Source organism: Micromonospora sp. LOL_014, assembly GCF_048060245.1.
Classification (GTDB): Bacteria; Actinomycetota; Actinomycetes; order Mycobacteriales; family Micromonosporaceae; genus Micromonospora_E.
Genome location: NZ_JBHMIP010000033.1, coordinates 1 through 57,671 on the forward strand (window position 1 = coordinate 1; position 57,671 = coordinate 57,671).

Below are 57,671 nucleotides of genomic sequence, written 5' to 3' on the forward strand. Positions count from 1 at the left end.
GGGCCGTCTCATTTATCGGGGGGTCCACTGTGGGTTATCGGGGCCCTGCTGAATAAGCCTCCCTGATCTCTGCGGTGTCGCTAGCAGTTTCCACCATCGCCGCCATCCTCGACCGCAAACGCGTGCTGGGCCTGCTTCGCCTCATGGGTATGCCGGTGTCGACAGTGCGCCGCATCGTCCTGGCCGAGGCCGCACTGCCACTGGCAACGGTCTTCGCCCTCTGTATCGGCCTTGGATTCCTTGTCGCATGGTCGATCCTGGCCGGACTCACCGAAGGCAACCGCACGATCTCCTGGCCCGAGGCATCCTACTACCATGCGTTGGCTGCCAGCCTCCTGCTCGCTGCGGCTGCCGCGGTTGGCACTTTCCGCACGGCGCGCAAAAAGACCGGACTCACAGTCACCCGATTCGAATGATCGGCCAGACCGTTCGCCATCCTCGGACTCACACCATGATCCACGATCCTAAACGGCCGTCGCTATCTCCTGCAGAACGACGGTAGGACAGCAACTGCTCACATGACGGCTGCAGCGACTAGGCGGACAAAGTCAGTCAACGAAAAATGATTACCAACCACGACCCTACAATCCCAACAAAACCACCTGACTCGTGCATTTACATCTGACAATCTGTATAACAGGGTTTAGTAATTCGGGCCGAGGTCGTCAAACACGGGAGGAAAGTTGACGATGTCCACAATTAGCACACCCCTCAAGGTTCGAGCATCGCGGTTGGCTGCCGGCGTCTCGATGGCCTTCCTCGTAATCGCGGGGACTGCTGACGGGGCTCAGGCCGCCTCTGGCGGCGGAGCCGAGTCGAACGGTGGAATTTCCATCCAGGCCTGCGAAAGCGCCGGAGGCGGCGACTGGTGCCACGGCACCTCGGCTGACGGCGCCCTAAAGAGGTGCTACTCCAACTACAAGCACAACCTGAACTACCACAGCTCCACCGCAGCCATGGCCAGCCAGACGCAAACGAGGTACGCCAGCGCCGGCTACTGGTCTGAGGCCTCAGTGACACGGGCACGGCAAAGTCGGCCGGGTTGGTGTTTAGGCTGGTTGGAGCTGTAGGAGTTTGAGGATTCGGCTGTTGTTGCGGGCGTTGTAGCGCAGGGCGGCGGCGATGTTGGTGGTGTCGTGGATTCCCAGGAGGCTGACCGACACGTTCCGTAGGGTCGCCATGACGCGCGGCGCGTTGCCGGTACGGATCCGGGAAGCGTCCTCCCGGAAGGTCACATCCCTCACCCAGTGGAGGACCTCGATTCCCCAGTGCTGACGGACGTAGGCCAGCAGATCAGCGGCGTCGTCCTGTCCGGCGGTGAGGCTGGTGACATACAGCATCGCCTGGTAGCTGGTACGGCCCTTCACGGTGACGGCGCGCTCGATCAGGAACACCTGCGCGACGTGCGGAAAGTTCAGATCCGGCGGGGCGGGCATGACCTGGACGGTACGTACCTCGTGGCGGCCCCGGTCGTCATCCACACTGCGCCCGGTGACCGGCACCCCGGCCCAGTCCAGCGCGTCGAGCCGGTCGAACAGGGTCGGCTGGTTGTCGAGCACCGGGAACACGAAATGCGCCTCCTTGACCTCCCGCAGCCAGCGGGCATGCTTGCGCTGCGTCTGCATCGCGTCGGCGGTCACCACGTGATCAGCGAGGTCCAACGGCGTCAACAGCCCGGTGAACGCGGCGATCCCGTTGCTCCTGCCCGGGACCTGACACTGGGCGAGGACCACCCCGGCGCAGGTGAGCGCGGCCAGCAGATGCGGCGCCGCCCGGTCGCGGGTCCGCGCGCCCCGGCTGGTCTTGCCGTCCACCGCGACCTGCGGCAACCGTGGCCGGTGACGGTCCCGCGCGCTGGCGCGGCGGTGTCGCTGGCCAGCGGCCCACGGCGGCGTCCAACGCGTCACCGTCGAGTCGGGCACACAACCCCCGCACCGTCTTCTCGTCCGGGCCGACGTACCGGCCGGTCACCGGGTCCACCCGGGCACCGAACGCCTCAACGTCTTCTGCGAACATCCGGCGATCCACTGCCCGACCGCGTACACCGACGCACTTCCGGCCAGGACCGCGGCGAGGGCCAACCCGACCACCGTCGGAAGCCGATGCCGGACACCCCGCGCGTCTCGCGGATCGGGAACCCGCGACAACGCCGCCACCAGGCTTTCCTGCCCGTCACGGCCCAACAGGACAGGCCGTGTCCTCTCATCCGACTGGCCTTGAACAGCGCTGGTCAGCAATGATGCAGGCGCGGGCACGGTACTCCACAAGGTGATCCGAAGGCGTAGACAACCTCGAGATCACCGGAGCCGTGCCCGTTTCGTCAAATCCACTCCGGACCTCAACGCGGAGTCCTCAGCCGCACACTCTCCGACTTTGCCGTGCCCGTGGGCCTCAGTGACGGCCGGCTGGGCCTACACCTGCTACACCTACTGGAACAACACTCCGTGATTGTAGTTCGGAATCCGCTAGCGGTCCAATAGCAAGAGCCTCGGCCCGATTGCTACATTGCTACATTGCTACGAGCCGGCGTCGAGCCCGAGTTACTCGGGTTCTGACGCCGGCATCGATATGCGCCTCATCGTTGGCATAACTGCACTGGTAGGGATGAACTCGTCGGCTCGGGGGTGGCCGCGAGCCCTCCGGAATCGGCCTGGAGGTTGCTGGTCATCATGGCGACATCTTTGGCGGTTGAGGCCTTGTTCGTGCTCGCGATCGCTACCGTTGCCGAGCGGCGCAACACGGTACAACGGTTGAAGAAGCTTTAGCGATGGCGTTCTCGTGCGAACTTCTTGGCGTTTCCAAGCAGTACGGCGGCCGAGACATCTTGGTCAGCTTCGACCTACAGATCAAGGCCGGCGAGATGATAGCGATCACGGGTCCAAGCGGAACCGGAAAGTCCACGGTCCTCAATATGTTCGGTCTGCTGGATGTTCCGGACTCTGGCGAGGTCCGCATCCTCGGCGGCAAGGCCCCGAGACCCAGTACCCGCGCCGCGAACCGACTGCGCCGTCGTCATCTTGGCTATCTGTTCCAGAACTTCGCGCTCATCGACAACGAATCCGTCGGGCACAATCTCGACCTCGCTCTTACTTATTCGGACGGCGGTATTTCCAAGCGGCAGCGCATCGCCGATGCGCTCATGCAGGTCGACTTGCCCGGATCAGAGCATCGCAAGATCTATTCGCTGTCCGGGGGCGAACAGCAGCGAGTCGCGGTGGCGCGTCTTCTGCTCAAGCCGTGTGACATCGTTTTGGCCGACGAACCGACCGGATCCCTCGACGCCGACAACCGAGATTTCGTGCTGGGCCTGCTGCGCCGAATCAACAAGGCAGGCAAGACAGTCGTCCTCGCGACCCACGATGACATCGTCGCCCGCAGCTGTTCGCATGTAATCACGATTGCCAGTTGAAAATCGTCCACCACCGCAGAGAACCAGCAACCCCCAGGGCCCCGACGTCGATTGCACGGCAGTTTCAGAATCCCCTCATACGGTAATACCGATTCAGCCGGCGGTGACCCGGTTCAGGACGTGGTCGCGGGCGTCGGCGTACCGGGCGCGGATGGCGGGCACCGCGTCGGCGGCGTACTCCTCGGTGTCGGCCGGGGTCCAGTCCGGCGCATCCGGGGTGCCCAGCGCCAGCCAGGCGGCCTGCCGGGCGGCACCGTCGGCGACGTACTCCCCCGGCGGGGGCACCAGCACCGGGCAGCCGAACACCTCGGGCGCGATCCGGCGTACCGCCGCAGAGCGCGCCCCGCCGCCGACCAGAATGACCCGGTTGACGGCCGCGCCCTGCGCGACCAGGGCATCCAGGCCGTCGGCGAGCGCGCAGAGCATGCCCTCGACGGCGGCCCGCGCCAGGTGCGCGGGGGTGCTGCTGGCCAGGGTCAGCCCGTGCAGCGAGCCGCTGGCCGTCGGCCGGTCCGGGGTGCGTTCCCCTTCCAGGTACGGCACCAGCACCAGCCCGTCGGCGCCGGCCGGTGCGCTCAGCGCCAGCTCGGCGAGCCGTTCGTGGTCGACGCCGAGCAGCTTCGCGGCGGCGTCGAGCACCCGGGCGGCGTTGAGGGTGGCGACCAGCGGCAGGAAGCGGCCGGTGGTGTCGGCGAAACCGGCGACGGTGCCGCTGGGGTCGGCGGCCGGGGTGTCGGCGACGCTGAACACGGTGCCGGAGGTGCCGATGGAGACGATCACGTCGCCGGGGCGGGCGCCGACGCCGAGCGCGGCGGCGGCGTTGTCCCCGGCGCCGGGGCCGAGCGGTGCGCCGGAGCGCAACGCGCCGGCCGGGTCGGTGGGGCCGAGCACCGTCGGCACCAGCGGCGTCCGGCCGAAGGCATGCTCCAGCAGGTCGGGGCGGTACTGGCCGGTCGCTGCCGACCAGTAGCCGGTGCCGCTGGCGTCGCTGCGGTCGGTCCGCAGCGCGGCCAGGTCGCCGGTGCCGGCCAACCGCCAGGTCAGCCAGTCGTGCGGCAGGCAGACCGCAGCCGTACGGTCGGCCGACGCCGGATCGGTGCGGGCCAGCCAGCGTAGTTTGGTGATGGTGAAGCTGGCCACCGGCACCAGGCCGACGGCGTCGGCCCAGGCCTGCCGGCCGGCGGTGCCGCCGCCGAACTCGTCGATCAGTTCGGCGGCGGCACCGGCCGAGCGGGTGTCGTTCCACAGCAGGGCGGGGCGAACCACTTCGCCGGTCTCGTCCAGGCAGACCATGCCGTGCTGCTGGCCGGCGACGGCGGCGGCGGACACGTCGTCCAGCCCGCCGGCCGCGTCGATGGCCTGTTGCAGCGCCGCCCACCAGGCGTCCGGATGCACCTCGGTGCCGTCCGGATGCGCCGCCCGGCCCTCACGGACCAGCTTGCCGGTGTCCGCGTCGCGGATCACCACCTTGCACGACTGGGTCGACGAGTCGACGCCGGCGACGAGGGTCACGGCTGGTCCTCCAGGAGGGGGTCGGGCGGGGTGGGCGGGGGTCAGCGGATGGTCAGGAACGGGCGCCGAGCAGGTGCTCGACCGCGAGCTGGTTGAGGCGGACGAAGTGGAAGCCCTGCTCGGCGACGGCCTCCGGGTCGAAGTCCTCGAAGCTGGACCGGTCGGCGAGCAGGTCGGTGTAGGTCTCGCCCGGGTTGAGGGTGGGCACGGCCAGGTCCGGGACCTTGCTGGCGGCGAGCGCCTCCTGCACCTCGGGGTCGGCCCGGAACGCGGCGGCCCGCTCCTTGAGCAGCAGGTACGTGCGCATGTTGGCGGCAGCGGACGCCCAGACGCCGGTGTAGTCCTCGGTGCGCGACGGCTTGTAGTCGAAGTGCCGGGGGCCGTCGTAGGCCGGGCCGCCGTCGGGGCCACCGTTCTCCAGCAGGTCGACCAGGGAGAACGCGTTGAGCAGGTCGCCGTGGCCGAAGACCAGGTCCTGGTCGAACTTGACCCCGCGCTGGCCGTTGAGGTCGATGTGGAACAGTTTGCCGTGCCACAGGGCCTGGGCGATGCCGTGGGCGAAGTTGAGCCCGGCCATCTGCTCGTGGCCGACCTCGGGGTTGAGGCCGACCAGCTCCGGGTGGGCGAGGCTGGAGATGAACGCGAGCGCGTGGCCGACGGTGGGCAGCAAGATGTCGCCGCGCGGCTCGTTGGGCTTGGGCTCGATGGCGAAGCGCAGGTCGTAGCCGCGGTCGAGGACGTACTGGCCGAGCAGGTCGACGGCCTCCCGGTAGCGGTCGAGCGCGGCCCGGATGTCCTTGGCGTGGTCGTACTCGGAGCCTTCCCGGCCGCCCCACATGACGAAGGTCTTCGCGCCGAGCTCGGCGGCGAGGTCGATGTTGCGCAGCACCTTGCGCAGCGCGAACCGCCGGATTGAGCGGTCGTTGCTGGTGAAGCCGCCGTCCTTGAAGATCGGGTGGCCGAAGAGGTTGGTGGTGACCATCGGCACGACCAGTCCGGTCTCGTCGAGCGCCTTGCGGAACCGGGCGATGTGCTGGTCGCGGCTGGCCGGGTCGGCGCCGAACGGGATCAGGTCGTCGTCGTGGAAGGTGATGCCGTACGCGCCGAGGTTGGCGAGCTGGTGCACCGCCTCGACGGCGTCGAGCGGGCCTCGGCTGGCGTCGCCGAACTGGTCGCGGGCCTGCCATCCAACGGTCCAGAGCCCGAAGGAGAATTTGTCGGCCGGCGTGGGCTGGACTGTCATGGTGACCTCCGCGAAACACGACAGATTTGTTTAGTGATTGAATTATTTTCCCGGCGTGTGGCATTGTCAAGGCCATGCGCACGCCAGAATCCCCGCTCCGCCAGGCTGGTCTGCGCGAGCACCATCTCGGCCTGGTGGTCCGCCAGGTCGCCGCCGCCGGTCGCCCACCGTCCCGCGCCGAGATCGCCGCGACGACCGGACTGACCCGGGCTACCGTCTCGGCGCTCGTCGACGAGCTGATCGGTGGCAACCTGCTCACCGAGGTCGCGCCGGTGCCCCGGACCGGTGCCGGCCGGCCGGCGACCGGGCTGGCGCTCGCCGCCGACGGCCCGGCCGGTCTCGGCCTGGAGATCAACGTCGACTACCTGGCCGCCTGCCTGGTGGATCTGTCCGGAACGGTACGCCATCGGGCGGTGCTACCGGCGGATCAACGGCCGCACCCGCCGGAGCTGGTGCTGGCCCGGCTCGCCGCGCTGGCCGGCGAGGTGCTCACCGCGCCGCAGGCGCGCGATCTCCCGCTCGCCGGCGCCGCGCTGGCCGTACCCGGGCTGGTGACCGGGGACGGGCTGGTCCGGCTCGCGCCGAACCTCGGCTGGCACGACGTGGACGTCTCGGCCGTGCTTTCCGCCACCGGCGGCCCTCTCGCCGGCGTACCGCTGACCGTGGACAACGAGGCGAACCTCGCCGCCCTGGGCGAACTGCACGCCCGCCACGGCGAGCCGGCCGACTTCGTCTACGTCTCCGGTGAGATCGGCATCGGGGCCGGGATCGTGCTGGACGGTCGCCTGTTCCGGGGCACCCGGGGGTGGAGCGGCGAGCTCGGCCACCTCGCGGTCCGGCCGGACGGGCCGAGCTGCCGGTGCGGGGCACGCGGCTGTCTTGAGCAGTACGCCGGTCAGGAGGCGATCCTACGCTCGGCCGGCCTGGCCGGGCAGGGGCTGACCGCCTCCGAGGCGCTGCGGCAGGTCGCCGATCGGGCGGCACGCTCCGAACCGCAGGTCCGCCGGGCGTTGACGGCGGCGGCCGGCGCGCTCGGTGTGGTGCTCGCCGGGGTGGTCAACCTGCTGGATGTGCAGACCATCGTGCTCGGTGGCATCTACGCGCCGCTGGCACCGTGGCTGTCGCCGGTCGTCGAGGCGGAGATCGGTCGACGGGTGCTGACCGTCGGCTGGTCGCCGGTGACCGTCCGGGCTTCGCTGCTGGGTGCCGAGGCGGCGGCGACCGGCGCGGCCGGCGCGGTGGTCCGGGCGGTACGCGACCACCCGGCCCCCTGGCTGGCCGCCGGCTGACGCCAACGGCCACCAGAGCCCGCCCGTAGCCGAGGTGAGTAGGTACCGCGCGGCCCAGGTCAGTACGCGCCGCGGCCGTTGACGACCGCGCCGAAGGTCTTCCACAGAATGGTCAGGTCGCTGGCCAGTGACCAGTTCTCCACGTAGTAGAGGTCGAGCCGGATGCCGTCCTCCCAGGACAGGTCGGACCGGCCGCTGACCTGCCACAGGCCGGTCATTCCGGGCTTGACCAGCAGCCGGCGGGCGACGTCGCCGTCGTAGCGGGCAACCTCCGACGGCAGCGGCGGACGCGGGCCGACCAGGCTCATGTGGCCGAACAGCACGTTGGCCAGCTGCGGCAGCTCGTCGAAGGAGTACTTGCGCAGGAACCTGCCGACCCGGGTGATGCGCGGGTCGTCGCGCATCTTGAACATCAGCCCGTCGGTCTCGTTCTTGGCCGCCAGCTCGGCGAGCAGTTTGTCGGCGTCGACCACCATCGTGCGGAACTTGTAGACGTGGAACTCCCGCCCGCCCTGGCCGACCCGGACCTGCTTGAAGATGACCGGTCCTCGGCTGTCGAGCTTGATCGCCAGGGCGAGCAGGGTCAGCACCGGCAGCAGCAGGGTCACCGCCAGCAGCGACACCGACCGGTCGACGAAGCCCTTGACCAGCTTGCGGGTGCCCCGGAACTCGGGCGCCTCGACGTGGATCAGCGGCAGCCCGGCGACCGGCCGGGTGTGGATCCGCGGCCCGGCCACGTCGGTCAGCGCCGGGGCCAGCACCAGGTCGATGCCGGTGCCCTCCAGCTGCCAGCCGAGCCGGCGCAGCCGGGTGGCGGTCAGCTCCCCGGACGCGGTGACCGCGACGGTGTCGGCACCGGTGGTGGCGGCGGCGTCCGGGATGTTGCGGAACGAACCGGCGACCGGCACGTCACCGAGCCGTTGCGGCACCGGGGCCAGCAGCGCGTCCGGGATGCAGGCACCGACCACCCGGTAGCCCGCGTACGGCTCCCGCCGCAGCGTGTGCACCAGCTCCAGCACGTGCGGGGTGTCCCCGACCACCAGCACCTTGCGGAACCACCCCGTCCCGGTGGCCCGCTGGCGGTGCAGGTACTTGCGGGCGCCGAACCGGCCGGCGACCAGACCGACGGTGCCAACCGCGAAGGCCACCGCCAGGAAGCCTCGGCTGATCCCGACGTTGGCGACGTAGCCGATGATCGCCACGGTGCCGGCCAGCCGCAGGCTGGCAGTGATCACCCGCCGGTACTCGTCGGCGCCGTAGCCGAGCACCCGGTCGTCGTAGCAGCGCAGCAACTTCAGCGAGGCCAGCCACGCGATCATCAGGCAGGGGGTCGTCAGGACGTACGGTAGATCCGCTCCGGTGGCTTCCTCGGCACCGAAACGCACCAGGTAGCCGGCCAGCACGGCGGCGCAGAGCACGCCGATGTCAAGGGCGGCGATCGCCCGAATGTAGGCACGCTGTCGCGCGTGCAGCACTGCGGTGGGCGCTCCCGGTGTGGAGTCCGGTTGCACCACCGTAGCGTTGACCAAAGTCGCCGACGTCACTAGCCCTCCCCAGCTTGCTCGAGTCGACGCAGACCCCGGGCACCTCGCTGGCCCGTCGTTGGTACCGGTGGTGCCACGGCACCCCGATATCTTGGCCCACCTTCCGGTGTGGCCGAAGCTTGCGACAGATTACCGTCAGTTGACCAGAGGGCTTCCACAATAGAGGTACAATATGGAGCCATCTCACAACCCTCAGTCACTCGGCGGCTCGACAAAAACCTCTCGAACCCCCACATCACCGACTCAGCGCACGGTTGTCGGGCGGAGAGCGATCGCCTTGAGCAGAATGTCACCGATGTTGGCCGGGTCCTCGGTTACGAACACCCCGCCACCGGTGGTATTGGTGATCGACTCCAGTTCCTCCTGACTCACCCCGTCGCCGATGCCAACGTAGATCACCTGGATGGGCCGCTGTGGATCAGCCGCCTCGGCCAACTCGGCCAACAGCTCATCCTGGGTCAACCCGTTGTCGTCCTCGTTCCTACCATCAGTGAAGATGACCACCGAGTTGACACGCCCAGCTGCCCATTCGTCCTGCATTGCCAGATAAGCGGCGAGCGTCGTGTCGTACAAACCGGTATTTCCGTTCTGCTTCGGCACGACCTCCGACAGCGACGCCTCCAGCTCCACCCGACGGCTACTCAACGGACTGATCGGTACGAGTTCTCGCCAGTCCTGCTCGCCGTCCAGTTCGGTGGAGAAGATCCACAGTCCGAGAGCCCACGAATCGTCGAACAGGCCGAGCCCTCGGCGGGCCGCCTCCCGAGTGAGATCGGCGCGGGTAACGTTGTCCGCAGTGGGCACCGGCTCCAGCATCGAACCCGAGACGTCGATCACCGCGAGCATCTGGGCAGGCAGGGTGACCGATGTCCAGGTGGCGAGAGCCCGGTCGATCACTACCGGGTCCAGGCCACCGGCCGCCGTACCGCCGGAGTCCGGGATGGCGGTCGCCGGTGCAGTACCTGCCGGGCTGGGCGCTCCCTGGGGCGCACTGAAGCCGGCGCCCCAGGTGCCGTCCGCCGCCCGCAGCCCCTGATCACCGAGTTGGTTACGGAACCCCGCCCCGGTCAGCACGGAGTAGAAGGCGTCCGCTGCCGCAGCCTTGGCCGGGTCGGCGCCGGGCAGCACCGCGTACGGGTAGTCGAGCGACATGGGTGCCGGTTCCAGGTACAGCGCCGCGAGCGCGATCGGCGGCTGCGCGGCGTTGTACTGGATCACGTCCTCCTCGGACAGGGCGGCGGCGCCGAGTGCGGAGGCGACTGACGCGGGATCGGCCGAGCGGGGAAATCGGGCGATCAGGTCCTCCCGCAGCGCGGACCGGCCGGTAGCCAGGGCGCGCAACGCCGCCGTCGTCGCCTGCTGGGCGTTCGCTCCGACCTCGCCGGCCGCTTCACCGAGGGCGAGCAAGCCGGACAGCCCTGCCGCGTCGCGGGTCGGTTCGACGATGCCGGTCCGCAGCTCGGTGCCGGTGGTGATCTGCTGCAGCAGGTCGGTCCAGGTCAGCTGCTGGTCGGGCCAGCCCAGGTTGGTCGCCACCGGTTCGGGCATCGCGACCACCACCGGGCTGCTGGCCACCGACTCGTTGTTGGCCGGGGTGAACCCGGGGGCCAGCGAACTCAGCCGGAGCAGCCAGGTGGACGAATCCGGCACCCACACGTCCGGCGCGATCGCCGTACCGCTGGCCTGACCTACCCCGGCCAGCGCTACACCGTGCTGCCCGGCCACCACAGCGGCAACGTCAACCGGGTCGGACGCGGCGACCTCGACCGCGACGCAGGCGTCACCGACCGCACCGCCGTCGGCCCGCCACCGGTCCGCTGCCGACTGCACGGCGGGCGCGATCTCCGGTGCGGCGGAGACGACCAGGGGCAGCGTCCCGGAGCAGGACGGGCCGGTGAGGCGTTGGTAGCCAAACCAGACCCCGGCGGTGACGACGATTAGCGCCATCGCTGCTGCGATGGCGCTTGCTCCGCGAACCCCACGTCGCATCCGGTGACGGCCTGGCACGGTCCCATACTCCGGATGAGCAGGCCATCGTGCCAGGTACGTTCGGATGAAAGTTACGGAGGAGAAACACTTTATGGAGATTGGTGACTTCGGGTAGCCGCGCCACTTCCGTACGTTTCGAGAATACCGACAGGGCCGTGCCTGCCTCGACAAACAGCTCACGCCGTCAGCGGACGGATATCCGCCGCAGAGGCTCAGAAACCAGGCAGTACGCAGGTCGGCGTCGGCGCCGGGACCGGATCACCGACCGGGGTCGGCACGCCGTCTGAAGAATCGATCAGGTACACGCCCACCGAGCCCGACCGCTCGTTGGCGACGTACAGATGATCGCCGACGATCGCGAAGTGGCGCGGCCAGTGGCCGCCGGAAGGCACCTCGGCGACGTACCTCGGCTGGTCGGGAACGGTCAGTGAGAAGACCGTGATGGTGTCCGGGCCGCGGTTGGCGACGTACAGGAACCGGCCGCCCCGCCCGACCGCGATCTCGGCGGGCTGCGCCCCTCCGGCCGCACCGGCGGACGACTCACTCGCCGGCACCCGGGCCCGCTCGGTCAGCCCACCGCCCCCGTCGATCTCGTACGCCGTCACGCTGGCATCCAGCTCCCCCACCAGGTACGCCCACCGGCCGTCGGGGTGTCGGGCGAGATGCCGAGGACCGCTGCCCTGCGTCGCCGCCATCGCCGGGTCCGGCTCGGTCAGCGTGCCGGTCGCCGGGTCGAGTAGATAGCGATGCACGGCGTCGGTGCCCAGGTCGACGACGTACAGTCCGGCGTCATCCGGGTCCGGGGAGACCATGTGGGCGTGCGGGCCCTCCTGCCGGTCGGGTCGCGGCCCAGCGCCCGAATGCGTCAGCAGATCGGTACGCGGCAGTAGCGTCCCGTCGTCGTCGATCGGATGCACCGCGACGCTGCCGCTGACATAGTTCGCGCTGATCAGATGCCCACCCGTCGCGACGAACGCCAGGTGGCACGGGCTCGACCCACCCGTGGGCTGGCTACCCAGCGGACGAAGCCGGTCTCCGCTGACCAACCAGGCGCTTACGGTGCCCTCGCCGACCTCGTTGACCGCGTACAGCACCGGACGGCGCGGGTGCCGGGCGAGGAACGACGGCGAGGCGCACTCGGCGCCCAGCGTAGGCTCGCTGAGCTGGCCGGTCGCCGGATCCCGTCGGGCGACCATCACCCCGGTCCCGTTCCCACCGCCCTCGGCTGTGTAGCAGCCGAGGTAGATCGTCTCTGCCGCCGGATTCGGCTCCGCTGCGCGCACCGGACTCCCTTCCGCCATCCGCGTCGGCCGGGCCTGACCGCAACCCGGGCCCACCGACGTCGGACACTCGATTCAATTCGAGCGATCCTATAGGATCTTTGATCTACCCGCTGCCGGGCCGGCCGATCCACGGCCGGTGCCTGCGGGTCGAGCACCGAGGAGGGCCCCGTGCGGCCAGCGCGTCGTCTCACCCTCACCGACGACGTGTACGAGACCGTCCGCGCCCAGGTGATGGACCACGTGGTCGCCCCGGGCGCCCGGATCAACATCGACGCCCTGGCCCGCGACCTGCGGGTTTCCCCCACCCCGGTACGCGAGGCGCTCGCCCGGCTGGAAGCCGACGGGCTGGTCCGCAAGCGCCCGCTGGTCGGATACACCGCCACGCCACTGCTTACCCGCGACGAGTTCGACGAACTCGTCGAGATGCGGCTGATCCTGGAGACCGCCGCCGCCCGGCGGGTCGCCGCTCGGTCGGCGAGGGCCGAGCCGGCCGCCATCGACCTGCTCCGCGAGGCCGCCGACCTGCCCGGTCCGGTACCCGGCGCGCAGGGCTACGCGAGCATCGCCGCCTTCACCGCCCAGGACGCCCGGTTCCACAACCTGCTCGCCGAGCAGTCCGGCAACCGGATGCTGCACGACGCGGTCGTCCGCCTCCGGCCGCACCTGCACCTGTTCCGGCTGCACTTCCCGCCGACCCACTACCGCACCAGCGGGGCCGAACACCACCGGATCGTCGACGCGGTGGCGTCCGGCGATCCGGACCGGGCCGAGACAGCGGTGTGCGAGCATCTGCTCGCCGCCCGGCAACGCCACCTCCCCTACTTCCGGCAGGGCTGACCCGATGCGCGTCGCACTCTTCGTCACCTGCGTCAACGACGTGCTCTACCCGGGCACCGGGCGGGCCGTCGTGCAGTTGCTGGAGCGGCTCGGGCACACCGTCGACTTTCCGCTCGACCAGAGCTGCTGCGGGCAACTGCACGGCAACAGTGGGTACCGGGCCGAGGCGATACCCCTGGTCCGCCGGTTCGTCGAGACGTTCCGTGACCACGCGGTGGTGGTCGCGCCGTCCGGTTCGTGCGTGGCGATGGTCCGCGACGCGTACCCGCGACTGGCCGCCGACGACCCGGCGCTCGCCGCCGCGGTCGACGAACTGCGACCCCGGGTGTACGAATTGTCCGAACTGCTGGTCAACGTGCTCGGCGTCACCGATGTCGGAGCCGCCTTCCCGCACTCGGTCACCTACCACCCGACCTGCCATGGGCTGCGAATGCTGCGGCTGGGCGACCGGCCGCTGCGGCTGCTGCGTGCGGTCCGCGGGATCGACCTGCGCGACCTGCCGGACGCCGAGGAGTGCTGCGGTTTCGGCGGCACCTTCGCGATGCGCAACGCCGCCGTCTCCAGCGCCATGCTGGCCGACAAGTGCCGGGCGGTACGCGGCACCGGCGCCCGCTACCTGGCGGCGGCCGACAACTCGTGCCTGGCCCAGATCGGCGGCGGGCTGACCCGGTTCCGCAGCCCGGTGCGAGCGGTGCACTACGCGCAGATCCTGGCCGGCACGGCGGAGGAGCCGAATTGACCAGCACCAGCACCAGCAACGACAGCGGCACCGGCAACGTGACCGCCCGGCTGCCGTTTCCCACCGCGGCGGCCCGCGAGCTGGGCAACGCCCAGCTGCGGGCCAACCTGCACCGGGCCACCCGCACCATCCGCGACAAGCGGGAACGGATGGTCGCCGAGCTGCCGGACTGGGAGGCGCTGCGGGTCGCCGGGGCGGCGGTCAAGGACGACGTGCTGGCCCGCCTGCCCGAGCTGCTCGCCGAGTTCGAGGCGGCGGCCACCGCCGCCGGGGCCCAGGTGCACTGGGCGCGGGACGGGGCCGAAGCGGGCCGGGTGGTGACCGACCTGGTCCGGCGAACCGGCGCCGACCAGGTCGTCAAGATCAAATCAATGGTCACCCAGGAGATCGGGCTCAACGAGACCCTCGCGGCGGCCGGCATCGAAGCGATCGAGACCGACCTCGCCGAGCTCATCGTCCAGCTGGCCGGCGACACGCCGTCGCACATCCTGGTCCCGGCGATCCACTACAACCGGACGCAGATCCGGGAGATCTTCGCCCGCCGGATGCCCGGTGTCGACCTGACCACCCTCACCGACGACCCGCCGGCGCTGGCCGAGGCGGCCCGCCGCCACCTGCGGGAACGGTTCCTTACCGCGCGAGTGGCGATCTCCGGGGCGAACTTCGCCGTGGCACGCACCGGCACCCTGGTGGTGGTCGAGTCCGAGGGCAACGGACGGATGTGCCTGACTCTGCCGCAGACGATGATCTCGGTGGTCGGGGTGGAGAAGATCGTCCCGACCTTCCGGGACCTGGAGATCTTCCTGCAGTTGCTGCCGCGTTCGTCGACCGGCGAACGGATGAACCCGTACACCTCGATGTGGACCGGGGTGACCCCCGGCGATGGGCCGCAGGAGTTGCACATCGTGCTGCTCGACAACGGCCGGGCCGACACCCTCGCCGACCCGGTCGGCCGCCAGGCGCTGCGCTGCATCCGCTGCTCCGCCTGTCTGAACGTCTGCCCGGTCTACGAGCGGGTCGGTGGCCACGCGTACGGCTCGGTGTATCCGGGGCCGATCGGGGCGATCCTCTCCCCGCAGCTCACCGGCCCCCGGGCCGGAGCCAACCGGACCCTGCCGTACGCCTCGACCCTCTGCGGTGCCTGCTTCGACGCCTGCCCGGTACGCATCGACATCCCGCAGGTGCTGGTGCACCTGCGCCAGCGTGGGGTCGACGAGGCCCGCCGGCGCCCGTCCGCCGAGCGCACCGCGATGGGCGCGATGTCCTGGGTGATGCGCGACCGCCGACGGTACGCCGCCGCGCTACGCGCCGCCCGGCGGGTCGCCGCCCCGGTGCGGCTGGCCGCCGGACGGCGCGGCACGGTCCGCCGACTGCCGTGGCCGTTGGCCGGTTGGACGGCCAGCCGGGACGCACCGGTGCCACCCCGGCAGAGTTTCCGTGACTGGTGGCTGGCCCGCTCCGACGACAGGACCGGACCGCAGGACGACAGGACCGGACCGCACGAGGACGGGAGGCCGCGCGGTGACTGACGCCCGTACCGAGATTCTGGCCCGGTTGCGGGCGGCGCGGGACCACCGGCCGGCGGCGGTTGCGGTACGGGTGCCACGCGACTACCGAACAGCCGACGCCGACCCTGCCGATGCCGACCCTGCCGCTCTCCTGATGGACCGGCTGATCGACTACCGGGCGACGGTGCACCGGTGCTTTCCGGACCAGTTGGCCGACCGGATCGCCGAGGTGCTCACCGGGGTGCGCCGGGTCGCGGTGCCGCAGGACCTGCCGGGCGACTGGCTACGCGACTTCTCCGGGGAGGTACTGCGCGACCACCCGGCCCGGCCGCTGACCGTCACCGACCTGGACCGGCCGGGCCTGACCGCACTGACCGGGTGCGCGGTGGCGATCGGCCGGACCGGGACGGTGCTGCTGGACACCGGGCCGGCGCAGGGCCCGCGCCGGCTCACCCTGGTGCCCGACCTCCACGTCTGCGTGGTCCGAACCAACCAGGTGGTAGCCGGGGTGCCGGCGGCACTGGCCCGGCTGGCCGACCCGACCCGACCGATCACGCTGATCTCCGGGCCGTCCGCCACCAGTGACATCGAACTGAACCGAATCGAAGGGGTACACGGGCCGCGCCGGCTGGACGTCGTGCTGGTCGACACCGGCCGGCACCCGGCCGCAGGTTAGCCCGCCGGCACCGGCTGACCGCGCAGATAGGCGACATGCTCGACCAACGCGATCAGCACCGTCTTGCCCGAGCCACGGTTGCGGGCGTCGCACAGCACGATCGGCACCGCCGGGTCGAGGTCGAGCGCACGGCGCACCGAGTCCTGACTGAACTGCTGCGCCCCCTCGAAGCAGTTGACCCCGACCACGAACGGCGTGCCCCGTTGCTCGAAGTAGTCGACCGACGGGAAACAGTCGGCGAGCCGACGGGTGTCGGCCAGCACCACCGCACCGAGCGCGCCGAACGCCAACTCGTCCCAGAGGAACCAGAACCGGTCCTGGCCCGGCGTACCGAACAGATAGACCTGCAGATCTTCGTTGATGGTGATCCGGCCGAAGTCCATCGCGACGGTCGTGGTGTTCTTGCCCTCCACCCAGGACGTATCGTCGGTGCCCAGGCTGGCGCTGGTCAGCACCTCCTCGGTCTGCAGCGGACGGATCTCACTGACCGCGCCGACCAGGGTGGTCTTCCCGACGCCGAAACCGCCCGCGATGAGAATCTTCAGCGCGAGTGGGACCCGCCGGGAGGGCTTGTGCCGGTCAGAGCGCACGGAGTCCATTGACCACCGCCTTGAGTATGTCGTCGTGGGGGTGAGCGGCCGAAGCCGGGGGTTCGTAGAGGGCGATCAGTCCGGCGGCGAGCAGGTCCCCGAGCAGGACCCGGACCACACCGAGCGCGAGATCGAGGTCGGCCGCCAGGTCGGCGACCGAGACCGGCTGCTGGGCCAGCCCGACGATGCGCCGATGTTCCGGCTGCAGCGGAACTTCGACGCCGGCGCCCTCCGGGGCCTTCGCCACCACGAAGGCCAGCAGGTCGAAGGTGGCACCGGTCGGCTGCACCCGACCACCGGTCACCGCGTACGGACGGACCACCGGGCCGGCGTCGGAGTCCAGCCAGTCGTGGGGTCCGGCCGGGTCACCCCGCATCTGATTGCGCCGCAGGTGGCCGGCTCGGCGTGCTGAGAGTCTGCCCGACCCGGGTGACCAGCATCGCCATCTCGTACGCGATCAGACCGATGTCCGCGTCGGCCGCGCTGAGCACCGCCAGGCAGGCCCCGTGCCCGGCCGCAGTGACGAACAAGTACGCCGACTCCATCTCGATCACGGTCTGCCGTACCGGACCCGACCCGAAGTGCCGGCTGGCACCCTTGGCGAGGCTCTGGAAGCCGGCGGCCATCGCCGCCATGTGCTCGGCACCCTCCCGGGTCAGCCCCCGCGACGCGCCCATCAGCAGGCCGTCGGCGGACAGCACGACGGCCTGCTGCGCGGTCGGGACCCGGTCGACGAGATCGTCGAGCAGCCAGTCGAGGTTCATCGCATGCCGCATGGTGTGCACAGCTACAGCTCCCTCTCCGACTCTTCCGTCGCCGGGGGCGGCAGCACCGCGCCCGGAGGCGGAGTCGCGGTGCCCCGGACCGGGCCGGTCGACCCGGTCGGGGACGGTTCCAATGCCACGGAAGCCGGCTCGTCGCCGGAACCGGTGCTGCCGTCGCCGACCGGCAGCACCGAGCCGCCGTCGACGATCGGCGTCGTGTCGCCGGCACCACCCGGCTGCCCGGCCGCTGGCAGGCCGGCCGCCTGCCGGCCCCGGGCGGTTCCCGCCTGCAACGCGGACATCAGGGACCGCACCTCCTGCGGGGACCGTTGCGGGGCTTCCCGCAGCTGACCGTCGGCTGCGGACGGATCGGGTGCCTGGCGCAGTTGGGGCGCCAGGCTGGACTGGCGTACCCGGCGCGGCAGGCCGTCCTCGGTGGTCGCGCCGGCACCGCTGGACCGCCGGGTCGGCAGGGTGGTGGGACGGCGGCGGGCCGGCGGCTGCGCCCCGGTTGGCTCCGCCGGCGGCGCGGAGGTCGGGCGGGCGGGCGGGTCCGGTGCCGGGCTCGACCGCACCGTGGTCAGTGCTGTGGGTGGCCGGCCGGACGGTAGCGCCAGCACCTCGGACTCGGGCACCACCAGCTCAGCCGGGATCAGCGTGACGGCGGTGATCCCGCCGAACGGTGACGGCCGGAGTCGGACCCGTACGCCGTGCTTGGCCGCCAACTGGGCGACGACGAACAGACCGAGCCGGGCGCTGTTGTGGGGGTCGAAGTTCGGCGACTCGGCGAGGCGCTGATTGGCATCCTCGACCGCGTCCGGTTCCATGCCGAGGCCCCGGTCCTCAACCTCGACCGCGTACCCCTTGGGCAGGCTCTGGCCGATCACGGTGACCCGGGTCTGCGGCGGGGAGAAGGACGTGGCGTTCTCGATCAGCTCGGCCAGCAGGTGGATGACGTCACCCACGGCCCGGCCGGCGACGGCTGCGGCCTCCACGGTCGTGACGTGCACCCGGGCGTAGTCCTCGACCTCGGAGACGGCCCCCCGGATCACGTCGACCACCGGTACCGGGTTGCGCCATCCCCGGCCCGGCGCAGCTCCTGCGAGGATCACCAGGTCCTCGGCGTGCCGGCGCATCCGGGTGGCCATGTGGTCGACCCGGAACAGGTCCTCCAGCTCCGTCGGATCGGTGCTGCGCCGTTCCATCCGGTCCAGTACGGCCAGCTGCCGGTGCAGCAGCGTCTGGCTGCGTCGGGCGATGTTGAGGAACGTCTCGTTCAGCCCACGACGCAGCGCCGCCTCCTCGACGGCCGACCGTACGGCGGTCCGCTGCACCTCACTGAACGCGTGCCCGACCTGGCCGATCTCGTCGGCGCCGTACTCCAGCGGCGGGGCTTCGGTGACGACGTCGACGTCCTCGCCGCGGCGTAGCCGGGCGACCACCCCGGGCAGCCGCTCGCCGGCCAGCTCCAGGGCGGCGGCGCGCAACCCGGTCAACCGGTGGATCAACGACCGGCCGACCCGCAGCGAGATGACCACGGAGACGATCACCGCGGCCAGGCCGACCAGTCCGGCTGCGGCGAGCCGGGCCAGGATGGCGATCGCGGTCGGCATGCTGCGTTCGGCCAGCGCGTCAGCGGCGAGCAGCTCGAAGTCCCGCAGCTGCTCCTGAACCGACTGGTAGCTGGCCCGCCAGCGGGACTCGGATACTGGCAGCCCGTCCTCGGCCGGCCCACCGGCGATCAGCGTGTCCTGCATCTGCCGCAGCCCGGTGTAGTCGTCACCGGCGGCAAGCTGGTGGTAGGTCCGGCTGTCCGGGTCGGGCAGCTCGGCCACCGCCCGGTCGAACAGCAACCGCTGGTTGGCGACGATTTGCACCAACTGCAGGTGGCCGGCGGGGGTCAGCTCGCCAGCGGCGAAGGCCCCGGCGAGCAGAGCGTCGGTCCGGCCGAGCAGATCACGGCCCAGGCCGATGTCGGTCAGCGCCCGCGCCTGCCGGTTGATCTCGTTGTCCGGCAGCCCGGCCAACGCTGCGAACATCTGGAACGCGGTGTCGACGATGCCGCTGTACAGGCCGAGCGCGCCGGCTGCGTCCATCTCCCGACGTTCGACGAACCCTCGGCCGGACGGCAGCAGCTCCAGCTCGGACAGGGTCGCCGCGATCCGCTCGTCCAGCACAGCCGGGTCCGCCGGCGGTTCGTCGCCGCGAGCGGAGCGCCGGAACTCGTCGATCGCCGCGTCGGTGGCCTTCCACTGGTCGCGCAACTGCCGCAGGTCACCGGCGCGCAGCGCGTTCTGCCCCTCGGCGCGGGACAGATACACCACGGAGAGCCGGCGTTCCCGCTGCAGCTCGGCCACCACCGCCTCGCCGGGGCGGCCGACGTCGTCGAGCAGTGCCTGGGCACCCAGCAGGCTCAGCGCCGGGCCGATGGTCAACGACGTCGCGAAGATCCACAGCGCCAGCAGCGCGGCGATCGGGACAGCGACCAGCGCAACGATCTTCGAGCGGATCGACCAGTTGCGGGTATTCATCAGACCTCGCCGGCGCGGTGGTGGCTGAGCTGGCGCGGCGGATGCGGAACCGACCGGTCCGGGTGAGTGGATGGTCAGTCGCGTCCGGCGCCTCCGGAAGGATACGTAATTAACGGCTCAGGCACTACCAGAGGCACCCAGCGGTCGATTGTGGGCACGGAGCGTCCCGAAAGCGGCCGCACCTGGCGGCATCCACGGTCGTTGTCCCGACCTGCAGCGAACCATCCCGGCGAGCGATCCGGATCAGATGCCGGCGAGGTCGTCAAGGAAATGTGACAAACCCGGATTGAGGAACCGGGTCGAGCGGGAATACCGGGGCGAGAAGGAGGAACAACCATGTCGCTCATCGAGATCGTCCTCATCGCCGCCGTACTTCTCGTCGCGCTCGCGGCGCTCGCCCTGCTCTGGATCCGGTGGCGGCGGCGCCACGACCTGCGTAGCACCTTCGGTCCGGAGTACGACCGGGTCGTCGCCGAGCAGGACAGCCGCAGCGCCGCCGAGCGCGAGCTCCGGCAGCGAGAACACCGGCACGCCGAGTTGACCCTGACCCCGCTGTCCGAAACGTCCCGCGCCCGCTACGCCGCCGCCTGGGCCGAGGTGCAGACCCGGTTCGTCGACGCACCCGGCGCCGCGGTCGGCGACGCCGACGAACTGCTCACCCGGCTGATCGCCGAGCTCGGCTACCCGACCGGCGACTACGACGAGCAGGTGGCTCAGCTCTCCGTGGAGCACGCCCGTACGCTCGGCAGGTACCGCGAGGCGCACGAGGTCCATCTGGCCAACGAGCGCGGGGAAGCGAGCACCGAGCAGTTGCGTCAGGCCGTGGTGCACTACCGGGCGCTCTTCGCAGAGCTGCTCGGCGAGGACCCCGTGCCCACCGCGGCACCGACCCAGCAAGCCTCGACCCCGACGGAAGCTTCGACCCGCTGAGGAGAGACACCATGGCCCGCACCGATCAGTGGCACGACGAACGTACCGAGGTCATCACCCCGAACAGCGGACCGGGCCGACCTGACGCCGGTCACGAACACGACGGATACGTTGACCCGGACCGTACCGAAATCGTCTCCGGCGTGGCGACGCCCGAGCGGAACGAGCCGGTCCACCACGAACCGGTCGAACAGCCGACCGCGTTCGGCGCCGCCACCGTCGGCGGTGCGGTCGCGGCCTCGGCGATGGCCGGCCCGGAGCGGCTGCACGAGCCGCGCGATCCCAGCGAGGACGACACCGTACGAGCGGGCGACGGCAGCGAACCACAGCAGACCCGGCAGCCGGCGCCAGCGGGAGTCTTCGCGGCGGAGCAGGCCGACGCGTTCCGGGACCGGTGGCGGGACGTGCAACTGCGCTTTGTCGACGACCCGCACGCCGCGGCGGGCGAGGCACAGAGCCTGGTGACGGAGGCCGTCGAGGCGCTCACCGCGGCGTTGACCGCGCAGCGCGACGAACTCGGCGGGTGGACCGACGCCGGCCCGGAGGACACCGAGCAACTGCGGATGGCGGTCCGCCGCTACCGGGACCTGCTGGACCGGGTGCTGTCGCTCTGAGCCTCGCCAGAAACCGACCTTCCCAATCTTTGCGACCTCCGGCACAGCTGGCGCCGGAGGTCGCGCATATCCGCCGGCCGGCGCCCGCGCATATCCGCCCCTGCCCCGGGTACCCCTGTCCTCGACGGCTCCGACGGGAGGGGGCAGCCATGACGGACCGGGACAATGCGATCGGCCGGGTGCCGCTGGAGGAGGAACCGGCAGTGGCGGCCGCTGTCGAGGACGACACCACGGTGCCGCTGCTGGTCACCGATCCGGACACGGAGCAGGACGGTCCGGATTTTCAGCCGCCGGACGGCCGGTCCGGCTCGGCACGGGTACGGACCGGCGCCGAGCAGCCGTGGGAGGCAGCGGATCTCGCAGTGGCCAAGGGTGGCGACGGCAGCCCGGGGCAGGTGGATCGGGCGCGTCAGGAACTGGAACGCGACGGTGCCGCAGCGATTGAACGCACCGTGCCCTGACCTGAGCGGTGCCGTGCGCCGACCGGGGTGATCCGGAGGGCGCTCGGTGACCAGAATGGGGCGGGGCCCGGTGCCGTGTCCGGCGCCGGGCCCCGCTCAGTGTCGAGCGTCCAGCCTTGTCACAACGGCGGGTACGCGTTCGCCATCAGCTCCTGGAACTGGGCCGAGAACCAGTGCCCGGAAACCGGCGCGCCCGGCAGGGCACCACTCATGTTGTTGTTGTTCCGCGGGTTACCCGTGTATGTCGGGTCACACATCCGGTCGAAACCCTTACCCTCGTCGTTCGGGATCTCCGAACTCGAACCGTCCGACTCACCCGGCGGCTTGATCCACACGTACGCGTCGATCCCACTCGCCGGCGCCGCGGTCGGACGCTCGCCCAGACCGGCACCCGACTGGTTGCACCAGTTGCCCTTCTGGAACCGTCGGTCGATCCGCGACTCGTCTACGCGGGTGTCCACATCGCCAGCGTTGCTCGGACCGGTCGGACGGTCCGGACCGCCCCAGCCGTTCCGCGACGTGTCGATCAGCATGCCGACGCTCGACGGGAATCCGGCCTGCACCAGCCCCTGCCGGAACGCCTGCGCGAACGTCAACTCGTCGTTGTAGTTGTTCCAGTCAATCCACGACGACTGACGGGTGTTGCTGTCCACCGTGATGTACGGCTCCTGCAACGCCGAGTAGTTCGCCGTGTTCGTGATGAACCCGTGGACGTCCGACGGCGACGCACCGGACGCGTTCGCCGCCTGCGCGATGATCTGCGCCGTCGGCCCGAAGTTGTCCTCCCAGCCGATCCAGCCGTGGTGCCCGGCGTCGATGTAGTTGTACACGTTCGGCACATCCGCCAACTGCGAGATCGCGTAGCCGACACCCGTCACGTAGTTGCCGTTCGCCAGCATTACGTCACACTCGGGCGTCGCCGTGACCCGGGAACCCACATTCGTCACCAGGTTCGGCAGTGAATCGATCTCGACCACCGCCACGATCCGCAGATTCCGGTACTCCGCCCGACCCACGATCTCCGCGATCGGATCGATGTAATCGTCCCGGTACGCGTCGATCTCGTCCGGACCCAGCTCACCGTTGGACGCCAACGCCGCACAGTCCCGACCCGGCAGGTTGTAGATCACGACCTGGAAGACCAGCGGGCGGCTACCGTTCGCCGCGTCCTGCCGCACCGCCTCGTCCAGATGGTCCGCCAGACCCATGTCACCGGTGGTCGGGCTGTTGTTGCCGTAGATCGCACTCGTGCGGTCCAGCCACACACCCGTCGGCTGATCAGCGATCCGGCTACCACCCGACTCAGCCGCCGCGTTCGCACTCCAGATCGGGTTCACGTACACGTCGGCACCCACGTACGGGTTGTCCACCCGCGGCCCGCTCGGCGGCGGGGACGTCGGCGGCGGGGCGGTCGTCGGCGGCGGCGCCGTCGTCGGGGGGGCGGTCGTCGGCGGGGCGGTCGTCGGCGGGGCGGTCGTCGGCGTGGTGCCGCCGTTGCACGCCACACCGTTGAGGCGGAACACCGTGGGCGCGGTGTTGGTGCCGGAGTAGCTCGCGTTGAAGCCGGGGTTGACGCTGGCGTTCGTACCCAGCGAGCCATTCCACGGCGCATTGCGCAGAGTCACCCGACTGCCACTCTGGGTGAATTCACTGTTCCACGCCTGGGTGATTTGCTGGTTGCCGGAGTAGTCCCACTCCAGGGCCCAACTGCTCAGCGGGTCACCCAGGTTGGTGATGGTCAGGTTGGCGGTGAATCCGGTGTTCCACTGGTTGACCGAGTAGTCGACCCGACACCCGGCGGCGGCGCTGGCCTGAGTGGCCGCGACCACGAGCACACCGGAGCCGAGTACGACCGCGGCGGCCGCGGACAGGCCGCGACGCATCCGCGAGCGCCCAGCGCCGCGTAGTGGATTGAGGTTCATGCGGAGTTGTCTCCTCGCGACATAACTGGTCGCCGGCACGACGGCCGGGGACCTTGGTGAGGTCGGTGCACCACCTGTCGTCGGAATGGACGACTCGGCGGTCGAATCGCCGACCGGAAGAACCGGTTGCCCTCGGCGAAACAGGTGCGCTTGGCTGGCTCCGCAGCGCCAATCGATCATCATCATGTCATGGGAACGCTCCCACCGCAACCGTCCGGAACCTGCTGGTGACGATTTCCCGCCCGGCACGGCTCTGCGGGCACGCCCGGCACCACTTCATGCCGGCCCTGATCGGACCCGCCACGCAACGGCGGATGTGACCCAGCCCACTGAGCCACGCGGGGTCCGAAATAACCGGCATATCAGGTTGTTGACCCCCGGTGATGGACCGCTAGTCAGTCCGGGCGGCTCGCGAACGGCCCCGCGTCGCCTGTGTCCCGCACCCTCCCCCACCCCCCGGAGGACACCGGCATGTCCGTCTACACCAACCCTCGCCTGCGCCCGACGCCGGCAGCGCCGCACCCGACCCCACCGCCGACCCGGCACGGCCCGCACCTGCCGTCGGTGACCGTCGTCATCCCCACCATCAACGAGGAACGGAACCTGCCGCACGTCTTCGCCCGGCTCCCCCGTGACGTCGACGAGGTCGTCGTCGTCGACGGCGGCTCGGTCGACCGTACGGTGCAGGTCGCCCGGGAACTCTGGCCGACGATGCGGATCGTTCGGCAGACCCGTACCGGCAAGGGCAACGCCCTCGCCTGCGGCTTCGCCGCCGCAACCAGCGACATCGTGGTGATGATCGATGCCGACGGGTCGACCGACCCGGCCGAGATCCCGCGCTTCGTCGCCGCGCTGCTCGCCGGAGCCGACTTCGCCAAGGGTTCCCGCTTCCGCGCCGGTGGCGGCAGCCACGACATCACCCCACTGCGCCGGCTCGGCAACGAAGGTCTCAACGGGATGGTCAACCTGCTGTTCGGCACCCGGTTCACCGACCTGTGTTACGGCTACAACGCCTTCTGGCGGCGGGTGGTCCCAGCGCTGGACCTGCCCGACCCGACCACCCCGGGACCCGCCGACGGCGGCAAGCTGTGGGGCGACGGCTTCGAGATCGAGACGTTGATCAACGTCCGGGTCGCCGCCCACGGGATGCGGATCACCGAGGTGCCCAGCATCGAGCACCTGCGGATCCACGGCGAGAGCAACCTCGACACGGTGCGTGACGGCACCCGGGTGCTGCGCACCATCCTCAGTGAGTTCGGCCGCGAACGCCGACTGCGCCGGACCCGCCGCCGGCAGCACCGCCGGCAGCGGACCGCCGCCGTACCGGTGACCGCCGAGGAGGGCTGAGTGATGCCCCGACCGACCGTCAGCGTGGTGGTCCCGACCCACCACCCGGACCGGCTCGCCGGGCTGCGTACCGCCGTCGAGTCCGTCCGCCGGCAGGACCTCGAACCGGCCGAGATCATCGTGGTGGTCGATCATCACCCGGCGCTCGCCGACCGGATCCGCCGGGAACTGCCCGCGGTGACCGTGCTCGACAACGCGTACCAGCGGGGTGTCTCCGGCAACCGCAACACCGGCGCCCGGCACGCCCGCACCGACCTGGTGGTGTTCCTCGACGACGACGTCGTCGCCCACCCCGGCTGGCTGGCCGGGCTGGTCGCCGCGTTCGCCGACCCCAACGTGATCGGGGCCGGCGGCGCCATCGAACCCGCCTGGGAACGGCACCAGCCCAGCTGGTTCCCCGCCGAGTTCCGGTGGGCGGTCGGCGGCTCGTACGCCGGCCAGCCGGTCCGGCCCGGACCGGTACGCAATGTCTGGTCGGCCAGCATGGCGGTACGCCGCGACGCGTTCCTCGCCGTCGGCGGTTTCCGCACCGGCTTCGGCAAGGTCGGCAACCGGGCACGGCCCGAGGACACCGAACTCTGCCTGCGGATGGCCGCAGTCATCGGCGGGCAGTGGTGGTACGTGCCCCAGGCGGTCATCTCGCACGGCGTGCCCGCCACGCACAGCACCTTCCGCTACTTCCTGCGCCGCTGCTACGCCGAAGGCCGCGGCAAGATCATGATGGCCGGGCTGCTCGACGGCGCACCCAGCCTCGGCGCCGAGCAGGACTACCTGCACCGTACGCTGCCCGCCGCACTGCGCCGGGAGACCGGGGCCGCCCTACGCGGGCGCGGCTACCGGCACGCCGCCCGAGCCGGCGCCATCCTCGCCGGCACCGCCGCCGCGGCCACGGGCGCGCTGACCGAACTCGCCGGCCGCACCGCACTGACCGGTGGGACCGTACCGGCCAGCCGGCGGCCGACCGGCGGGCCCGGCGCCGGCAGCCCGACTCCGTCCCCACGCCCACCGATCGGAGCCGCACGATGAACCCACGTACCTCTGTGCACTTCCCGGCCGGCACCGCGGACCGGATCTCGGCCACCGTCATCGACCTGGAAGTCACCGACCGGCTCCCGGACGTCCCCGGGACCGACCCGGCCGGCCGCCGGGTGGAACGCGCCTGGCTGCTGGTCCGCCAGTTCACCCAGCCGATCGGCGCGCTGCTGCTCGACGTACCGCCGCACGGGCTGACCGGCGCGGACCTCGCCGCCGCCGTCGACCGGGAGATCCCCCCGGCCGACCGGCCCGAACCCGGTTACCTGACCCGGCGGGCCGAGGTGCTCGACGACGCGCCGCACATCACCGTGGTCGTCTGCACCCGGGAACGGCCCGCCGGGCTGGCCCGCACCCTGGACAGCGTGCTGGCCCAGCAGTACCCCCGGTTCCGGGTGCTGGTGGTGGACAACGCGCCGGTCAGCGACGCCACCGTCCGGGTGGTCGCCCGCGCCGCCGGCGGCGGCGGGGCAGCCGACGGCCACGGGGCACCGGTCGACTACGTCCGCGAACCCCGGCCCGGGCTGTCGCACGCCCGCAACCGGGCGCTGCGTGCCACCGTCGGCGAGATCGTCGCCTGGATCGACGACGACGAGGTGGCCGACCCGCACTGGCTCGCCGAGATCGCCCGCGCCCTGGCCGACCACCCGCAGGCCGACGCGGTCACCGGAGCCATCGCGCCGGCCGAACTCGCCACTGACGCGCAGCTGTGGTTCGAGCAGTACGGCGGGCACAGCAAGGGCCGTGGCTTCACGCCGGACGTGTTCTCGCCGGCCACCGCGCACCGGCAGAGCCCGCTCTACCCGCTGCCGCCGTTCGGCGCCGGCGGCAACATGGCCTTCCGACCCGGCGTGCTGGAGCGCATCGGCGGCTTCGACACCGCGCTCGGCGCCGGCACCCCCGCGATGGGCTCCGAGGACACTCTGGCCCTGATGCAGGTGCTGGTCGCCGACGGCACCGTCGCCTACCAGCCCAGCGCCCTGGTCTGGCACCACCACCGCCGCGACCTGGCCGGGCTGCGCAACCAGCTGGTCGGCTACGGCACCGGGCTGACCGCCGCCTACACCAGTTTGCTGCTGCGCGAACCTCGGCTGCTCGGACCGCTGCTGCGGCTCGCCCCGACCGCGCTGCGCGACACGTTCGGCGGCGGTGGCGGGCAGCGGTTGGCCGGGCTGCGCGACGACTTCCCCCGCGAGCTGGTCGGCGCCAACCGGCGCGGGCTGCTCGCCGGGCCGGTCGCGTACCTGCGCAGCCGGATGGCCGGCCGACGGCTGAGCCGCCGGATGCGGGGCTGGCCGTGACCGCCGCCGGCACGACCGTCCCGCCACCGGCGGTGGTGGTGGTCCGCCGCCCGGCGCTGCTGCGCAGCGCGGCGGCGCTGATGACCTCCACGGTCGCCAGCGCCGCGCTCGGGTTCGTGTTCTGGGTGGTGGCCGCTCGCTGGTTCGCGCCGGAGGCGGTCGGCCGGGCGTCGGCGGCGGTGTCGGCGATGACGCTGCTGGCCGGGCTCGCCCAGCTCAACCTGATCAACCTGTACGCCCGGTTCCTGCCCGGCGCCGGCCGGCACACCCGCCGACTGGTGCTCACCGGCTACGCCGCGTCGGCGGCAATGTCACTGCTGCTCAGCGGCGGGTTCCTGGCCCTCGGCATGGGCACCGGCATCATCGGCCCGGCACCGACGCAGCGGCTGTTCTTCGTTGCCGCCGTGGTCGGCACAGCGATCTTCTTCATCACCGACGGGGTGCTGACCGCGCTGCGGCGGGCCGGCAGCGTACCGGCGAAGAACGTGGTCGCGTCCACCGCCAAGGTGGCGCTGCTGCCGCTGCTGGCCGGCACCGCCGCCGGCGACGGCATGCTGGTCGCCTGGTCGGTGCCGATGCTGGCGACCATGCTCGGGGTCAACTGGTGGGTGCTGGCCCGGCTCGCCCCGGCGCACGCCCGCACCGCACCGGCGGCGCCGGCCCCGGCCCGGCGGGAACTGCTCGGCTTCGCCTCCGCCGAGTACGTCAACGGGCTGCTCACCAACGCCGTCGCGTACCTGCCGCCGGTGCTGGTCGCCAGCGTGCTGGGCGCCACCGCCAGCGCCTACTTCTACATCCCGTGGGTGATCGGGGTGGCCGGCAGCACGCTGCTGTGGAACGTCGTCACCTCGTTCGTGGTCACCGCGTCCAGCGACGCGGCGGCGGCCCGGGCACACGTCGACCGGGCGGTCCTGCTGGTCGCCGCAGTGGTGCTGCCGGGTGCGGCGGTGCTCGCCGGGGCGGCCGGGCCGCTGCTGCGGCTGCTCGGCGGGCAGTACGCCGTCGAGGGTGCCGACACACTGCGGCTGATCGGGCTGTCGCTGCCGTTCACCGGGGTGATCCTGCTCTACTGCGCGTTCGCGATGATGGAGAAGCGGATGTGGCCGGTGGTGACCGTGCAGTCGGTCGGCACCGCCGCGTTCCTGCTGGTCAGCTGGGTCGGGTTGCCCCGGGTCGGAATCATCGCGCCGGCGGCCGCGCTGTGTATGGCACAGGCCGCGGTGGCGATCGTGCTGCTTCCCGGGCTGATCCGCCGCTACCGGGCGACCGGCGACGCGACCAGCGCCCCGGCCTGGGCCCGACGTTCCGCCGAGTCCGGGACCGTTACCGCCGACACCGGAGGTGCCGGATGACCGATCTCGCCCTGCGTCCCGTCCGCCCGCTCCCCGTTAGCCCACTCCCCGAGCCAGCGGCCGCGCCGACGCGGGCCGTGGGGCGGGCGGCGACCCGGGCCGGGCGCACCGCTCAGGCGTACACCGGCCTGGTCGTCGCGGTCCTGGCCCTGTCCGGCCTGGCCGTGGGCGGCCCGTGGCAGGCCCCGGCCGCGGTCGCGTTCGCCGCCCTGGGTCCGGGTGCCGCGCTGCTCAGCCACCTGACCGTCCGGCCGACGGCGACCCGGTGGGCGACGACCGTACTGGCCAGCCTGGCCGGGTACGTGGCCGTGGCCACCGGGTCGGTCTGGGCCGGCTGGTGGCAGCCCAGGCTGGCCGTCGGCGCGCTGGCGGTGGCGGTGGCAGCCGTCAGCGCCGCCGGTCTGCTCCGGGCCGCGCCGGCGGCACGCCAGGGCTCCCACCCGGACCCGGCCCGACGGCCGGTCGTTGCCGGGAGGCTGACGCTGCCGGGTGCCGGGCGGCCGCTGCTGGCACACGCCGCGGTGATCGGCGTGGCGCTGGCGCTGTGGTGGGTCGCGGTGTCCAGCACCGATGTGACCCGGGTGGGCGATTTCGGGCTGCTCGCCACCGTCAGTCCGTTCTTCCTGGCCGCCGTGGCGCTCACCGTCGCCGGCTTCGTCACCGCGCTCGCCGGGCTGCGGCCAGCCGCCGGGCGGGCGACCGGGCGCGGGCTGGCCGCCGCCGGCTACCTGGTGCTGCTGGTCGTGCTGCTGCACGGCACCACCCCGCTGCTACTCGACCAACCGCAGTACGCCTGGACGTACAAGCACCTCGGGGTGATCGAGTTCATCGCGGCCGGCAACCCGGTCGACGCGGCGACCGACATCTACCAGCAGTGGCCGGCGCTGTTCGCCGGTGCCGCGCAGCTCGGCGCGGCCGGTGGCATCGCCCCGGCGACGCTGGCCGACTGGTCGTCGGTCTTCTTCAACCTGGCTGCGGCCCCGGTGCTGTACGCCATCGCGCGGACCCTCGTTGACGACCGACGGGTGGCGTACCTGACCGTGTTCGGCTTCTTCGCGGTCAACTGGGTGGAGGAGGACTACCTCTCCCCGCAGGCGTTCGGCTTCCTGCTCAGCCTCGGGGTGCTGCTGATCGTGCTGACCTGGCTGCGTGCACCGGCCGGAGCCGACGCGACGGGCCGTCGGGTCGGAACGGGCCGCGTCCGGGCCGGTGCGACGGTGGCGGCGTTGGCGCTGCTGGCCGTGCTGACCGCCGCCCACCAACTGTCGCCGTACCTGGTGGTGGCGCAGGTGGCCGTGCTGGCCGTGCCGCGGCTGGTCCGGCCCCGCTGGCTGCCGCTGGCGATGGGCGTGGTCGTGCTCGGCTACCTGCTGCCCCGGTTCGGGTTCGTGTCGGAGGCGTTCGGCGTCTTCGACGGGTTCGACATCTTCTCCAACGCCGCCGGCAACGCCGAGGGCTGGGGCTCGACCGGGCAGGCGTTCTCGGCAATCGTGGTCCGTACACTCGCGCTGACCGTCTGGGCGCTGACCGTGCTGGCGGTGCTGGCGTACCGTCGCCGGCTGCGGACCGTGCTGGTGCCGGCGCTGCTGGCCGCCACGCCGTTCGTCCTGCTCGCGGCGCAGAGCTACGGCGGCGAGGCGATCTACCGGGTGTTCCTGTTCTCCGCGCCGTGGTGCGCCTTCCTGATCGCCCGCGCGGTGGTCGACCGGGCCGACCGGCGCCTCGACCGGGTCGACGGCCGTCAGGACGAGTGGCGGCGCGGCGACCGCCGGCGGCGGTGGCTGGGGCCGGTCGCGGCGGTGGCCGTGGCCGTGGCGCTCGGCGGCTTCGCCCTCGGCACGGTGCAGGGTCGGCACGGACAGCTGGCGGTGGACCGGCAGACCGCCGACGAGGTGGCCGCCGCCAGCCAGCTGTACGCCACCGCCGAGCCCGGTGCCACCATCGCGGTCGCCACCTCCAATTTCCCCAGTCGGCTGACGGCGGCGTACCCGCGGTTCAACACCGACGTGCCGGCCGGCGAGCCGGACCTGGTGGTCGGGGCGCAGCTGCGCGGTGCCGCGCTGGACGGCGAGCACCTGCCGGCGGTCGAGGAGTTCCTCCGCTCGTTCAGCGGCGACCCGGCGTACCTGGTGATCAGCGACGGGATGCGGCGGCAGTCCGACTACTTCGGCTACTTCCCGCCCGGCTCGTTGGACCGGCTGCAACGGTTGCTGGACGGCCGGGACGGCTGGTCGGTCTTCCAACGTAGCGCCGACGTCACCGTCTACCGGTACGCCGGACGTCAGGCCGGAGCGTAGATGGCGACCCAGTCGACCTGCAGGTTCACCACGTCCGGCGTGGTCTCGTCCGGGCAGGCCTCCCAGGTGTGCCCGCAGTACCACGCCTGGCTCTGCAGGGCCAGCGCCATCGGCTCGTCCGGCACCTGGTCGCCGGTGATCGTCGCCCACGGCTCGCCATCCAAAGTGTAGACCAGCCGGTCGGGCGTCCACTCCAGACCTGCGGTGTGCCAGCGGGTGAAGTCACCACCGACGTCGTGCTCGATCGGGTCGCCGGTGACCGGATGCAGCACCCCGTACATCCGGTCCCGGCCCTTGCCGTTGTCCTCGGCGATGTCGATCTCCGGCGGGTAGACGTTGTCACCCGGCCAGAGCAGCAGCGCATACGCGATCCCGGTGCCCTGATCCATCCGGAACCGGATGTCGTACCGGCCGTAGCTGCGGGTCACCACCCGCCGGTTGGACACCCCACCGGTGACGTAGATGTTGTCCCGGCCGGCCTCGCGCCAGCCACCGATGGTCAGCATGCCGGCTCCGACCGACACGTGGCCGGGGTCGAACCAACCGCCGGGATCCCCGTCCGGCTGCCCCGAGTAGGCGAACCAGTCGTCACTCAGTCCGGTGCCGTCGAAGTCGTCGACGAAGATCTGCCGCCAGCTGGGCAGATCGCCGATGGGCGGGGCGATCCCGGACGGATTCGTCGTCCGGTCGCCGCCGGCCGTGGTGGGTGGCGGTCCGGCCGGCGGGGGTCCGCCACCGGGATCCGGCTGACGGGTCTGGCCCGGCTGGTCCGGCTGACGGGTCTGGCCCGGCTGGTCCGGCTGGTCGGCGCGGTGCTGCAGCAGCGGGACCACCACGCCGAGGGTCAGCACCAGCGCGGCGAGGCCGGCGGTAACCGCCAGCGGGCCGCCGCGTCGCCACCAGGGGCGGGCCGTCACGTCAGCTGCCGGCCGGCCCGCCGGGCCACCCTACGGGTCAGTCGCCAGGCGGGCTGGGCCAGTCGCTTGGCCTGCGGCACCATCCGGGGTCCGCCGGTGCGGACCAGGTCGAGCAGGGCGGCGCCGTCGTGGTCACCGGTGGGCAGCAGCCGGGGTACGGCGAGCCGCCGGTCACCCGGCCGGTACCGCCGCCGACCCACCTCGCACGCGTTGTCGTGCCCGGCCCGGCGGACCGCAGCCCGGACCCGCCAGTCGTGGTAGCCGTGCGGATAGCAGAACGACCGGACCGGGGCGCCGAACCGTTGTTCGAGACGGTCCCGGGCGGCAACGATCTCGTCCGTCACCCGCTGCGGCGGCAGGACGTCGAGGGGGTGGTGCAGCAGGCCATGTGAGCCGAGCTCGACCCGGCCCGACCCGGCCACCTCGTCCAGCTGGGTCCAGTCGAGCAGGGGGCCGAACTCGTCGGCCCACTGGCCCAACCAGTCGGGGTACTGCCCGAGGTGGCCGACCGACGGGTAGAGGGTGGCCCGGGCGTTCGCGGCGTCGAGCAGCGGCAGCGCGCGGGTGAGGAAGTCGGCGTACCCGTCGTCGAAGGTGAGGGCGACCATCGACGGTGCCGGCCGGTTGCGGTCGATCGCCACGTCGTCGAGCAGGTCGAGGGCCTCACTGAGGCCGACCATCCGGTAGCCGGCGTCAGCGAGCGCGGCGAGCTGTTCGGCGAACCGGGTCGGTCCGACGGCGAGTGACCGCAGCGGCCCCCGGACGGCCGGGGAGATCGAGTGGTACATCAGCACGGGCAGTGCCGGTTGCGCGGCACTCGGGCGCGCCGCGGAACTGTACGCCGGAGGCTCGGACCCGGTCATCCGGGGTGTCTACCCGGCCTGCGCTGGGCAAACCTGTTCCCCGGCCCCTGCTTCACGTCACCGGCCCGCTCGACGTCACCTGCCCTGCTCACCGCTGACCGCCCTGCTCAGCGGTGGCGGCGAAACCGACCGTGGCTGACCTGGCTGGGGTCGGAGTTCGCTAGGGCGGCCACGGCCGGTGGTCGTTGATCCGGGACTGGGGAACAGTGGACCAGCTAAAACAGCCATGAAACTTCCGGGATCTGTCCGGTATTTTCGGCGGTTCTGTCCGTCAGGCTACGGCCGGATGGTGCAACGGTCAATCAATGCCGGGGTGTTGCCAGGTTGCTGTCCAGTAAACCGTCCACTGCGGCCATCGGCGCGGTGGTACGGCGAGGCCGAGGGTCGCCCGGGCCGCGTCGTAGGCTGGCTTCGGCTCGTACTACTCGTCCAGGATGGGGTGAACGAGTGGCACCGGTGTGCCAGCAGGCACCCTGCAGCAGCGTCGGCGGTGACGCTGAAGAGCTCGGTGGCGATTCGGTCTCGGTAGGCCTCGTCCTCGGCCAGCGCGGTCATGTCGACCACGGTGCCGATCTGCAGTTTGCTCCCTCTTGGCCAGGCCGTGCAGGGACTGCTCGGTGACGGCCGGGCCGGCGCCGGGCGGGCGGCCAGAGTGGGAGGTCGCGGAAGCGCTGGCACCGACCGTGACCATCATGGCCACGGAGAGCGCGCCGGCGGCGAGCGTGCGAGTCGCCTCATGGCATCCTCCCGCAGGCAGTGCGGCGGAAGCACCTGGGAGGACGAGTCCAAAAGCGCTCGTAACCAGGACGATGGTTCCCGGAATACTTCCGTAGGTTGATAGGAACCTGTGATCGGCCGGCGCCATAGTCAACCCTGGATGCGGGCGGATGGGCGGCACGGCCCGGGGCGGGACGCCGTCAGGCGAGGGACGGTGGCCGGGGTCAGTCGACCCAGCCGCACTTACGGGAGAACCGCAACAGGTGCCCACGCAACTCGACGATCTGCGCACCGGTGAGGTACGGCGCGTCGGACAGCAACAGCTCAGTGATCCGCTGCAGGTACTCCGGCTCGGAGAAGATCTCGCAGAGCTCGTCGTCGCCGCCCTCGCCGGAAGCGCCCGCCGCACGACCGCCCGGGCCCCCGGTGGGACCGGCGGTATCATCGATGATCTCGACGTCGTATGCTTTCGGCCCCCGGCCGCCGTCGATCACCTTGAACGACACGCGGGTGCCGGTAGCCACCCGGATTCCCCGTTGGGTCAACTCCCCGGCGTGGACGAAGACGTCGTCGCCACCGTCGTCCGGTGCGATGAAACCGTACCCACGGCCCTCGTCGAACCGCACCACCCGACCGACACCCATGCCAACTCCTCCTACCGAACCACCTCGGCCATCACCGGCCGTCGATCACCGAACTCGTCCGGACCAACCGCTGCCACCGAAAGCCGTGCCCGTCACACTCACCGACTTTGACAGTGTGGCACTCCCTCGCCGGCGAAGGGGGCCGGCGGCTCGACCCGGTCCCGGTGGGACCCGCGACCCACTGCGCCGGGGCACCACCTGCGGCCGGTCGAACCAGCCAAGGATCTCACTTGGCGAAACGCTTACGGTAGATCCGGGTGGCCAGGGGCGCCGCGACGCAGAGGATGGCCACCCACCAGAGGACCGCCTGCCAGCCGGTGTCCCCGACCGGGCGGCCTAGCAGCAGCTGGCGTACGGTGTCCACGACCAACGTCACCGGCTGGTGTTCGACGAAGGCGCGCAGCCCGTCCGGCAGCGTCTCGGCCGGTACGAACGCCGTGCTGGCGTACGGGCTGAACATCAGGATGAGGCCGAGTCCGCTGGCACCGTCGACGCTCTTGGCGACCAGTCCCAGCACCGCCGACACCCACGCCAACGAGAAGGCGAACAGTAGCAGCATGGCCGCCGCCAGCAGCCACTCGATGACCGACGCGGACGGCCGGAAGCCGACCAGCAGGCCGAGACCGACCATGACCACCAGGGCGATCATGCCCCGGATGACAGCGGCCACGATGTGCCCGGTCAGGACCGCTGAGTCCAGCATCGCGATCGCCCGGAACCGGTCGACCACGCCTTCCTGCATGTCGGACTGTACGGCCAACGTCGTGGAGACGGAGATCATCGTCACGGCGATGACGAGGATGCCCGGCACCAGGTAGTTGATGTAGGTGGTGGCGCCGACGTCGATGGCTCCGCCGAACATGAAGCGGAACATCAACAGCATCACCGCCGGCAACATGATCGCGGTGAAGATCTGGTCCGGGCTGCGCGTCAGGTGGTGCACGTGCCGTCCGATCAGGACGCGGGTGTCGCTTACCGCCCAGTACAGCTTGGCTCGCTTTTCCGGCAGGACCACGCCTTCGGTGGCCGGTACGGTCGTCACTGCATCGCTCCTGCGCGGTCGGTGGTGGTGGCGTCCTCGCGGTGGGTGAGCGCGAAGAACACGTCGTCGAGGGTCGGCTTGGTCAGCGACAGCGAGTCGATTTCCAAACCGTGCTGCTCCAGCAGGTCGAGCAACCGTTTGACGTGCGCGGCACCGTCGATGAAGATGCTGATGCTCCGGGTCACCTCGTCGCGCTGGATGCCCTCGCCGGCGATCAGTTCCACGGCCCGGGCGTAGTCATCGATGCTCGCCAGGACCAGTTCCACCCGTTCCTTGCCGACTCCCTGCTTGAGCTCGGCCGCGGTGCCCTCGGCGATGATCCGCCCGTCGTCGATGACCGCGATCCGGTCCGCCAACTGGTCGGCCTCCTCGAGGTACTGCGTGGTGAGGAGAATGGTGATGCCACCGGCGAGCAGTTGCTTGATCGCCTCCCACATCGTCGCCCGGCTGCGCGGGTCGAGGCCGGTGGTGGGCTCGTCGAGGAACAGCACCGACGGCGGGACGATCAGACTCGCCGCCAGGTCGAGCCGCCGCTTCATCCCGCCGGAGTAGGTCTTCACCCGGTTGTCCGCGGCGTCGACCAGGTCGAACTGCTCCAGCAACTGCTGGGTGCGGAGCGTCGCGTTGGCCGTGCTCAGCCGGTGCAGGCGGCCCATCATGATCAGGTTTTCCCGCCCGGTGTGCATCCAGTCCAGTGACACGAACTGGCTGACCAGGCCGATGGAGCTGCGTACGCCGTTGCGCTGCTTGACCACGTCGTAGCCGTTGACGAGGACCTCACCGCTGGTGGGCCGGCTGAGCGTGCTCAGCACCTTGACGACGGTGGTCTTGCCTGCCCCGTTCGGGCCGAGCAGCGCGAGCATGGTGCCCCGCTGCACGTCGAGGTCGACCCCCTTGAGCACCTCGACCTTCTGGTACTTCTTCCGGAGATCACGTATCCGGATTCCTGACTCGCTCATCGAACTCCTCTTGTTGTTGCTTGGTCAGGCACGGCTGGCAGGAATGGTTGAATGCCCGGTAGGACGCGACGGACGCGCACCACCGGCGGGTTGATCGGCGCCGGAACCCGCCGGGCCGGCACCGGAAATATGAACGTGACGACAGCGGATGTCGGCCGGACGGCGAATCCGGCGCGACCGCACCCGCCGCGGCGGGTACCGGCAGCGTGACCTGATCAAGTCGACGCTAACAGTGTCTACGCTAACAGTATGGGGGTAAAACTGATTCGTTTATGGTATACATGGTTTTCGACAGGACGTCAACGAGCGGACGGTGGGCATGGCATCTGGGCAGAACAGAGGCGGCGCGGCCGCCCCCTCCTTCGAGTTCCTCTGGCGCGACACGCGGGCACCCCGGTCCGGCCCCGGCCCCAAGCCGGCGCTGAGTGTCGACAAGATCGTGCTGACCGCGATCGAGATCGCCGACGAGGAGGGGCTCGACGCGGTCTCGATGCAGCAGGTCGCCAAGCGGCTGGACTTCACCGCGATGTCGCTGTACCGCTACGTACCCAGCAAGTCACACCTGGTCGACGCGATGACCGACGTCGCCTCCGGTGATCCGCCGGACCTCGACGCGGTGGCGGGCGGTTGGCAGGCGAAGGTCGAGACCTGGGTCAAGGCCATCTGGGGCCGGTACCAGCATCATCCGTGGATGCTGCAGGTCCGGGTCAGCTACCCAATCGGGCCCAACCAGCTGGCCTGGTTCGAGAGCCTGCTCGGCGCGATCGCCGACAGCGGACTCGGCTACGACGAGATGGTCTCGGTCAGTCTGTTCCTCAGCGGCGCCACCCAGGGTATGGCCCGGATCTCCCTCGACATGGCCCCGGCCGGCGCCGAGCCCACGAGCGGTGGGCTGGGCTACGAACAAGCCCTGGCGACGGTCGTCGACGCCGAGCGGTTCCCGACCCTCGCCCGCCTGCTCGCCGCCGGGACGTTCGCCACCCCGGCCGCACCCACCGGCCCGGACAGCGACGTCATTCCCAACCTCGAGTTCGGTCTCCGACAACTCCTGGAAGGCATCCACGTCTACCTGACCCGACGCACGCAGCTAGGGGCAGATAGGGGTTAACCAGAATCGCATTTCACGGCTAGGCTCGGTCCGCAATTCCCGATACGGGGTAAGCGCACCCAACAATGCGCGGTGAGAGATCGCTCGTAGTTGCACAGCATCGCCAAGGTGCGCAGCTTTGACCCCCAGGGTTAGCTCTGCGGCAACGCGGCGAAAAACTCCCGGACGTCGTGGCTCAGCACATCCGGAGCGAGGTACGCAGCGTAGTGGCCGCCCTCGCCGTACCCGGTCCACCGGACGATCCGCTGATGGTCGCGCTCGGCGAACGTCCGGATCGAGACGAAGTCACCGGCGAACATCGCCAACCCGATCGGCACGGTCGTCGGTCCGGCGGCCTCGGCGGCGCCGACCTTCGCGTCCTCGTAGTAGAAGCGGGTCGCCGACGTGGCCGTACCGGTCAACCAGTAGAGCATCACATTGGTCAGCACGAAGTCCGGGTCAAGCTCCTCCCCCATCAGCTGCGCGTGCCAGCCGAGCAGCCCCACCGGCGAGTCGCAGATCGCGTACGACAGGGTCTGCGGCTGCTGGGAGTGCAGCACGTTGAAGGCCATCTTGTTCTCGTGGAACCACTGCAGCGCCCGCAACGCCTCGTGGTCGGCCGGGGTGAGCGACGCGAACTCGGCCGGATCACCGGACGGGAACGAGAAGATCTGTGTGACGTGCACCCCGACGACCCGGTCCGAATCGACCCGGCCCAGCTCGGGCGAGACGAACGACCCGGCGTCGTTGCCGATTGCGCCGTACCGCTGGTAGCCGAACCGGCGCATCAACTCTGCCCAGGCCCGCGCGGTGCGATGCCGGTTCCAACCGCGCTCACGGGTCGGCCCGGAGAAGGCGAACCCCGGCAGCGACGGGATCACCAAGTGAAAGTCGCGCGACAGCGGTCCGATGACGTTCAGGTACTCCACCACCGAGCCCGGCCAGCCGTGGGTCAAGATCAGCGCCAGGGAGTCCGGGCGCGGCGATCGGACATGCAGGACATAAATGTCCTGGCCGTCGATCTCGGTCATGAACTGGGGGTACGCGTTCAGCGTCGCCTCCCAACGCCGCCAGTCGTAGCCGGTCTGCCAGTGGTCGACCAGTCGGCGCACGTAGTCGACGGGAACGCCGTAGTCCCAGCCGGAGCCGGGGATCTGATCCGGCCAGCGGGTGCGGCTGAGCCGTAGGGTCAGATCGTCGAGGTCGGCCTGCGGTACGTCGATCCGGAAGGGCGCAATGTCGTCGTTCATGGCAACGACGCTAGGTGCCCTTCCGGTCAGTCTCTGTCCGCAGCGGCTGCCAGACTAGCCGGCATGCTGGAGACCTCGACGCGGCTGCTGCGCCTGCTGTCGCTGTTGCAGACCCGGCGGGACTGGCCCGGATCGCTGCTCGCCCAGCGGCTCGACGTCAGCGAACGCACCATACGACGCGATGTCGACCGGCTGCGTGACCTCGGGTACCCGGTGCATTCCACCCGGGGCACCGACGGCGGCTACCGCCTCGGCGCGGGCACCGCCATGCCACCGCTGCTGCTCGACGACGACGAGGCGGTGGCCGTCGCGGTCGGGCTGCGTACCGCCGCCGGCAGCGTCGCGGGCATTGAGGAAACCTCCGTACGGGCACTGGCCAAGTTGGAACAGGTGTTGCCGAGCCGGCTTCGGTACCAGGTGAACGCTGTGCATGCGTACACCGAGCAGGTGCCCGCCGACCAGCCCGGACCGACCGTCGACCCGGCGACGCTCGCCGTACTCGCGTCCGCCTGCCGCGACCAGCACCGGCTCCGGTTCGACTACCGGGCACACGACGGGACGAGCAGCGTACGGGCGGTCGAACCGCACCGGGTGGTGCGCTGGGGCCGACGCTGGTACCTGGTCGCCTGGGACGTCGACCGGCAGGAGTGGCGAACCTTCCGGGTCGACCGATTAGTGCCGCGTACCCCGACCGGCCCCCGGTTCGCCGACCGGCCACCGCCCGAAGGCGGTGTCGTGGGGCATGTCGCGGCCCGGGTCTCTGCGGCGGCGTGGCGTCACCGGGCCCGGATCCTGGTGCACGGCCCGGCCGCGACGGTCGCCGAGCGGATCAACCCGGCCGTCGGCGTCGTCGAGGCGGTCGACGACCGCCTCTGCGTACTGCACACCGGCGCGGACAGCATCGACCTGCTCGCCGTCCATTTGGCCCTGCTCGACCTGGACTTCACCGTCACCGAACCGCCGGAACTGGTCGCCCGACTGCGTACGCTGGCCACCCGCTACGCCCGCGCCACCGCTACCACCGACCCAAGCACGGGCGCGAAGACCGACACCCCGCCGTGAGCCGATCACCCGGTAACCGGACCGGGTGTCAGGACCGGCATCCACCGGACCGCTGGTTCACGCGGCACCTCGGGCCGACCGACCGACAAGCTTGCTGTCGGCTTGGCGACTCCTACTCATCATTGACGGCGAAGCGTGCATATAGGAACATTCGGTTTCGCTTGACTACAAGGGCGATTCGCGGGATCCACCCGAGTTCGATCATGGACTTTCATGATCTTGCGCCCCTTGCGTCAGCGTCCACCGCCGTTCGGATGCGAGGAGCTCGCTGTGGATCACGATAGCGTGGCCGGTCGCTTCCGGCTGGCGGGCTGCATCGGCTCCGGCAGCATGGGAGAGGTGCACCGCGCGCACGACCTGCGGGTAGCCGAGACCGACCCGAACAGGCTCGTCGCCGTCAAGCTGCTGTTGCGCACCCGGGGCGGCGCGGCGCTCGACTCGGCGGCGACGCGCGACGCAACCGGCCGGTTTGTCCGTGAGGTCGCGATCATGCGCCGGCTCCACCACCCGAACCTGCCCCGGATCATCGACGGCGGCCTCGACGACCGGGGCGTTCCGTACCTCGCCATGGAGCTGCTCGACGGGCGGACGGTGCAGGATCTGATCGCGGAAGTGCCGCAGCTGCCGATCGCCTGGGCCGTCGCGGTGGCCGCCCAGATCGCCGACGGACTCGCCGCCGCGCACGCGGTGAACGTCGTACACCGGGACCTCAAACCGGCGAACGTGATGCTGCTCCGCGGCGGCCAGGTAAAGGTGCTCGACTTCGGGATGAGCCGCATCGTCGACGACCCTCAGGTCAGCCAGCTGACCAGCAGCGGCATCACCCTCGGCACTGCCCGCTACATGGCGCCGGAGCAGTTCACCTCCGCCGCGGTCACCCGGGCCGCCGACCTGTACGCCCTCGGCTGTGTGCTGTTCGAGCTGCTCACTGGTGTGCCTCCGTTCGACGGTTCCTCCGCCTACGAGCTGGGCGAGCAGCACCGCAACGAACAGCCGCCGGTGCTGCGGCTGCTCCGCCCGCAGGTCGACGCGGACCTGGCGCATCTGGTCGAGCGACTGCTCGCCAAGGATCCGGCGGATCGGCCGGTCGACGCGGTCACCGTCCGGAACAAGCTGATGGAGTTCGCCGGCGGCTCGGTCGCCGTCGCCGGCTGGGACGGCTTCGACCCGGCGCTCCGGCTGACCGAGCCTTCGTCCGAAGGGCAACCCACCGGATCCACCCAGTCGGGGCAGCAGACTGCCGATCCGCCGCAGCCGGGTTCGGCGATGGACGTCTTCGCCGTGCACCAGCAGCTGATCGCCGACTACCGGGCGTTCACCGAGGGCGGCGCGGTCATCCGGGACGAACGGATCGCCGAGTTCGTCGCCGCCGATCTGGACGCCAAGTCACAGTGGCCGGCTCCCTGGGTCTCGCTGAACCCGTCGTTCGCTTCCGGAGGGTCGGTCGGCGAGCTCGCCAAGGCCGGCACGCTGCACCCCGAATGCGCACGGATCTTCCAGGTCGGCAAAACCCCCGGCGGGACCGCGTGCGACGGTCAGGAGCTCGTCCTGCACCGGCATCAGCGAGACGCGGTCGACGTCGCCCGGTCCGGTGCCTCTTACGTGATCACGACCGGCACGGGCTCGGGAAAGTCACTCGGCTACATCGTGCCGATCGTCGACCGGGTCCTGCGGGCCCGCGCCGCCGAGCCGCCCAATGCCCGCCGTCGGGTCCGGGCGATCATCGTCTACCCGATAAACGCGCTGGCCAACAGCCAGATCAAGGAGCTCGACAAGTTCCTGCGGGACGGCTACGGCGAGAGCCGCGAACCGGTCCGGTATGCCCGCTACACCGGTCAGGAGAGCGACGAACGCCGTCAGCAGATCCGCCGCAACCCGCCGGACATCCTGCTCACCAACTACGTGATGCTGGAGTTGATGCTGACCCGGCCAGCCGATCGCGGCTCGCTGATCAGCATGGCGACCGGGTTGGAGTTCCTCGTCTTCGACGAGCTGCACACCTACCGGGGCCGGCAGGGCGCGGACGTGGCGCTGCTGATTCGTCGGGTACGGCAGGCCTGCCAGGCCGACCGGCTGCAGTGCATCGGCACCTCGGCGACGATGTCCAGCGAGGGCAGCGCATCTGATCGGGAGTCGGTGATCGCCTCGGTGGCGAGCACCCTGTTCGGAGCCGAGGTGGCACCGGGTGACGTGATCGGCGAGACCCTGCAGCGGGCCTCCGGGCCGGCTCCGGCCACGGTGCCGGCCCGGCGCATCACGGCCGACCCGCCCCACGACTACGCCGGCCTGGTGCAGGACCCGCTCGCCCGGTGGATCGAGGCCCGGTTCGGCCTGGAGCCGGCCTCCGACGACGAGACGCGGTTGGTCCGGCGTCCGCCGACCCGGATCGAGGACGCGGCCCGGGAGCTGGCCCGCGACTGCGGCCGGCCCGACGACGAATGCGCGCGGGCCATCCGCCGCACTCTGCAGGCCGGCTCGCAGGCGCGGCACCCGAAGACCGGCCGACCGTTGTTCGCCTTCCGCCTGCACCAGTTCCTGTCCAAGGGCGACACCGTCTACGTCACCATCGAGGACCCGGACACGCGGCATCGGACCCGCGACTACCAGCTCGTCCAGCCCGGCACGGACGGCAAGATCCTGCTGCCGTTGGCGTTCTGCCGGGAATGCGGCCAGGAGTATCTGACGGTGTCGCGTACCGAGGACTCCGCCGGGCGGGTGCGCTACGGCCAGCGCCGCGACGTCGACGGGTCGGCGGACACCGACACCGATGGCTACCTTTACATCGCCCCCGACCGGCCGTGGCCGGCGACCCTCGCCGAGCTGCTCGACAGTCGCCGGCTGCCGGAGTCGTGGCTGGTTGACGAGCACGGGCAGGACGTGGTGCGGGAGAGTTTCCGGCCCCGGCTGCCCCGACCGGTGACCATCGACGTGTACGGGGTGGAGGGCGACACCGGTGTGTCGGCCGCGTTCATCCCGGCGCCGTTCCTGTTCTGCCTGCACTGCGGCGTCGCCTACGAGCAGAAGAAGGCACGCGACTTCGCCCGGTTGGCGACTCTCGACCACGAAGGCCGCTCGTCGGCCACGTCGTTGGTCTCCGCGTCGATCGTCCGTTCGCTGCGGGAGATCCCGGCCGACGCGCTGGACCGCCGGGCCCGCAAGCTGCTGACCTTTGTAGACAACCGGCAGGACGCCTCGCTGCAGGCCGGCCACTTCAACGATTTCGCCCAGGTCGTGCAGCTGCGCGGCGCGCTGTACCGGGCGGTGGTCGCCGCCGGTGACGACGGCATCGGCCACGAGGAGCTGGCCGCCCGGGTCGCCGACGCGCTGAACCTGGAGCTGGCCGACTACGCGGTGTCCGCTGATCTCGCCCCGCCGCTGGCCCGCAGCGCCGCCCGGACACTACGCGACGTGGTGGCGTTCCGGTTGTACGTCGACCTGGAACGCGGCTGGCGGGTCACCATGCCGAACCTGGAACAGACCGGGCTGCTGCGCATCGGCTACGACGGCCTCGACTGGCTAGCCGGCCAGCAGGACCGCTGGTCGGACACGCACCAGGAGCTGCGTGAGGCGACCCCCGGCATGCGCGCGGAGATCATGCGGGTGCTACTCGACGAGATGCGCCGGGCGCTGGCGATTGACGTGCAGCACTTCCGCGACGACAGCTTCGACTCGCTTCGGCGGGCCAGCGAGGAACGGCTGGCCGACCCGTGGGTGCTCAGCTCCGGCGACAAACCCCGGGTCGGTACGGCGTACCCGCAGAGCTCCGTGCCGGGCATGGACCGGTCGGCGCTGTTCATCTCCGGGCGTGGCAAGGTCGGCAAGTACCTGCGCCGCGTCCACTTCCGGACCGTGTCGGTCGACGACGCACAGCAGATCATCACCCACCTGTTGACGGTGCTCACCAGTGCCGGGCTGGTGACCCGGATCGAGGCGCGTCCGCACCGGGCGGGCCGGTTCCGGGGCCCGGCGGGCCCCACGATCACCGGATACCAGGTCGCGGCGGCCTGCCTGGTCTGGCAGGCCGGCACCGGCGAGACCGGCGCCCACGACCCGCTGACCCGCACCTACGCCAGCGGCGACGGCCCCCGGGTCAACCCGTTCTTCCGGGACCTCTACCGGTCGACGGCGTCGTCGCTGAGCGGCCTGGTGGCCCGGGAGCACACCGCCCAGGTCGCCCCGGAGGAGCGGGAACGACGGGAGGAGGCGTTCCGCACCGCGGAGCTGAAACTGCTCTACTGCTCCCCCACGCTGGAGCTGGGTGTCGACATCGCCGAGCTCAACGCGGTGATGATGCGCAACGTGCCGCCGACGCCGGCGAACTACGCGCAGCGCAGCGGGCGGGCCGGCCGGTCCGGGCAGCCGGCGCTGGTCACCACCTACTGCGCCACCGGCAACAGCCACGACCGGTACTACTTCCGTCGCTCGGAACAGATGGTTGCCGGGGTGGTCAGTCCACCCCGGCTGGACCTGGCCAACGAGGACCTGGTCTGCTCGCACGCCCAGGCGATCTGGCTGGCCGAGGTCGGTATCAAGCTGGGGCAGGCCGTACCGGAGATCGTTGACATCAGCTACCCGAAGGACACCCGCGACCCGGCACCCCGGCTCGCGCTGTACGACCACGTCGCGGACGCCCTGCACGACCCCGGCGCGCAGCGCCGTGCGGTGGCCGCCGCCCACCAGGTGTTCGCCGGGCTGATCGCCGACCTGCGGCAGACCACCTGGTGGTACGAGACCTGGATCGAGGACCGGATTCGGCTCGCGCCCCAGCAGTTCGACCGCAGCTTCGACCGGTGGCGGGACCTGTTCCGGGCGGCGCTGCTGGACCAGGCCGAGCAGAACCGCCGGGTCCTGGACCACGCACTGACCCAGCGGGACCGCGACCATGCGTCTCGACGCCGCCGGGAGGCGGAGACCCAACTCAACCTGTTGAAGAACGAATCGGTCGACAGCAAGTCGATCCTGTCGGACTTCAACCCGTACCGGTATCTGGCCAGTGAGGGTTTCCTACCGGGCTACTCGTTCCCCCGGCTGCCGCTGGCCGCGTACGTGCCGGTGTCGGGTCGGCGGTTCCACGACGGCGACTACCTGCAACGGCCCCGGTTCCTGGCGATCAACGAGTTCGGTCCGGGCGCGCTGATCTACCACGAGGGCGCCCGCTACCAGGTGCACCGGGTCCAGCTGCCGCCGGACGCCTCCGGGGACGTGGCCACCGCCACGGCGTACCGGTGTACCCGCTGCGGCTACCACCATGAGGAGCGGCACAACGCCGACCGGTGCGAGATGTGCGACGCGCCGCTGACCGACAGCGCGAAACTCGTCGGCCTGCTGCACCTGCGCACGGTGTACACGATCCGGCGGGAACGGATTTCCTCCGACGAGGAGGAGCGGCGTCGGGCTGGGTTCCGGCTGGTCACCTCGTACCGGTTCCAGGACCACGGGCCACGGCAGGGTCGGCAGGACGCGATCGTCGCCGACCCCGGCGGGCGGCTGGGCCGGGTCGCGTACGGCGACTCCGCCACGGTCCGGATCACCAACCTGCGCCGGGCCCGGTCGAAAATCACCGACTCGGACGGCTTCTGGCTGGATCCGACCGACGGGCGGTGGCTCAACGAGCGGGACGCCGCCAAAGCCACCGGCGACTCCCACGAACTGCCGCTGATCGAGGCGGACGGCCAGGAACGGGGTCGCCGCAAGCGGGTCATCCCGTACGTCGAGGACCGGCGCAACATCGCGGTGCTCACCCTCGACGAGCCGCTGCCGGAGCCGGCTGCGGTGACGCTGATGTACGCCCTGGAGCGCGGTGTCGAGGCGGCGTTCGAGTTGGAGGACGCGGAGCTGACCAGCGAGCTGCTGCCGCCGGAGGAGTCCACCCGCGACCGGATGTTGTTCATCGAGGCAGCCGAGGGCGGCGCCGGGGTGCTGCGGCTGCTGCAGTCTGACCCGGATGCGCTGGCCAAGGCGGCACGGAAGGCGCTGGAGATCTGCCATTTCGCGCCGGACGGCACCGACCTGGGCGGCCCGCACCCGGATCGGCCGTGCGCCCGGGGCTGCTACGAATGCCTGCTCACCTACGGCAACCAGGGCTACCACGCCCGGATCGACCGGCACGCGGCCCGGGATCTGCTGCTGCGGTTCGCCGTCGGCCGAGCCCGGACCACCGGCGCGGGCGTATCCCGGTCGGAGCAGCTGACCAAGCTGGCCGACCAGTCCGACACCACCCTGGAGAAGCGCTTCGTCACCTGGCTGAAGGAACGCGGGTTGCGGCTGCCCGACGAGGGACAGGCGTTCCTCACCGAGGCGTTGGCCAAGCCGGACTTCGTCTACCGGCTGGCAGGGGCGAACGTGGCGGTGTTCGTCGACGGGCCGGTGCACGACTACCCGGTGGTCGCCGACCGGGACCGCGACGCCGAGGGTCGGCTGATCGACGCCGGCTGGGAGGTGGTCCGTTTCCCGCACGACGCCGACTGGGCGGCCATCGTCAACAAGCACCGCAGCTACTTCGGGTCCGCGATGGACGGCTGACGCCTCCCGTGCCGTGTCCCGTCCCACCCCGTCCCCTCCCCGCCGACGACAGGACTCGCCCCGATGACCACCGCCACCGCCGCCACCGCCGTCCCGTACGCCCCTGGTTCTTTGGTCCATGCCCGTGGTCGTGACTGGGTCGTGCTGCCGGACAGCGCGCCGGACATGCTGGTGCTGCGCCCGTTGGGCGGCAGCGACGACGACATCGCCGCCGTGTTTCCCGCGTTCGAGCCGGTCCGTGGCGCCGAGTTCGCCGCGCCGATCCCGGCGGACCTGGGCAACGCGCAGGCGGCCGGGTTGCTGCGGTCGGCGCTGCGGATCGGGTTCCGGGCCGGGGCGGGGCCGTTCCGGTCGCTGGCCGGGATCGCCGTGGAGCCGCGCGCCTACCAGCTGGTGCCGCTGATGATGGCGTTGCGCCAGCCGACCGTACGGATGCTGATCTGCGACGACGTCGGCATCGGCAAGACCGTCGAAGCTGGACTGATTGCGTCGGAGTTGCTGGCCCAGGGCAGCGCACGCGGGCTGGCGGTGCTGTGCTCGCCGGCGCTGGCCGAGCAGTGGCAGGTCGAGCTGCGCACCAAGTTCGGCATCGACGCCGAGTTGGTGCTGGCGTCGACGGTGTCGCGGCTGGAACGCAACCTGGATCTGGGCCAGTCGCTGTTCGACCGGCACCCGAACGTCATCGTGTCGACCGACTTCATCAAGTCGCCCCGGCATCGCGACGACTTCGTCCGGCACTGCCCGGATCTGGTGATCTGCGACGAGGCGCACGCCTGCGTCGTCGCCGACGACACCACGTCGGCGCAGACGCAGCTGCGCTTCGAGCTGCTGCAACGCATCGCCGCCGACGCCGACCGGCATCTGCTGCTGGTCACCGCCACGCCGCACAGCGGCAAGCCGACGGCGTTCCACCTCCTGCTGGGGCTGGTGAAGCCGGAGCTGGCCAACCTCGACCTGACCACCGACGCCGGCCGGCGGGCCCTGGCCCCGTACTTCGTGCAGCGCAAACGCGCCGACGTGCGCAAGTACCTCACCAAGGAGGACGGTCTGCGCGACGACAGCATGGTCGAGCAGACCGCGTTCCCCGCCGACCGGGAGTTCAAGGACGAGACGTACGCGTTGAGCCCGGCGTACCGGTCGCTGCTGTACGACGCCCTCGACTACGCCAGCGAACGGGTCGACGCGGCCAGCCAGCGTGGCAAACGGGAGACCCGGATCGCCTGGTGGTCGGCGATCGCACTGCTGCGGTCGCTGGTGTCGTCGCCACGGGCGGCGGCGCAGACGCTGCGGACCCGGTCGGCGACGGCGGTGGCCGCGACGGCCGCCGAGGCCGACCGGCTCGGTGCCCCGCTGCTGCAGGATTCCGGTGAGGACGACGCCCTGGAAGGGCTGGACGTGGCACCGGGGGCGACCGCCGACGACGTCGACCGGGTCGTGTCGGGTGATCCGGCCGGGCGGCTGGCCGACCTGGCGGCGCGGGCCGAGCAGCTGGAAGGCTCCGACGGCGACCGCAAACTCGCCCTGCTGGTGCGGCAGCTGAAGAAGCTGCTCGCCGAGGGCTACCACCCGATCGTGTTCTGCCGCTACATCCCGACCGCCGAGTACGTCGCCGAGCAGCTCGACGGCAAACTCGGCCGCAAGACGATCATCCGGGCGGTGACCGGGACGCTGTCGCCGCAGCAGCGGCTGCAGCGCATCGACGAGCTGGCCGCAGCAGCCGGAGACGACCCGGCCGCCCGCCGGGTGCTGGTCGCGACAGACTGTCTGTCCGAGGGCGTGAACTTGCAGCATCACTTCGACGCGGTCGTCCACTATGACCTCGCCTGGAACCCGACCCGGCACGACCAGCGGGAGGGCCGGGTCGACCGCTTCGGCCAGCAGCGGTCCGTGGTCCGGGTGATCACCCTGTACGGCAGCGACAACGGCATCGACGGCAAGGTCCTCGACGTGCTGATCCGCAAGCACCGGCAGATCCGCAAGGACCTGGGCATCTCGGTGTCGGTGCCGGATGAGGCGTCGACCGGCGTCACCAACGCGATCATCGAGTGGCTGGTGCTGCGCGACCGGCGCTCCGAGCAGGCCAGCCTGTTCGAGGTCACCGACTACCAGCCGCTCGACGAGCAGGCCGCTGAGTTGGACAAGCAGTGGCAGTCGGCAATCGAACGGGAGAAGGCGTCCCGGTCCCGGTTCGCCCAGCACGCCATCCATCCCGAAGAGGTGGCCCGGGAGGTGACCGCGATCCGCGACACCCTGGGCCGGGCCGACGAGATCCGTGGCTTCGTCCGCTCCGCGCTGCGGTCCCTCGACGGGGTACTGCGCGACGACCCGACCAGCCCTGGCGACTTCACCGCCGAGCTGGGCGGCACCCCGGCCGGGCTGCGGGACGCGCTCGCCCCGGTGCTCGGCGGCGACGCCGTCGACGGCACCCGGCAGGTGCCGGTACGGGACACCGCCGCCGTAGCCCGGGGCGAGGTGGCGCTGGTACGCACCGACCCGGCGGTGGTCGCGCTCGCCGGCTACCTGCTCAACGCGGCGCTCGACGCCGACGTGCCCGGTCCACGTCCGGCCCGCCGCTGCGGGGTGGTCCGTACCCGGTCGGTGTCGACCCGGACCACGCTGCTGCTGGTCCGCTACCGCTTCCATCTGACGTTGCCGTCTCGGACCGGCACCCGCGAGCTGGTCGCCGAGGACGCCCGGCTGCTGGCGTTCCGGGGCGCGCCGGGCAACGCCGACTGGCTGCCGGCCGACGAGGCGCTGCGGCTGCTGGACGCCGGGGCCGACGCCAACACCGACCCGACGCTCGCCGAGAACACCATGCGGCGGGTGATCGACGACCTGCCGGCGGTCGAGGACCGGCTCACCGCGTACGGCCGGGAGCTGGCCGCCGAACTGCTGGCCGCGCACCGCCGGGTACGCAGCGCCGCCGGCGAGATCGTGCGCGGCTTGACCGTCACCGCCCAGGACGGCGCCGACGTGCTCGGCACGTACGTCTATCTGCCGCTCGGCTGACCACTCCCCTCTCGCCTCGCCCGTCCGCCCTTCGTTCCCCCCCGCCGGAGGCTGCAGTGTCCGCGATCGCCCGCAACCAGGTCTTCTCCGCAGTCCACACGATCGGCGGATTGCTTCCCGCCGACTTGCTCATCCGGATCTCCGAAGGCCGCGACGTGTCCGGCGGCAAACCCGCCGACTACCGGGTGGTCGGCTCCCGGTCGGTGCGCGACGCCGCCGAACGGCGCTGGGACTATCTGCGCTCCGTCTGGGCCGAGCTGCGCGGTCGGCTTCCGGTGGCACCGCCGGCGGCCACCCCGGCGGACCCCACCGGGTACGCGGTGAGCCAGTGGCTGGAGCCGCTGCTCGACGAGCTGGGCTTCGGCCGGCTCACCCCGATCGGGGCCAGCGGCATCACCGCCGACGACGGCGGCAAGACGTTCCCGGTGTCGCACCGCTGGCAGCACGTACCGGTGCATCTGATCGGCTGGAACGCGGACCTGGACAAGCCGGCGGCGGCCGGCGGGGTCCGGGCGCAGTCGATGGTTCAGGAGTGCCTGAACCGCTCCGACGCGCACCTGTGGGGGGTGCTCAGCAACGGCCGGCAGCTGCGGCTGCTGCGCGACTCCAGCGCCCTGGCCACCGCCGCGTACGTCGAATTCGACCTGGAGGCGATCTTCGACGGCGAGCTGTTCAGCGAGTTCGTGCTGCTGTACCGGCTGCTGCACGTGTCCCGCTTCGACGTCGCCGAAGGTGCCGCCCCGTCGACCTGCTGGCTGGAACGTTGGCGCACCGACGCGATCAGCACCGGCGTCCGCGCGTTGGACCAGCTCCGTAAGGGCGTCCAAGAGGCGATCACTACTCTCGGCACCGGATTCCTGCGCCACCCCGACAATGCCCGGCTACGAGAAGATCTCGACGCCCAGGCGTTCCACAACGCCCTGCTCCGGCTGGTCTACCGGCTGCTGTTCCTCTTCGTCGCCGAGGACCGCGACGCACTGCACCCGCCGGGCACGACGGATCAGACCCGCGAGCGGTACGCGCGCTACTTCTCATCGGCGCGGCTACGTGGACACGCCCGGCGGCGCCGAGGCACCACGCACAGCGACCTCTACCAGGCACTACGGATCGTCCTCGACGCGCTCGGTGACGAGCGGGGCCGGCCGGAACTGGGCCTACCGGGGCTGGGTGGGATCTTCGACGACAGGGACGCCGACGCCCCGCTGCGGGAGGCGAAGCTGGCCAACGAGCACCTGTTGGCGGCGGTCCGGCATCTGTCGCAGGTGCGGGACACTGGGTCGCGCCGGTGGCGCACCATCGACTACCGGCACCTTGATGCGGAGGAGCTGGGCTCCATCTACGAGTCGCTGCTGGAGCTGGTGCCGAAGCACAGTGCGGTGGACCGCGCCTTCGAGTTGGTCGAGCTGGCCGGCAACACCCGCAAGACCACCGGCTCGTACTACACCCCGGCATCGCTCATCTCCTGTCTGCTGGACTCAGCGCTGGATCCGGTGATCGACGACGCCGTGAAGCGTGCTGAGCAGGCGGCCACCGCCGACGGCCAGCCCGACCCATCGGACGCGATCGTCTCCGAACTGCTGTCGCTGACCGTCTGTGACCCGGCGTGTGGCTCCGGACACTTCCTGGTGGCAGCGGCCCGGCGGATCGCCAAGCGGGTCGCGGCGGTGCGGGAACGCAACCCGGAGCCGACAAACGATGCGGTCCGCCGTGCACTGCACGAGGTGATCGCGAACTGCATCTTTGGCGTGGATCTCAACCCGATGGCGGTCGAGCTGGCCAAGGTCTCGCTGTGGCTGGAGGCTCTGGAGCCAGGCAAGCCACTGAGCTTCCTCGACGCGCACATCAAGCACGGCAACGCACTGATCGGCGCTACCCCGGCGCTACTGCGACGCGGTATCCCCGATGCAGCATTCAAGTCGATCGAAGGCGATGACAAGAAGTACGCCAAGGCGCTAGAAAGGCAGAACGCGAAGGAACGGGAGGGCCAGGAAAGCCTTTTCGACCTGAGCGACGAGACGAAGGTCGCAAACACCGTCTTCGCAAACAGTCTGCGCCGCATCATTAGCGTACCCGCTAATACGCTAAGGGACGTCCACCAGCAGGAGTCCGCCTACCGAGAATGGCAGGCATCCGACAAGTACGCGCGAGCTCAGCATGTTGCCGACGCCTGGTGCGCGGCGTTCATGTGGAAAAAGGCACCCGGATACCCGCGCGCGATCACCCATAGCGTCTTCCGAGCGTTGGATGACCCGACCGCCTCGGCAGCTCCCCAGCCGACCCACGATGAGATCAACCGCCTACGCGAGCAGTATGGCTTCTTCCACTGGCACCTGGAGTTCCCCGAGGTCTTCGACGTCCCAGAGCACGGCAGCGTGGACGTCAATTCGGCGACGGGCTGGCTCGGCGGCTTCGACTGCGTGCTAGGCAACCCGCCGTGGGAAAGAATTTCTTTCGATGACGATGAGTTCTTTACTGACAGAGATCCAGATATCCTTCAAACCCGGACCACTGATGCACGGAAGTCGGCAATTGCGGCAGCAGTAGCGAAAGGCGCACACTGGGCGAAATCCTACAAGATCGAGGTACGCAACCGAGCAGAGCTGTCCCAATTCTACACCTCATCAGCCCAATATCCACTGACAGCACGAGGCCGACTCAACACGCAAGCCCTCTTCACCTCAAGAGCACTCGACATAAACTCAAACGGTGGTCGATCCGGACTTATAGTACCCACAGGGGTACTTACAGATGTCCCCATGAAAAGCTTCTGGGAGTTCCTACGAGATTCAGGCTTCCTGCGAGGCGTACTCGATTTTGAGAATTCGCTCGGAATTTTTGCAGGAGTTCATAGGTCAACGAAATTCACGCTACTCTCGCTCGAACGGAAAAGATCCACCGAAGACCGCGATCACCTACTGATTGGCGTATATCTAAGATCCACCGAGGAGTTAATTAACCCGCAACGGATTTACCGACTGCCATTGGGGCATCTCTCGACGCTCAATCCAATCACCAAGCAGCTGCCCATCTGTTTGACACGGAAGGACTTCGACATACTCCTTTCAATGACATTGGCAGCAAAAGACCAGCTACCAATCCGGCCGTGGGTTGGCTTTACTTCTGACGCATTTTCTCATTACTATCTCGAACATAGCGAAGCCGGAACAACCGGGCTCGTCGAGGGCAAGATGGTTCATCAGTTTGACCCTCGCTTCGGAGACTACTCCCGAGGAAATATTGGTGCGATATCACCAGAAGAGAAGAACCACCCCAGCACCTATCGCCATTACTGTAAATCGGCAATCGTAGACGAGTTCCTGCATCGAAAAGGAGTTCACGCAGAGTGGACTGCAGTCGCGCGGGACTACGTCCGAGCAACGGACGCCAGGACCGCAATCGGCGCCATCGTACCGCGCAGCGCCCCCATTCAACCGCTAAACGGCTTCTCAGTACCAGGCGCCGCCGGCAGCCACGCATGGTGCTTAGCCGTAATCAACTCCTTCGCCTACGACTTTATGGCCAAGCAAAAAACTCCTGGCCAACATTTCAATGTCACAATAATGAGTCAAATACCAGTAATCTCCCCGATCCCCGAGTTGCTATCATTTGTCACAAAGCGCGTCCTGGAGTTGAACTACATAACCAAAGATCTCCACCCTTTCGCCAGAGACCTGGGCGACAATGGGGCACCATTCGTCTGGATCGACGAACGCCGCACAATCATTCGCGCAGAACTTGACGCCCTATTTTTTATTCTTTATGGCGCAACGCGAAGTGAAGTCAATTATATCATGGACTCTTTTTTAATAGTGAAGAAGATTGACGAAAGAGCGCACGGGACTTATCGCACAAAAGAAGCCATTATCGCCGAGTACGATCGAATGACCGCTGCCGGCACCAGTTCGACCTCCCCGTTCATCGACGGCGTCAATTACACATCAACATTAAAGCCCCCACCAGGACACGGCCCCCGCCATACTGGACAGAAATTCTCCTAGTATTGAATGCGATTCCTTGGAGTCCCGATTGCCCGTCTTAACCGTATGAGGGCAGCGTTTAAGGCGTGGATCACGTCCCGCACGTAGTCCTGCTGGCGGTGAGCAGGCGGGCGATGTCCGGCCGGCTCCCCTTTGGCGAACATCGGCACCACGATCCGCCGCAGCCTAACGGGTTCTTCATCGTGACGCTCTATCGGCTGACGCGGGTGCGGTCGGCGGCGTACAGCTCGGTTGAGCTGTCAGCACGGCTGATCACGAGGATGGGTACGCCTTCCGACAGGTCCAGGTCGCGACGCTCGGTTGGGCTGGGCATGCGGGCATAGGCAGTGTCGCCCTTGCGAAGCGTCACGGTGTCGGTGAACCCTGCCTCCCGGACGAAGGTGCCGCGTGGTCGCTGCACGCTGACCAGACCTTCGGACCGCAGGATCGAGACAGCCTGCCGGACACTCGTGCGGCTCAACCCATACTCCTGAGCCATCCGAAGCTCACTGGGCAACGACGCGCCAGGCTGGAGCTCGCCGGACAGTATCCGGTTCCGCAACAGGTCCGCGAGCTGGCGAAACACCGCCCGGTCGGCGTCGGGGTCGATCACAACGCCACGCTACGCCGCACATCCCTTTGTCCTCTACCCGAAGGCTCCGTAGCTCGATGGCTGCTTAAGAGTCCCGCTCGGGCGGCTCGGCCACGAAGACGCCGATGCCCGTGCGCCCGACAAGCTCATCCAGTTCGATCATGGAGTCGACGGCACGGCGTACGGTCATGTGGCTGGTGTCGTACTCGTCGGCCAGTAGCCGGACCGACGGAAGCTTGCTGCCCGGCGGGTAGATCCCGGCCCTGATCTTCGCCCGCAGATCATCCCTGATCTGGCGCCAAAGCGGCTGGGCGTACGGCATAGGTACAGCCAAGCAACCATCCCGCCTTCCGTCCCCAGCATCCCCTTGCTGTCTTTACAGGCTTTATAGGTCTGGTAGGCTCACCGTCGTTGTCATCGACGTTCGGGGAGGAAGTCGTGGAGCAGCGGAGTAGGCGGCAGCGGGTGGTGCCTCGGCGGGGCGTACTCGTGGAGCCTTGGCAGGTCAGGGCGATGCAGTTCGACACCCGGTGGCGTGGGCTAGACCCGGCGGCGGTGTACGCGTACCTGCGGCAGCTCGCCGACGAGCTGGACCGGCTCACCCGGCAGGCCGCCGTCGACCGGGCCGAAGCCGACCGGCTACGCGAAGGGCTGCGGCAGTGGCGGCAACGCCACGTCGGCTGCCAGTTCAACGACCCGCCCGCCGGTGTCTACCGCTCGGAGCACCAGCGCCAGACCGGCAACGGAGGCCACTGGTGAGCGACGAACCGCGCTGGACGATCCACCTGCCGACCCGGCTCACCGACATCGAAGCCGCCGCCCGGTTCGCCGCCGCGCTGCGGGACTCGCTGGCCCACCTCGACGTCGTCGACTTCGCCGAAACCACGCTGTCGGCCACCGACCGACCGTCGCTGCGTACCCGGGTATGGGGTGACCCCGGCCCCGACCCGGCCGGCGGCGACCCGGTCAGCGACCGCACCGCGCCGGCCGATGATTGACCCCGTCCCCCGCCAGGTCGAGATCGACCACCTGACGGAGCTGGTCCTCCGGCACGCACCGCGCGCCGACGGCTGCGCCTGCGGCGACCCGCTCACCGCCACCGGCCGGTGCTGGCGCACCGACGTCGCGCTCAGCCGGCTCCGCGACCTCGGCGTCCACGTCGCCGCCGTCGACCCACCGGAGGAAACCGGATGAGCATGCACGCCCCTGTCCGCCCCAGCTGGGCCTGCGCCGGCTGCGGCCACGCATGGCCGTGCCTCGACGGCCGACAACAGCTCAAGATCGAGTACGCCGACGCCCGCGTCTCGCTGTCGGTCTACCTCGCCACCAACATGGTCGAGGCGATGACCGACCTGCCCGCCGGGTCGCGCGGCGACCTCTACTGGCGGTTCCTCGGCTGGCTGTGATGCCGATGTCGATCCTGCTTCCCGGCGACGAGCCGATGCACTACGAGGACGGCTCACACCGCTGGATCCCGCCCGAACCGGACTACGACCAGGCGACCTGGGAGAACCAGGTACGCGAACACCAACGCGAGCACCGCAGCCGCCCGGACCCGCCGCCGCCCCGCTACCGTCTCATTCGGAGAACCGCCGCCGGGTGAGCCGGCCCGGCCGTACACCAGTGGGAGAAGGTGGTCGACGTGGCCCAGGCTGCGATGGTGCGGCGGGTGGCCGCCGCCCGTGCCGCAACCGACGCGGGCCCGGCGATGGCGGCGGTCGGCACGCTGGCCGCGGTGCTGGTGCTGGCCCGCCAGGCCCGTCCCGTCGTCGAAGCCGCCGCCTGGTCGTGGCGCTTCGCCGAGCAGGCCCCGACCACCATCGTCGGCCCGATCGGCGTGGCCCGGTTGGCCGGCTGGGCGCTGCTGGTCGCGGCACTGGTCGCCGGCTGGCGTACGGCCGCCGCGCTCGGCGCGTGCGCCGCCGTGGTCGCCGAACTGGCAATGCTAACCACCGGTGTACGTGACCACGCCGCCCCCGGCTGGCACCTCCTGCTCGCCCTGATCGTCGCCGTACCGCTGTGCGGGTCGCTGCTGCCTGCCGACGGTGGTGGCCGCGAGCAACGACCGCTTCCGGCTCGGTTCTGGGCCGCAGCGGTCGCGATAGGGCTGTGTGCGGCGCTCAGCGCCGCCGGCCCGCCGCTGGTGGCGGAACAGTCCGACGGCTTCATGTTCATCAGCAACATTGCGGTGGCGCGCATCGGGTTCGGCGCTCTGGCGTTGATCGCGTTGTTCAGCCTCGTCGCGGTGTCGGCGCTGCCGGCAGCCGTACGCCGCCGGGCGGTGGTGCTGCTGGCGACGCTCGCTGTCGTGCTGGCATCGACGCAGCTCGGCTACGACGGAGCGTTCATGTCGGTGATCGACTACCCGGTCCTGGTCAACCAGCCCGTCATGGCGTTGATGCTGGCCGCCGTGGCAGCAACCGTGGTGCTGGCACTCGGCGCGCTTGCGGTGCGTGCACGGGAAAGAGCGAGCAGGTGACACCGACACCCCCGGCACTGCTGGAGATCATCAGCAGGGAGCCGGAGGGCGACTTCGGGACGGTCGAGCCACCGGGAGTTGGCCTCAGATCATCTTGACCTTGTCGATAAAGACCTGCCAACTCGCGCTGCGGGCGGCCGGTGGCTGGAACAGCAGCCGTTGGACAACGATCTCCTCCGCGACCCGTGGGCTGTCGGAAACCTCGTACGACCGGAAACTGGCCCTGGCGCCCGCAGGCCGGACCGCCTTCCGCAGTTGTTCCTTCGCGTTCCGGATCTTGCCGACGTCCTTTCCCGTGTACTGGTCGGGCAGCCGCCACGACCGGTGAACCGCCCGCACCGCCGTCGGGAAGAGAAACCACCACGCCTCGGTCTCCCAGGCCGGCACCACAGCAAGGACCGGCCAGGGCAACGGGCGGAACGCATCCTCGACCTTCTTGATCAAAGCCTGGTGCGCCGGCTCCACATCATCGGCGTCCTCATGCATCAGCACCGCACGGATCGGAGACCGTACGGCCTGCGCCCGCAGCACCGCGCTGACACGGGTCGTCTGGCTCGGGATCCGGCCCAGCGGAACCTTGCGCACCAACGCCATCGGCTTACGGAGCGGCTTCAGGCTCCCTTTCGGAAGGTCAGGACGTAGGGCCGAGACAAGAATGCAGACCACCTGACGATCGTTGTCGTCCTCGCCCAGCACGACGACAATCGGCTGCTGTCGGCCGTGTGCTCTACTCACTCCGGGCAACCGCCCAACGCGCCGGTGAACCACAGCTCGCCGAGCCCGACCTCGCCATGCAGTTCCCGTTCCATGGCCCGCACCGTGTCCGGGTCGATCGCGGGAATACGCGACGCGGCGTCCTCGCCACGTTCACAGACGATCAGCTCGTCCGGGGTCAACCGGTTGACCAGCGGCGGCGAATGGGTCGCGATCAGGAACTGGGTGCGCTCCGACGCCTCCCGCAGCAACTCGACCAACCGGTCGAGGATGTGTGGATGCAGACCGTGGTCGATCTCCTCGATGCAGGTGAGACGCGGCGGCGCCGGATCGTAGAGCAGAGCGAGCAGAGCGAGAGCCCGGATCGAGCCGTACGATGCCTCCTGCAAGGTCGTCGCACCCGGCAGCCCACGCTCCACCAGGGTGAGTACGGTCCCCTCGCCAGCACCACCGATCGGCCGGAACTGCAGCGCCTCCAAGCCTGGGATGAAGGCTCGCGCGTCGCGCTTCAGCGCGGCGAACTGGTCGCTGTGCTCATCGGCCAGGTAGCCGAGGAACGACGCCAGATTGCTGGCGTCGTTTGCCAGCTGCCGGCTGCGCTGCTCCGTCGACGGCAGGCGGGCCGCAGCCACGTCGATGTCGAACACCCGGAAACTAGCGAACATGT

General features: G+C 70.2%; 48 protein-coding genes and 1 pseudogene (1 of these 49 running past the window's edge). 27 read left to right on the forward strand and 22 right to left on the reverse strand.

Annotated features, from left to right (window positions below; all coding sequences use genetic code 11):
- Positions 1-56: 56 nt before the first annotated feature.
- Both ACFHW1_RS24430 and ACFHW1_RS24435 read left to right on the forward strand, forming a co-directional pair.
- Positions 57-416: pseudogene (locus ACFHW1_RS24430) on the forward strand (FtsX-like permease family protein); the annotation flags it as partial.
- Between the two features lie 333 nt (positions 417-749).
- On the forward strand, positions 750-1,070 hold the full coding sequence (locus ACFHW1_RS24435; protein WP_416568930.1) for a lactococcin 972 family bacteriocin: 321 nt from the start codon (positions 750-752) through the stop codon (positions 1,068-1,070).
- Here the strand turns inward: ACFHW1_RS24435 and ACFHW1_RS24440 are convergent.
- Both ACFHW1_RS24440 and ACFHW1_RS24445 read right to left on the reverse strand, forming a co-directional pair.
- Entirely contained in the window at positions 1,050-1,922 is an 873-nt protein-coding gene (locus tag ACFHW1_RS24440) for an ISAs1 family transposase (RefSeq protein WP_416616161.1), read from the reverse strand. The genes ACFHW1_RS24435 and ACFHW1_RS24440 overlap by 21 nt on opposite strands.
- 45 nt (positions 1,923-1,967) lie before the next feature.
- Complete coding sequence (locus tag ACFHW1_RS24445; RefSeq protein WP_416568926.1) at positions 1,968-2,255, reverse strand: transposase family protein; 288 nt, start codon at positions 2,253-2,255, stop codon at positions 1,968-1,970.
- 512 nt (positions 2,256-2,767) lie between these two features.
- Here ACFHW1_RS24445 and ACFHW1_RS24450 point away from each other — a divergent pair.
- On the forward strand, positions 2,768-3,409 hold the full coding sequence (locus ACFHW1_RS24450) for an ATP-binding cassette domain-containing protein (protein WP_416553519.1): 642 nt from the start codon (positions 2,768-2,770) through the stop codon (positions 3,407-3,409).
- Positions 3,410-3,502: 93 nt separating this feature from the next.
- On the opposite strand, the gene xylB is transcribed toward ACFHW1_RS24450, so the two are convergent.
- Complete coding sequence (gene xylB, locus ACFHW1_RS24455; protein ID WP_416553517.1) at positions 3,503-4,921, reverse strand: xylulokinase; 1,419 nt, start codon at positions 4,919-4,921, stop codon at positions 3,503-3,505.
- Positions 4,922-4,973: 52 nt separating this feature from the next.
- Positions 4,974-6,164 (reverse strand): xylose isomerase, encoded by a 1,191-nt coding sequence (gene xylA, locus ACFHW1_RS24460; RefSeq protein ID WP_416616163.1) that lies wholly within the window; start codon positions 6,162-6,164, stop codon positions 4,974-4,976.
- Positions 6,165-6,238: 74 nt separating this feature from the next.
- On the opposite strand from xylA, the gene ACFHW1_RS24465 reads away from it, so the two are divergent.
- Positions 6,239-7,453: an ROK family protein gene (locus ACFHW1_RS24465; RefSeq protein ID WP_416553513.1), complete on the forward strand. Its 1,215-nt coding sequence runs from the start codon at positions 6,239-6,241 to the stop codon at positions 7,451-7,453.
- A gap of 59 nt (positions 7,454-7,512) precedes the next feature.
- Here the strand turns inward: ACFHW1_RS24465 and ACFHW1_RS24470 are convergent, their stop codons facing one another.
- The 3 genes from ACFHW1_RS24470 to ACFHW1_RS24480 all read right to left on the reverse strand — a co-directional run bounded on the left by ACFHW1_RS24470 (position 7,513) and on the right by ACFHW1_RS24480 (position 12,287).
- On the reverse strand, positions 7,513-8,967 hold the full coding sequence (locus tag ACFHW1_RS24470; protein WP_416553769.1) for a sugar transferase: 1,455 nt from the start codon (positions 8,965-8,967) through the stop codon (positions 7,513-7,515).
- Positions 8,968-9,240: 273 nt separating this feature from the next.
- Positions 9,241-10,944: a VWA domain-containing protein gene (locus ACFHW1_RS24475; protein ID WP_416553511.1), complete on the reverse strand. Its 1,704-nt coding sequence runs from the start codon at positions 10,942-10,944 to the stop codon at positions 9,241-9,243.
- 254 nt (positions 10,945-11,198) lie between these two features.
- Positions 11,199-12,287: a lactonase family protein gene (locus ACFHW1_RS24480; protein ID WP_416616165.1), complete on the reverse strand. Its 1,089-nt coding sequence runs from the start codon at positions 12,285-12,287 to the stop codon at positions 11,199-11,201.
- Positions 12,288-12,437: 150 nt separating this feature from the next.
- Between ACFHW1_RS24480 and ACFHW1_RS24485 the strand changes: the two genes are divergently transcribed.
- From ACFHW1_RS24485 to ACFHW1_RS24500, 4 genes are read left to right on the forward strand one after another with little or no spacing between them, the layout of a single operon-like run.
- Positions 12,438-13,106 carry a GntR family transcriptional regulator gene (locus tag ACFHW1_RS24485; RefSeq protein WP_416616167.1) on the forward strand — a complete coding sequence of 223 codons (669 nt, stop codon included), beginning with the start codon at positions 12,438-12,440 and terminating at the stop codon, positions 13,104-13,106.
- 4 nt (positions 13,107-13,110) lie between these two features.
- Complete coding sequence (locus ACFHW1_RS24490; RefSeq protein WP_416553505.1) at positions 13,111-13,845, forward strand: (Fe-S)-binding protein; 735 nt, start codon at positions 13,111-13,113, stop codon at positions 13,843-13,845.
- Positions 13,842-15,374, forward strand: a complete 1,533-nt coding sequence (locus ACFHW1_RS24495; protein WP_416553503.1) for a lactate utilization protein B — start codon at positions 13,842-13,844, stop codon at positions 15,372-15,374. Before ACFHW1_RS24490 ends, ACFHW1_RS24495 begins: the two co-directional genes overlap by 4 nt.
- The gene (locus ACFHW1_RS24500; protein WP_416553501.1) at positions 15,367-16,029 is read left to right on the forward strand and encodes a LutC/YkgG family protein; all 663 of its coding nucleotides are present in this window, start codon (positions 15,367-15,369) and stop codon (positions 16,027-16,029) included. The genes ACFHW1_RS24495 and ACFHW1_RS24500 overlap by 8 nt, the downstream gene beginning before the upstream one ends.
- Here the strand turns inward: ACFHW1_RS24500 and ACFHW1_RS24505 are convergent.
- Genes ACFHW1_RS24505 through ACFHW1_RS24520 form a run of 4 tightly spaced genes read right to left on the reverse strand, consistent with a single transcriptional unit; the run spans position 16,026 to position 19,914 of the window.
- On the reverse strand, positions 16,026-16,628 hold the full coding sequence (locus tag ACFHW1_RS24505) for a GTP-binding protein (RefSeq protein ID WP_416553499.1): 603 nt from the start codon (positions 16,626-16,628) through the stop codon (positions 16,026-16,028). The two genes, ACFHW1_RS24500 and ACFHW1_RS24505, sit on opposite strands and share 4 nt — an antisense overlap.
- Entirely contained in the window at positions 16,609-16,995 is a 387-nt protein-coding gene (locus ACFHW1_RS24510; RefSeq protein WP_416553497.1) for a DUF742 domain-containing protein, read from the reverse strand. The genes ACFHW1_RS24505 and ACFHW1_RS24510 overlap by 20 nt, the downstream gene beginning before the upstream one ends.
- Complete coding sequence (locus ACFHW1_RS24515; protein ID WP_416553767.1) at positions 16,985-17,395, reverse strand: roadblock/LC7 domain-containing protein; 411 nt, start codon at positions 17,393-17,395, stop codon at positions 16,985-16,987. The genes ACFHW1_RS24510 and ACFHW1_RS24515 overlap by 11 nt, the downstream gene beginning before the upstream one ends.
- 11 nt (positions 17,396-17,406) lie before the next feature.
- Complete coding sequence (locus ACFHW1_RS24520) at positions 17,407-19,914, reverse strand: nitrate- and nitrite sensing domain-containing protein (protein ID WP_416569062.1); 2,508 nt, start codon at positions 19,912-19,914, stop codon at positions 17,407-17,409.
- Positions 19,915-20,250: 336 nt separating this feature from the next.
- Between ACFHW1_RS24520 and ACFHW1_RS24525 the strand changes: the two genes are divergently transcribed.
- From ACFHW1_RS24525 to ACFHW1_RS24535, 3 genes are all read left to right on the forward strand, one after another.
- Positions 20,251-20,844 carry a hypothetical protein gene (locus tag ACFHW1_RS24525; RefSeq protein WP_416553493.1) on the forward strand — a complete coding sequence of 198 codons (594 nt, stop codon included), beginning with the start codon at positions 20,251-20,253 and terminating at the stop codon, positions 20,842-20,844.
- 11 nt (positions 20,845-20,855) lie between these two features.
- Positions 20,856-21,458, forward strand: a complete 603-nt coding sequence (locus tag ACFHW1_RS24530; protein ID WP_416553491.1) for a hypothetical protein — start codon at positions 20,856-20,858, stop codon at positions 21,456-21,458.
- A gap of 149 nt (positions 21,459-21,607) precedes the next feature.
- The gene (locus ACFHW1_RS24535) at positions 21,608-21,919 is read left to right on the forward strand and encodes a hypothetical protein (RefSeq protein ID WP_416616169.1); all 312 of its coding nucleotides are present in this window, start codon (positions 21,608-21,610) and stop codon (positions 21,917-21,919) included.
- 119 nt (positions 21,920-22,038) lie between these two features.
- Here ACFHW1_RS24535 and ACFHW1_RS24540 read toward each other — a convergent pair whose 3' ends face one another.
- Positions 22,039-23,841 (reverse strand): glycoside hydrolase family 6 protein, encoded by a 1,803-nt coding sequence (locus ACFHW1_RS24540; protein ID WP_416616171.1) that lies wholly within the window; start codon positions 23,839-23,841, stop codon positions 22,039-22,041.
- 471 nt (positions 23,842-24,312) lie between these two features.
- On the opposite strand from ACFHW1_RS24540, the gene ACFHW1_RS24545 reads away from it, so the two are divergent.
- From ACFHW1_RS24545 to ACFHW1_RS24565, 5 genes are read left to right on the forward strand one after another with little or no spacing between them, the layout of a single operon-like run.
- The gene (locus ACFHW1_RS24545) at positions 24,313-25,188 is read left to right on the forward strand and encodes a glycosyltransferase family 2 protein (protein ID WP_416616173.1); all 876 of its coding nucleotides are present in this window, start codon (positions 24,313-24,315) and stop codon (positions 25,186-25,188) included.
- Positions 25,189-25,191: 3 nt separating this feature from the next.
- Positions 25,192-26,214, forward strand: coding sequence for a glycosyltransferase family 2 protein (locus ACFHW1_RS24550; RefSeq protein WP_416616175.1), 1,023 nt, complete (start codon positions 25,192-25,194; stop codon positions 26,212-26,214).
- Complete coding sequence (locus ACFHW1_RS24555) at positions 26,211-27,521, forward strand: glycosyltransferase (RefSeq protein WP_416616177.1); 1,311 nt, start codon at positions 26,211-26,213, stop codon at positions 27,519-27,521. Before ACFHW1_RS24550 ends, ACFHW1_RS24555 begins: the two co-directional genes overlap by 4 nt.
- On the forward strand, positions 27,518-28,873 hold the full coding sequence (locus ACFHW1_RS24560) for a lipopolysaccharide biosynthesis protein (protein ID WP_416616179.1): 1,356 nt from the start codon (positions 27,518-27,520) through the stop codon (positions 28,871-28,873). Before ACFHW1_RS24555 ends, ACFHW1_RS24560 begins: the two co-directional genes overlap by 4 nt.
- A complete protein-coding gene (locus ACFHW1_RS24565) occupies positions 28,870-31,170 on the forward strand; it encodes a hypothetical protein (protein WP_416616181.1) in 2,301 nt (766 codons plus the stop codon). Before ACFHW1_RS24560 ends, ACFHW1_RS24565 begins: the two co-directional genes overlap by 4 nt.
- On the opposite strand, the gene ACFHW1_RS24570 is transcribed toward ACFHW1_RS24565, so the two are convergent.
- From ACFHW1_RS24570 to ACFHW1_RS24590, 5 genes are all read right to left on the reverse strand, one after another.
- Positions 31,155-32,087, reverse strand: a complete 933-nt coding sequence (locus tag ACFHW1_RS24570; RefSeq protein WP_416553475.1) for a family 16 glycosylhydrolase — start codon at positions 32,085-32,087, stop codon at positions 31,155-31,157. The two genes, ACFHW1_RS24565 and ACFHW1_RS24570, sit on opposite strands and share 16 nt — an antisense overlap.
- Positions 32,084-32,950, reverse strand: coding sequence for a polysaccharide deacetylase family protein (locus ACFHW1_RS24575; protein WP_416553473.1), 867 nt, complete (start codon positions 32,948-32,950; stop codon positions 32,084-32,086). The genes ACFHW1_RS24570 and ACFHW1_RS24575 overlap by 4 nt, the downstream gene beginning before the upstream one ends.
- 941 nt (positions 32,951-33,891) lie before the next feature.
- On the reverse strand, positions 33,892-34,311 hold the full coding sequence (locus ACFHW1_RS24580; protein ID WP_416569056.1) for a cold-shock protein: 420 nt from the start codon (positions 34,309-34,311) through the stop codon (positions 33,892-33,894).
- A 226-nt stretch (positions 34,312-34,537) separates the two neighbouring features.
- Positions 34,538-35,353 (reverse strand): ABC transporter permease, encoded by an 816-nt coding sequence (locus ACFHW1_RS24585; RefSeq protein ID WP_416569055.1) that lies wholly within the window; start codon positions 35,351-35,353, stop codon positions 34,538-34,540.
- A complete protein-coding gene (locus ACFHW1_RS24590; protein WP_416569054.1) occupies positions 35,350-36,312 on the reverse strand; it encodes an ATP-binding cassette domain-containing protein in 963 nt (320 codons plus the stop codon). The genes ACFHW1_RS24585 and ACFHW1_RS24590 overlap by 4 nt, the downstream gene beginning before the upstream one ends.
- Before the next feature lie 319 nt (positions 36,313-36,631).
- Between ACFHW1_RS24590 and ACFHW1_RS24595 the strand changes: the two genes are divergently transcribed.
- Positions 36,632-37,420, forward strand: a complete 789-nt coding sequence (locus ACFHW1_RS24595; protein WP_416616210.1) for a TetR/AcrR family transcriptional regulator — start codon at positions 36,632-36,634, stop codon at positions 37,418-37,420.
- Between the two features lie 131 nt (positions 37,421-37,551).
- On the opposite strand, the gene ACFHW1_RS24600 is transcribed toward ACFHW1_RS24595, so the two are convergent.
- Complete coding sequence (locus ACFHW1_RS24600; RefSeq protein ID WP_416616183.1) at positions 37,552-38,649, reverse strand: epoxide hydrolase family protein; 1,098 nt, start codon at positions 38,647-38,649, stop codon at positions 37,552-37,554.
- A 63-nt stretch (positions 38,650-38,712) separates the two neighbouring features.
- On the opposite strand from ACFHW1_RS24600, the gene ACFHW1_RS24605 reads away from it, so the two are divergent.
- The 4 genes from ACFHW1_RS24605 (at position 38,713) to ACFHW1_RS24620 (ending at position 53,240) form a co-directional block, all read left to right on the forward strand.
- Positions 38,713-39,711 (forward strand): helix-turn-helix transcriptional regulator, encoded by a 999-nt coding sequence (locus ACFHW1_RS24605; protein WP_416569052.1) that lies wholly within the window; start codon positions 38,713-38,715, stop codon positions 39,709-39,711.
- A 270-nt stretch (positions 39,712-39,981) separates the two neighbouring features.
- Entirely contained in the window at positions 39,982-46,233 is a 6,252-nt protein-coding gene (locus ACFHW1_RS24610; RefSeq protein WP_416616185.1) for a protein kinase domain-containing protein, read from the forward strand.
- 63 nt (positions 46,234-46,296) lie between these two features.
- Positions 46,297-49,242, forward strand: coding sequence for a helicase-related protein (locus ACFHW1_RS24615; RefSeq protein WP_416616187.1), 2,946 nt, complete (start codon positions 46,297-46,299; stop codon positions 49,240-49,242).
- Between the two features lie 56 nt (positions 49,243-49,298).
- Positions 49,299-53,240, forward strand: coding sequence for an Eco57I restriction-modification methylase domain-containing protein (locus ACFHW1_RS24620; protein ID WP_416616189.1), 3,942 nt, complete (start codon positions 49,299-49,301; stop codon positions 53,238-53,240).
- 190 nt (positions 53,241-53,430) lie between these two features.
- Here the strand turns inward: ACFHW1_RS24620 and ACFHW1_RS24625 are convergent, their stop codons facing one another.
- Positions 53,431-53,832 (reverse strand): GntR family transcriptional regulator, encoded by a 402-nt coding sequence (locus ACFHW1_RS24625; protein ID WP_416569048.1) that lies wholly within the window; start codon positions 53,830-53,832, stop codon positions 53,431-53,433.
- 64 nt (positions 53,833-53,896) lie between these two features.
- A complete protein-coding gene (locus ACFHW1_RS24630) occupies positions 53,897-54,133 on the reverse strand; it encodes a GntR family transcriptional regulator (protein ID WP_416569047.1) in 237 nt (78 codons plus the stop codon).
- Between the two features lie 116 nt (positions 54,134-54,249).
- Here ACFHW1_RS24630 and ACFHW1_RS24635 point away from each other — a divergent pair, with 116 nt between their 5' ends.
- The 6 genes from ACFHW1_RS24635 to ACFHW1_RS24660 are packed head-to-tail and all read left to right on the forward strand — an operon-like array spanning position 54,250 to position 56,290.
- Positions 54,250-54,570 (forward strand): DivIVA domain-containing protein, encoded by a 321-nt coding sequence (locus tag ACFHW1_RS24635; protein ID WP_416569046.1) that lies wholly within the window; start codon positions 54,250-54,252, stop codon positions 54,568-54,570.
- A complete protein-coding gene (locus ACFHW1_RS24640) occupies positions 54,567-54,809 on the forward strand; it encodes a hypothetical protein (RefSeq protein WP_416616191.1) in 243 nt (80 codons plus the stop codon). The genes ACFHW1_RS24635 and ACFHW1_RS24640 overlap by 4 nt, the downstream gene beginning before the upstream one ends.
- A complete protein-coding gene (locus ACFHW1_RS24645) occupies positions 54,802-55,005 on the forward strand; it encodes a hypothetical protein (protein ID WP_416616193.1) in 204 nt (67 codons plus the stop codon). Before ACFHW1_RS24640 ends, ACFHW1_RS24645 begins: the two co-directional genes overlap by 8 nt.
- Complete coding sequence (locus ACFHW1_RS24650) at positions 55,002-55,217, forward strand: hypothetical protein (RefSeq protein WP_416616195.1); 216 nt, start codon at positions 55,002-55,004, stop codon at positions 55,215-55,217. The genes ACFHW1_RS24645 and ACFHW1_RS24650 overlap by 4 nt, the downstream gene beginning before the upstream one ends.
- The gene (locus ACFHW1_RS24655) at positions 55,217-55,414 is read left to right on the forward strand and encodes a hypothetical protein (protein WP_416616197.1); all 198 of its coding nucleotides are present in this window, start codon (positions 55,217-55,219) and stop codon (positions 55,412-55,414) included. The genes ACFHW1_RS24650 and ACFHW1_RS24655 overlap by 1 nt, the downstream gene beginning before the upstream one ends.
- Positions 55,415-55,453: 39 nt before the next feature.
- Positions 55,454-56,290 (forward strand): hypothetical protein, encoded by an 837-nt coding sequence (locus ACFHW1_RS24660; RefSeq protein ID WP_416616212.1) that lies wholly within the window; start codon positions 55,454-55,456, stop codon positions 56,288-56,290.
- An 84-nt stretch (positions 56,291-56,374) separates the two neighbouring features.
- Here the strand turns inward: ACFHW1_RS24660 and ACFHW1_RS24665 are convergent, their stop codons facing one another.
- Both ACFHW1_RS24665 and ACFHW1_RS24670 read right to left on the reverse strand, forming a co-directional pair.
- Entirely contained in the window at positions 56,375-56,875 is a 501-nt protein-coding gene (locus ACFHW1_RS24665) for a hypothetical protein (RefSeq protein ID WP_416616199.1), read from the reverse strand.
- Between the two features lie 146 nt (positions 56,876-57,021).
- Positions 57,022-57,671, reverse strand: the 3' portion of a protein-coding gene (locus tag ACFHW1_RS24670) for an AAA family ATPase (protein WP_416616202.1). 562 nt of this gene lie beyond the right edge of the window; only the last 650 of its 1,212 coding nucleotides appear in the window; its start codon lies off the right edge, out of view; its stop codon occupies positions 57,022-57,024.

What these genes read in the sequence shown, in the direction of transcription:
- ACFHW1_RS24435 (WP_416568930.1), top strand. Translation starts at nt 750, where the DNA reads ATGGCCTTCCTCGTAATCGCGGGGACTGCTGACGGGGCTCAGGCCGCC.
- ACFHW1_RS24450 (WP_416553519.1), top strand. Translation starts at nt 2,768, where the DNA reads ATGGCGTTCTCGTGCGAACTTCTTGGCGTTTCCAAGCAGTACGGCGGC.
- xylA (WP_416616163.1), bottom strand. Translation starts at nt 6,164, where the DNA reads ATGACAGTCCAGCCCACGCCGGCCGACAAATTCTCCTTCGGGCTCTGG.
- ACFHW1_RS24465 (WP_416553513.1), top strand. Translation starts at nt 6,239, where the DNA reads ATGCGCACGCCAGAATCCCCGCTCCGCCAGGCTGGTCTGCGCGAGCAC.
- ACFHW1_RS24475 (WP_416553511.1), bottom strand. Translation starts at nt 10,944, where the DNA reads ATGGCGCTAATCGTCGTCACCGCCGGGGTCTGGTTTGGCTACCAACGC.
- ACFHW1_RS24480 (WP_416616165.1), bottom strand. Translation starts at nt 12,287, where the DNA reads ATGGCGGAAGGGAGTCCGGTGCGCGCAGCGGAGCCGAATCCGGCGGCA.
- ACFHW1_RS24490 (WP_416553505.1), top strand. Translation starts at nt 13,111, where the DNA reads ATGCGCGTCGCACTCTTCGTCACCTGCGTCAACGACGTGCTCTACCCG.
- ACFHW1_RS24505 (WP_416553499.1), bottom strand. Translation starts at nt 16,628, where the DNA reads ATGGACTCCGTGCGCTCTGACCGGCACAAGCCCTCCCGGCGGGTCCCA.
- ACFHW1_RS24510 (WP_416553497.1), bottom strand. Translation starts at nt 16,995, where the DNA reads ATGCGGGGTGACCCGGCCGGACCCCACGACTGGCTGGACTCCGACGCC.
- ACFHW1_RS24515 (WP_416553767.1), bottom strand. Translation starts at nt 17,395, where the DNA reads ATGCGGCATGCGATGAACCTCGACTGGCTGCTCGACGATCTCGTCGAC.
- ACFHW1_RS24520 (WP_416569062.1), bottom strand. Translation starts at nt 19,914, where the DNA reads ATGAATACCCGCAACTGGTCGATCCGCTCGAAGATCGTTGCGCTGGTC.
- ACFHW1_RS24525 (WP_416553493.1), top strand. Translation starts at nt 20,251, where the DNA reads ATGTCGCTCATCGAGATCGTCCTCATCGCCGCCGTACTTCTCGTCGCG.
- ACFHW1_RS24530 (WP_416553491.1), top strand. Translation starts at nt 20,856, where the DNA reads ATGGCCCGCACCGATCAGTGGCACGACGAACGTACCGAGGTCATCACC.
- ACFHW1_RS24535 (WP_416616169.1), top strand. Translation starts at nt 21,608, where the DNA reads ATGACGGACCGGGACAATGCGATCGGCCGGGTGCCGCTGGAGGAGGAA.
- ACFHW1_RS24540 (WP_416616171.1), bottom strand. Translation starts at nt 23,841, where the DNA reads ATGAACCTCAATCCACTACGCGGCGCTGGGCGCTCGCGGATGCGTCGC.
- ACFHW1_RS24545 (WP_416616173.1), top strand. Translation starts at nt 24,313, where the DNA reads ATGTCCGTCTACACCAACCCTCGCCTGCGCCCGACGCCGGCAGCGCCG.
- ACFHW1_RS24550 (WP_416616175.1), top strand. Translation starts at nt 25,192, where the DNA reads ATGCCCCGACCGACCGTCAGCGTGGTGGTCCCGACCCACCACCCGGAC.
- ACFHW1_RS24555 (WP_416616177.1), top strand. Translation starts at nt 26,211, where the DNA reads ATGAACCCACGTACCTCTGTGCACTTCCCGGCCGGCACCGCGGACCGG.
- ACFHW1_RS24565 (WP_416616181.1), top strand. Translation starts at nt 28,870, where the DNA reads ATGACCGATCTCGCCCTGCGTCCCGTCCGCCCGCTCCCCGTTAGCCCA.
- ACFHW1_RS24575 (WP_416553473.1), bottom strand. Translation starts at nt 32,950, where the DNA reads ATGACCGGGTCCGAGCCTCCGGCGTACAGTTCCGCGGCGCGCCCGAGT.
- ACFHW1_RS24580 (WP_416569056.1), bottom strand. Translation starts at nt 34,311, where the DNA reads ATGGGTGTCGGTCGGGTGGTGCGGTTCGACGAGGGCCGTGGGTACGGT.
- ACFHW1_RS24590 (WP_416569054.1), bottom strand. Translation starts at nt 36,312, where the DNA reads ATGAGCGAGTCAGGAATCCGGATACGTGATCTCCGGAAGAAGTACCAG.
- ACFHW1_RS24595 (WP_416616210.1), top strand. Translation starts at nt 36,632, where the DNA reads ATGGCATCTGGGCAGAACAGAGGCGGCGCGGCCGCCCCCTCCTTCGAG.
- ACFHW1_RS24600 (WP_416616183.1), bottom strand. Translation starts at nt 38,649, where the DNA reads ATGAACGACGACATTGCGCCCTTCCGGATCGACGTACCGCAGGCCGAC.
- ACFHW1_RS24605 (WP_416569052.1), top strand. Translation starts at nt 38,713, where the DNA reads ATGCTGGAGACCTCGACGCGGCTGCTGCGCCTGCTGTCGCTGTTGCAG.
- ACFHW1_RS24615 (WP_416616187.1), top strand. Translation starts at nt 46,297, where the DNA reads ATGACCACCGCCACCGCCGCCACCGCCGTCCCGTACGCCCCTGGTTCT.
- ACFHW1_RS24630 (WP_416569047.1), bottom strand. Translation starts at nt 54,133, where the DNA reads ATGCCGTACGCCCAGCCGCTTTGGCGCCAGATCAGGGATGATCTGCGG.
- ACFHW1_RS24645 (WP_416616193.1), top strand. Translation starts at nt 54,802, where the DNA reads ATGATTGACCCCGTCCCCCGCCAGGTCGAGATCGACCACCTGACGGAG.
- ACFHW1_RS24650 (WP_416616195.1), top strand. Translation starts at nt 55,002, where the DNA reads ATGAGCATGCACGCCCCTGTCCGCCCCAGCTGGGCCTGCGCCGGCTGC.
- ACFHW1_RS24655 (WP_416616197.1), top strand. Translation starts at nt 55,217, where the DNA reads ATGCCGATGTCGATCCTGCTTCCCGGCGACGAGCCGATGCACTACGAG.